This window comes from Planotetraspora sp. A-T 1434 (assembly GCF_025420585.1).
Classification (GTDB): Bacteria; Actinomycetota; Actinomycetes; order Streptosporangiales; family Streptosporangiaceae; genus JAOEGB01.
Map to the genome: position 1 here is coordinate 1 of NZ_JAOEGB010000004.1, position 57,318 is coordinate 57,318.

At 68.2% G+C, this 57,318-nt stretch carries 55 protein-coding genes (1 of these 55 only partly in view); 29 read left to right on the plus strand and 26 right to left on the minus strand.

What is annotated here, in order from left to right:
* A partial coding sequence (locus N5079_RS06655) for a LacI family DNA-binding transcriptional regulator (RefSeq protein WP_261582648.1) occupies nt 1-243 on the minus strand: 243 nt, incomplete at its 3' end.
* Between the two features lie 222 nt (nt 244-465).
* Here N5079_RS06655 and N5079_RS06660 point away from each other — a divergent pair.
* From N5079_RS06660 to N5079_RS06675, 4 genes are all read left to right on the plus strand, one after another.
* Nucleotides 466-864, plus strand: coding sequence for a hypothetical protein (locus N5079_RS06660; protein WP_261582649.1), 399 nt, complete (start codon nt 466-468; stop codon nt 862-864).
* 11 nt (nt 865-875) lie between these two features.
* Nucleotides 876-3,833, plus strand: coding sequence for a carbohydrate-binding protein (locus tag N5079_RS06665; RefSeq protein WP_261582650.1), 2,958 nt, complete (start codon nt 876-878; stop codon nt 3,831-3,833).
* A 102-nt stretch (nt 3,834-3,935) separates the two neighbouring features.
* Nucleotides 3,936-4,181 (plus strand): hypothetical protein, encoded by a 246-nt coding sequence (locus N5079_RS06670; RefSeq protein WP_261582651.1) that lies wholly within the window; start codon nt 3,936-3,938, stop codon nt 4,179-4,181.
* The gene (locus N5079_RS06675) at nt 4,178-4,741 is read left to right on the plus strand and encodes a hypothetical protein (RefSeq protein ID WP_261582652.1); all 564 of its coding nucleotides are present in this window, start codon (nt 4,178-4,180) and stop codon (nt 4,739-4,741) included. The genes N5079_RS06670 and N5079_RS06675 overlap by 4 nt, the downstream gene beginning before the upstream one ends.
* Before the next feature lie 518 nt (nt 4,742-5,259).
* Here N5079_RS06675 and N5079_RS06680 read toward each other — a convergent pair.
* On the minus strand, nt 5,260-5,457 hold the full coding sequence (locus N5079_RS06680) for a hypothetical protein (protein ID WP_261582653.1): 198 nt from the start codon (nt 5,455-5,457) through the stop codon (nt 5,260-5,262).
* 37 nt (nt 5,458-5,494) lie between these two features.
* Between N5079_RS06680 and N5079_RS06685 the strand changes: the two genes are divergently transcribed.
* Complete coding sequence (locus N5079_RS06685) at nt 5,495-14,110, plus strand: SpvB/TcaC N-terminal domain-containing protein (RefSeq protein WP_261582655.1); 8,616 nt, start codon at nt 5,495-5,497, stop codon at nt 14,108-14,110.
* 48 nt (nt 14,111-14,158) lie between these two features.
* The gene (locus N5079_RS06690; RefSeq protein WP_261582657.1) at nt 14,159-14,293 is read left to right on the plus strand and encodes a hypothetical protein; all 135 of its coding nucleotides are present in this window, start codon (nt 14,159-14,161) and stop codon (nt 14,291-14,293) included.
* 284 nt (nt 14,294-14,577) lie between these two features.
* Here the strand turns inward: N5079_RS06690 and N5079_RS06695 are convergent, their stop codons facing one another.
* On the minus strand, nt 14,578-15,150 hold the full coding sequence (locus N5079_RS06695) for a TetR/AcrR family transcriptional regulator (RefSeq protein ID WP_410007753.1): 573 nt from the start codon (nt 15,148-15,150) through the stop codon (nt 14,578-14,580).
* Nucleotides 15,151-15,261: 111 nt separating this feature from the next.
* Here N5079_RS06695 and N5079_RS06700 point away from each other — a divergent pair, with 111 nt between their 5' ends.
* From N5079_RS06700 to N5079_RS06715, 4 genes are all read left to right on the plus strand, one after another.
* Nucleotides 15,262-16,158, plus strand: a complete 897-nt coding sequence (locus N5079_RS06700; RefSeq protein WP_261582660.1) for an NmrA/HSCARG family protein — start codon at nt 15,262-15,264, stop codon at nt 16,156-16,158.
* Between the two features lie 287 nt (nt 16,159-16,445).
* Complete coding sequence (locus N5079_RS06705; protein ID WP_261582661.1) at nt 16,446-17,000, plus strand: DoxX family protein; 555 nt, start codon at nt 16,446-16,448, stop codon at nt 16,998-17,000.
* A gap of 217 nt (nt 17,001-17,217) precedes the next feature.
* The gene (locus tag N5079_RS06710) at nt 17,218-18,132 is read left to right on the plus strand and encodes an alcohol dehydrogenase catalytic domain-containing protein (protein ID WP_261582663.1); all 915 of its coding nucleotides are present in this window, start codon (nt 17,218-17,220) and stop codon (nt 18,130-18,132) included.
* 225 nt (nt 18,133-18,357) lie between these two features.
* Entirely contained in the window at nt 18,358-18,726 is a 369-nt protein-coding gene (locus N5079_RS06715) for a GYD domain-containing protein (RefSeq protein ID WP_261582665.1), read from the plus strand.
* A 296-nt stretch (nt 18,727-19,022) separates the two neighbouring features.
* Here the strand turns inward: N5079_RS06715 and N5079_RS06720 are convergent, their stop codons facing one another.
* Both N5079_RS06720 and N5079_RS06725 read right to left on the minus strand, forming a co-directional pair.
* Entirely contained in the window at nt 19,023-19,181 is a 159-nt protein-coding gene (locus N5079_RS06720) for a hypothetical protein (protein ID WP_261582667.1), read from the minus strand.
* An 81-nt stretch (nt 19,182-19,262) separates the two neighbouring features.
* Nucleotides 19,263-19,799, minus strand: coding sequence for a GNAT family N-acetyltransferase (locus N5079_RS06725; RefSeq protein WP_261582669.1), 537 nt, complete (start codon nt 19,797-19,799; stop codon nt 19,263-19,265).
* A 595-nt stretch (nt 19,800-20,394) separates the two neighbouring features.
* Here N5079_RS06725 and N5079_RS06730 point away from each other — a divergent pair.
* Nucleotides 20,395-20,529 (plus strand): ATP-binding cassette domain-containing protein, encoded by a 135-nt coding sequence (locus tag N5079_RS06730; protein ID WP_261582670.1) that lies wholly within the window; start codon nt 20,395-20,397, stop codon nt 20,527-20,529.
* 9 nt (nt 20,530-20,538) lie between these two features.
* Nucleotides 20,539-20,742 (plus strand): hypothetical protein, encoded by a 204-nt coding sequence (locus N5079_RS06735; RefSeq protein ID WP_261582671.1) that lies wholly within the window; start codon nt 20,539-20,541, stop codon nt 20,740-20,742.
* Nucleotides 20,743-20,845: 103 nt separating this feature from the next.
* Here the strand turns inward: N5079_RS06735 and N5079_RS06740 are convergent, their stop codons facing one another.
* Both N5079_RS06740 and N5079_RS06745 read right to left on the minus strand, forming a co-directional pair.
* Nucleotides 20,846-21,520: a response regulator gene (locus N5079_RS06740; protein ID WP_261582673.1), complete on the minus strand. Its 675-nt coding sequence runs from the start codon at nt 21,518-21,520 to the stop codon at nt 20,846-20,848.
* Nucleotides 21,517-22,371 carry a sensor histidine kinase gene (locus tag N5079_RS06745; RefSeq protein ID WP_261582675.1) on the minus strand — a complete coding sequence of 285 codons (855 nt, stop codon included), beginning with the start codon at nt 22,369-22,371 and terminating at the stop codon, nt 21,517-21,519. The genes N5079_RS06740 and N5079_RS06745 overlap by 4 nt, the downstream gene beginning before the upstream one ends.
* A 132-nt stretch (nt 22,372-22,503) precedes the next feature.
* Here N5079_RS06745 and N5079_RS06750 point away from each other — a divergent pair, with 132 nt between their 5' ends.
* From N5079_RS06750 to N5079_RS06760, 3 genes are read left to right on the plus strand one after another with little or no spacing between them, the layout of a single operon-like run.
* Nucleotides 22,504-23,208: an ABC transporter ATP-binding protein gene (locus N5079_RS06750; RefSeq protein WP_261582676.1), complete on the plus strand. Its 705-nt coding sequence runs from the start codon at nt 22,504-22,506 to the stop codon at nt 23,206-23,208.
* On the plus strand, nt 23,205-23,969 hold the full coding sequence (locus N5079_RS06755) for an ABC transporter permease (protein ID WP_261582678.1): 765 nt from the start codon (nt 23,205-23,207) through the stop codon (nt 23,967-23,969). The genes N5079_RS06750 and N5079_RS06755 overlap by 4 nt, the downstream gene beginning before the upstream one ends.
* Nucleotides 23,966-24,739, plus strand: a complete 774-nt coding sequence (locus tag N5079_RS06760; RefSeq protein WP_261582680.1) for an ABC transporter permease — start codon at nt 23,966-23,968, stop codon at nt 24,737-24,739. The genes N5079_RS06755 and N5079_RS06760 overlap by 4 nt, the downstream gene beginning before the upstream one ends.
* Nucleotides 24,740-24,987: 248 nt before the next feature.
* On the opposite strand, the gene N5079_RS06765 is transcribed toward N5079_RS06760, so the two are convergent.
* On the minus strand, nt 24,988-25,314 hold the full coding sequence (locus N5079_RS06765) for a hypothetical protein (protein WP_261582681.1): 327 nt from the start codon (nt 25,312-25,314) through the stop codon (nt 24,988-24,990).
* 77 nt (nt 25,315-25,391) lie between these two features.
* On the opposite strand from N5079_RS06765, the gene N5079_RS06770 reads away from it, so the two are divergent.
* The 3 genes from N5079_RS06770 to N5079_RS06780 all read left to right on the plus strand — a co-directional run bounded on the left by N5079_RS06770 (nt 25,392) and on the right by N5079_RS06780 (nt 28,090).
* A complete protein-coding gene (locus N5079_RS06770) occupies nt 25,392-25,901 on the plus strand; it encodes a TauD/TfdA family dioxygenase (RefSeq protein WP_261582682.1) in 510 nt (169 codons plus the stop codon).
* A gap of 123 nt (nt 25,902-26,024) precedes the next feature.
* Nucleotides 26,025-27,410 (plus strand): sensor histidine kinase, encoded by a 1,386-nt coding sequence (locus N5079_RS06775; RefSeq protein WP_261582684.1) that lies wholly within the window; start codon nt 26,025-26,027, stop codon nt 27,408-27,410.
* Entirely contained in the window at nt 27,407-28,090 is a 684-nt protein-coding gene (locus N5079_RS06780) for a response regulator (protein WP_261582685.1), read from the plus strand. Before N5079_RS06775 ends, N5079_RS06780 begins: the two co-directional genes overlap by 4 nt.
* Here N5079_RS06780 and N5079_RS06785 read toward each other — a convergent pair.
* From N5079_RS06785 to N5079_RS06810, 6 genes are all read right to left on the minus strand, one after another.
* Nucleotides 28,087-29,325 carry an ABC transporter permease gene (locus tag N5079_RS06785; protein ID WP_261582687.1) on the minus strand — a complete coding sequence of 413 codons (1,239 nt, stop codon included), beginning with the start codon at nt 29,323-29,325 and terminating at the stop codon, nt 28,087-28,089. The genes N5079_RS06780 and N5079_RS06785 overlap by 4 nt on opposite strands.
* A gap of 37 nt (nt 29,326-29,362) precedes the next feature.
* Nucleotides 29,363-30,028, minus strand: coding sequence for an ABC transporter ATP-binding protein (locus N5079_RS06790; protein WP_261582688.1), 666 nt, complete (start codon nt 30,026-30,028; stop codon nt 29,363-29,365).
* The gene (locus N5079_RS06795) at nt 30,015-31,235 is read right to left on the minus strand and encodes an efflux RND transporter periplasmic adaptor subunit (RefSeq protein ID WP_261582689.1); all 1,221 of its coding nucleotides are present in this window, start codon (nt 31,233-31,235) and stop codon (nt 30,015-30,017) included. The genes N5079_RS06790 and N5079_RS06795 overlap by 14 nt, the downstream gene beginning before the upstream one ends.
* Before the next feature lie 7 nt (nt 31,236-31,242).
* Nucleotides 31,243-31,773, minus strand: coding sequence for a hypothetical protein (locus tag N5079_RS06800; RefSeq protein WP_261582691.1), 531 nt, complete (start codon nt 31,771-31,773; stop codon nt 31,243-31,245).
* An 88-nt stretch (nt 31,774-31,861) separates the two neighbouring features.
* The gene (locus N5079_RS06805) at nt 31,862-32,659 is read right to left on the minus strand and encodes an FkbM family methyltransferase (RefSeq protein WP_261582693.1); all 798 of its coding nucleotides are present in this window, start codon (nt 32,657-32,659) and stop codon (nt 31,862-31,864) included.
* 76 nt (nt 32,660-32,735) lie between these two features.
* Nucleotides 32,736-32,876 (minus strand): helix-turn-helix domain-containing protein, encoded by a 141-nt coding sequence (locus N5079_RS06810; RefSeq protein ID WP_261582695.1) that lies wholly within the window; start codon nt 32,874-32,876, stop codon nt 32,736-32,738.
* A 245-nt stretch (nt 32,877-33,121) separates the two neighbouring features.
* Between N5079_RS06810 and N5079_RS06815 the strand changes: the two genes are divergently transcribed.
* Nucleotides 33,122-37,210 (plus strand): hypothetical protein, encoded by a 4,089-nt coding sequence (locus tag N5079_RS06815; protein ID WP_261582697.1) that lies wholly within the window; start codon nt 33,122-33,124, stop codon nt 37,208-37,210.
* A 165-nt stretch (nt 37,211-37,375) separates the two neighbouring features.
* On the opposite strand, the gene N5079_RS06820 is transcribed toward N5079_RS06815, so the two are convergent.
* Nucleotides 37,376-37,786: a hypothetical protein gene (locus N5079_RS06820; protein ID WP_261582698.1), complete on the minus strand. Its 411-nt coding sequence runs from the start codon at nt 37,784-37,786 to the stop codon at nt 37,376-37,378.
* Nucleotides 37,787-37,960: 174 nt separating this feature from the next.
* A complete protein-coding gene (locus tag N5079_RS06825; protein ID WP_261582699.1) occupies nt 37,961-40,759 on the minus strand; it encodes an AfsR/SARP family transcriptional regulator in 2,799 nt (932 codons plus the stop codon).
* Between the two features lie 535 nt (nt 40,760-41,294).
* Here N5079_RS06825 and N5079_RS06830 point away from each other — a divergent pair.
* A complete protein-coding gene (locus N5079_RS06830) occupies nt 41,295-41,807 on the plus strand; it encodes a DUF6461 domain-containing protein (RefSeq protein WP_261582700.1) in 513 nt (170 codons plus the stop codon).
* Between the two features lie 484 nt (nt 41,808-42,291).
* Nucleotides 42,292-42,435 (plus strand): hypothetical protein, encoded by a 144-nt coding sequence (locus tag N5079_RS06835; RefSeq protein WP_261582701.1) that lies wholly within the window; start codon nt 42,292-42,294, stop codon nt 42,433-42,435.
* A 21-nt stretch (nt 42,436-42,456) separates the two neighbouring features.
* On the opposite strand, the gene N5079_RS06840 is transcribed toward N5079_RS06835, so the two are convergent.
* From N5079_RS06840 to N5079_RS06850, 3 genes are all read right to left on the minus strand, one after another.
* The gene (locus tag N5079_RS06840; RefSeq protein WP_261582703.1) at nt 42,457-42,714 is read right to left on the minus strand and encodes a hypothetical protein; all 258 of its coding nucleotides are present in this window, start codon (nt 42,712-42,714) and stop codon (nt 42,457-42,459) included.
* A gap of 163 nt (nt 42,715-42,877) precedes the next feature.
* Nucleotides 42,878-44,101, minus strand: coding sequence for a sensor histidine kinase (locus N5079_RS06845; RefSeq protein ID WP_261582705.1), 1,224 nt, complete (start codon nt 44,099-44,101; stop codon nt 42,878-42,880).
* Between the two features lie 4 nt (nt 44,102-44,105).
* Nucleotides 44,106-44,762: a response regulator transcription factor gene (locus N5079_RS06850; RefSeq protein WP_261582706.1), complete on the minus strand. Its 657-nt coding sequence runs from the start codon at nt 44,760-44,762 to the stop codon at nt 44,106-44,108.
* Nucleotides 44,763-44,975: 213 nt separating this feature from the next.
* Between N5079_RS06850 and N5079_RS06855 the strand changes: the two genes are divergently transcribed.
* Nucleotides 44,976-45,989 carry a serine hydrolase domain-containing protein gene (locus N5079_RS06855; protein ID WP_261582960.1) on the plus strand — a complete coding sequence of 338 codons (1,014 nt, stop codon included), beginning with the start codon at nt 44,976-44,978 and terminating at the stop codon, nt 45,987-45,989.
* 877 nt (nt 45,990-46,866) lie between these two features.
* Here N5079_RS06855 and N5079_RS06860 read toward each other — a convergent pair.
* Nucleotides 46,867-47,718: a haloalkane dehalogenase gene (locus N5079_RS06860; RefSeq protein ID WP_261582707.1), complete on the minus strand. Its 852-nt coding sequence runs from the start codon at nt 47,716-47,718 to the stop codon at nt 46,867-46,869.
* Nucleotides 47,719-48,094: 376 nt separating this feature from the next.
* Complete coding sequence (locus N5079_RS06870; protein ID WP_261582708.1) at nt 48,095-48,508, minus strand: nuclear transport factor 2 family protein; 414 nt, start codon at nt 48,506-48,508, stop codon at nt 48,095-48,097.
* A 106-nt stretch (nt 48,509-48,614) separates the two neighbouring features.
* Here N5079_RS06870 and N5079_RS06875 point away from each other — a divergent pair, with 106 nt between their 5' ends.
* The 4 genes from N5079_RS06875 (at nt 48,615) to N5079_RS06890 (ending at nt 50,162) form a co-directional block, all read left to right on the plus strand.
* The gene (locus N5079_RS06875) at nt 48,615-49,118 is read left to right on the plus strand and encodes a MarR family winged helix-turn-helix transcriptional regulator (protein ID WP_261582709.1); all 504 of its coding nucleotides are present in this window, start codon (nt 48,615-48,617) and stop codon (nt 49,116-49,118) included.
* A 230-nt stretch (nt 49,119-49,348) separates the two neighbouring features.
* Nucleotides 49,349-49,684 carry a hypothetical protein gene (locus N5079_RS06880; protein WP_261582710.1) on the plus strand — a complete coding sequence of 112 codons (336 nt, stop codon included), beginning with the start codon at nt 49,349-49,351 and terminating at the stop codon, nt 49,682-49,684.
* Nucleotides 49,685-49,700: 16 nt separating this feature from the next.
* Nucleotides 49,701-49,952, plus strand: a complete 252-nt coding sequence (locus N5079_RS06885) for a hypothetical protein (RefSeq protein ID WP_261582711.1) — start codon at nt 49,701-49,703, stop codon at nt 49,950-49,952.
* Between the two features lie 9 nt (nt 49,953-49,961).
* On the plus strand, nt 49,962-50,162 hold the full coding sequence (locus tag N5079_RS06890; protein ID WP_261582713.1) for a hypothetical protein: 201 nt from the start codon (nt 49,962-49,964) through the stop codon (nt 50,160-50,162).
* Between the two features lie 544 nt (nt 50,163-50,706).
* On the opposite strand, the gene N5079_RS06895 is transcribed toward N5079_RS06890, so the two are convergent.
* Entirely contained in the window at nt 50,707-51,300 is a 594-nt protein-coding gene (locus tag N5079_RS06895) for an MBL fold metallo-hydrolase (RefSeq protein ID WP_261582714.1), read from the minus strand.
* A 66-nt stretch (nt 51,301-51,366) separates the two neighbouring features.
* Between N5079_RS06895 and N5079_RS06900 the strand changes: the two genes are divergently transcribed.
* Nucleotides 51,367-52,305, plus strand: a complete 939-nt coding sequence (locus tag N5079_RS06900; protein ID WP_261582715.1) for a GlxA family transcriptional regulator — start codon at nt 51,367-51,369, stop codon at nt 52,303-52,305.
* Here the strand turns inward: N5079_RS06900 and N5079_RS06905 are convergent.
* Nucleotides 52,278-52,862: a hypothetical protein gene (locus N5079_RS06905; RefSeq protein ID WP_261582717.1), complete on the minus strand. Its 585-nt coding sequence runs from the start codon at nt 52,860-52,862 to the stop codon at nt 52,278-52,280. The genes N5079_RS06900 and N5079_RS06905 overlap by 28 nt on opposite strands.
* A 58-nt stretch (nt 52,863-52,920) precedes the next feature.
* On the opposite strand from N5079_RS06905, the gene N5079_RS06910 reads away from it, so the two are divergent.
* Nucleotides 52,921-53,889, plus strand: a complete 969-nt coding sequence (locus N5079_RS06910; RefSeq protein ID WP_261582718.1) for a helix-turn-helix domain-containing protein — start codon at nt 52,921-52,923, stop codon at nt 53,887-53,889.
* 563 nt (nt 53,890-54,452) lie between these two features.
* Here the strand turns inward: N5079_RS06910 and sigJ are convergent.
* Nucleotides 54,453-55,391, minus strand: a complete 939-nt coding sequence (gene sigJ, locus N5079_RS06915; protein WP_261582719.1) for an RNA polymerase sigma factor SigJ — start codon at nt 55,389-55,391, stop codon at nt 54,453-54,455.
* Between the two features lie 170 nt (nt 55,392-55,561).
* Between sigJ and N5079_RS06920 the strand changes: the two genes are divergently transcribed.
* Complete coding sequence (locus N5079_RS06920; protein ID WP_261582720.1) at nt 55,562-56,179, plus strand: lactate utilization protein; 618 nt, start codon at nt 55,562-55,564, stop codon at nt 56,177-56,179.
* A gap of 557 nt (nt 56,180-56,736) precedes the next feature.
* On the opposite strand, the gene N5079_RS06925 is transcribed toward N5079_RS06920, so the two are convergent.
* Nucleotides 56,737-57,177 (minus strand): YybH family protein, encoded by a 441-nt coding sequence (locus N5079_RS06925; protein ID WP_261582722.1) that lies wholly within the window; start codon nt 57,175-57,177, stop codon nt 56,737-56,739.
* A gap of 2 nt (nt 57,178-57,179) precedes the next feature.
* Nucleotides 57,180-57,318: the end of a transposase gene (locus tag N5079_RS06930; protein ID WP_261582724.1), read on the minus strand. The gene runs 743 nt beyond the window's last position; only the last 139 of its 882 coding nucleotides appear in the window; its start codon lies beyond the right edge, outside the window; its stop codon occupies nt 57,180-57,182.

Here is a 57,318-nt window from a genome sequence, read left to right on the forward strand (position 1 = left end):
TTCCACGCCTCTGATCAGCTCGACCGCCCATGGGCTGTCCAGTTCGTTGACGACGAACTCGATGAGCCCTCCCGCCCGCTCCTGGCGGCCGGGCGCGGTGTAGCCGTGCTGACCGAGCAGGCGCTGCACCTTCGCCCTCGTCTGCACCGAGACGTCGGATCTCCCGTTGAGCACCTTTGACACGGTCGAGATCGAGACCCCTGCTTGCGAGGCGATGTCCGCCAGCGTGCTGCGGCGTGTCATTTTTGCGAAACCTCCCGAAACCGCTGCAGGTCAGCGTGGCACGGGGTAACCGCCCAGCGCAACTGGGCCTTGACGGACATCCGATGTTTCGCCTACGTTACCGGCAACTCTCAGATGTTGCGAAAAGTATCGCAACTCACCCCCCTGATCTAGGTGTTCGATGAGGCGTGTTAAGGCTGGGTTTGTCCGGCCGGCTCGCGGTCTTGGTCCTGGTCGGCCCGTATGTGGTCTTCCTGGTGGCGTTCGGGCTGGCCCCAGCCATGGCACGTCCGCGTACACCGGCAACGCACCGGGCGGCACCTGCGCTCCGCGGAGGGCGGCTTCGCCATCGACCGCGGCCTGCCGCTCGACCGGCGCGCCCGGCTCGGGATGGCCGGGGCCAGGGGCGCGGCGGGCCTGTCGGCGATCCACGACCTGGGCGCCGCCCGCGCCGGGGAGATGGTCGAGGCGCTTCCCGGGACCAACGTGATGGCCCGGAGGACGTTCATCCCGACGCTCGTCGCCGAGCACCCGCCCACGGAGCACCTCCTGGTCACCGCAGCACTCGGGCTTGTCCACGACCCTTCGGGCGGGCGGCCGGAGCCGCCCGCCACGCCAAATCTGACAGGAGATCTCCTATGAGACGGTTACCCATGAAGCGGTTATTGGTCGCCGCGGCCCTGCTGCTGGCGGTGTCACCCGTGACGTTGCCCGCGACGACCGCACAGGCCGCCACCGCTCTGACGCAGCTCTACGTCGCCCCCAACGGCAGCGATGGCGGCCCGGGAACGGCCGCGCTGCCGTTCAAGACTCTGCAGCGGGCCCGCGACGCCGTCCGGGCCGTCACCGCCGACACCGACGTGGTCGTGTACGTCAAGCCGGGCGACTACTACCTCGACGCGCCGATCGAGTTCACCGCGCAGGACTCGGGACGAGCGGGCCACCGGGTCACCTACCGCGTGTGGGGCGGACCGCCCGGATCCGCCCGGTTCATCGGCGGGCAGCGGGTTACCGGCTGGACCCAGTACAAGGGGAACATCTGGCAGGCCAAGGTCGGCCGCCGCTTCGACACGCTCTACGAGGACGGCGTCCGCGCGATCAAGGCCCGCACCCCCAACCTCGAACCCGGCGACCTGGTCACGGCCCACGCTCACTACTGGGTGGCCGCTCCCGGCACCGAGTCGTACACCGTGCTGCCCTACAAGGCCGGCGACTTCGACCCGACCGGCTGGGACCTGCGTGACGCGGAACTGCGGATCTGGCCGCGCGACAACTGGTTCGAGGAGCACCAGCCCATCGCCTCCGTCGACCCCGCCGCGCACACCATCACCCTGAAGAACCAGACCCGGTACTCTATGGGGCTGACCACCAGCCCCTCCCGCTTCTACGTGCAGGGCATGCTGAGCGCGCTCGACCAGCCGGGAGAGTTCCACTACGACAGCACGGCCGGCGTCCTGTACTACTGGCCGCGCCACGGCCTCGGCGACGTGGTGGTGCCGCGGACCAAGACGATCCTGAGCCTCAACGGCGTGCATGACGTGACCTTCGACGGGCTCGGGTTCGAGGACACCGACTTCACCGACTTCTACCGCCACGGCTACCCGGTCGAGAACGGCTCGGGGGAGAACCACCAGTACGGCGTCTACGACCGGCAGATCGAGATGGCGCCGAACCGGACCGGCATGATCTTCATGACCGACACCGCGAACGTCACGATCACCCGCTCCCACCTGCGCAACTCCGGCTACTCGGCGATCTACGCGCTGTTCGCCAACCACGACGACAGGATCGAGTCGAACCTGATCGAGCACGCCGGCTACGCGGGCGTGTTCTTCGAGGGCCACTATCCGGGCGAGGGCGACGTACTCACCCACAACGTGCTCGCCGGCAACCTGATCCACGACGTGGGCGAGCTGGTCGGGCACGGCGCCGGATACATCCTCATGCAGTCGTCGAACAACGAGATCTCCAACAGCGAGATCTACAACTCGCCGCGCTTCGGTGTCTACCTGGCCGGATATCGTGGGATCCCCAATCAGGACCTGTACACCCGGGACAACACGGTCAGGAACCTCAACGTCCACGACGTGATGCAGGACAGCCGCGACGGCGCGGCCGTCTACACCTTCGGCACCAGCACCTCCTCGACCGGGCCGTTCCAGGTGAACAACTTCGACCAGATCGCGATCAATTACGCCTACAGCCACCCCGAGGCCAACAACTCGCAGCCCGCGACCAGCCTCGACCCGGCCGCCGTCTACCTGGACGAGGGCACCTACGGCACCCAGGTCAGCAACGTCAAGGCGGAGAACATCCAGCGCAGCCCGGTCTTCAAGACCAACAAGAGCGCCGGCGTGGTGACCAACTCCAGCTGGCAGTCCGGCTTCGACGAGTCCAAGATCGACTACCCGAACATCGGCCTGCGGGCCGACTACCCGTACGGCGCGCTCACGATCGACGCGGGAAGCAGCACCGACCAGCAGTTCCTGCACGGCACCCGGGCCACGGCCACCGGGACCACGGCGCCGGACGCCACCTACCGGCACGGGACGTTCTCCTACCGTCTGCCCGTCCCCAACGGCACCTACGCCGTCGACCTGTCGTTCCTCGACCCGCTCTCCACCGCGGCCGGGCAGCGCGTCTTCTCCGTCACCGCCGAGGGCCAGACCGTCATCAGCGGCCTCGACGTCTACAAGGTAGCAGGCCACAACCCGGTGAACCGGCGCGTGACGGTCACCGTGACCGACGGGCAGCTCGACCTGGCCTTCACCCCGACCACGGGCGAGGCGCTCGTCAGCGCCATCGCCGTGTCCGGCGGCGTGACTCCGCCCCCGGGCCGGTACGAGGCGGAGTACGCGACGATCTCCCAGGGCATCTTCGAGAACACCCATACCGGATTCAGCGGCACCGGGTACGTCAACGGCGACAACGTGGCCGGGTCGTACCTCGAGTGGAACGTGAACGCGGCGTCGGCGGGCACCGCGACCGTGAAGGTGCGTTACTCCAACGGCACCACGACCAACCGGCCCAGCGCGATCTCGGTCAACGGAACGACGGTGTTCGCCAGCCGCGACTACAACAGCACCACCACGTGGGACACCTGGGCGACCGACACGTTCACCGTGCCGGTCAACGCCGGAGCCAACACGATCCGGGCCACGGCGACGACCGCGAACGGCAACCCGAACATCGACTACATCGATGTGGACGTGACGCCGTCCGGCGGCACCCCGGTCGACTACCAGGCCGAGGACGCCACGATCTCGCAAGGGGGCGTGTTCACCAACCACCTGAACTACACCGGGACCGGCTTCGTCGACTACACCAACATCGCGGGTAGCTACGTCGAGTTCACGGTGAACGCGGCGTCGGCCGGCAGCACGCCGCTGGTCATCCGCTACGCCAACGGCACGACGGTGGACCGGCCGATGGACATCTCGGTGAACGGCACCGTGGTGGCCTCCAACGTGTCGTTCCCCCCCACGGCCAACTGGGACACCTGGGTGACCTCCACGAAGTCGGTGCCGCTCAACGCCGGTAGCAACACGATCCGGCTGACCGCCACGACCGCCAACGGCGGCCCCAACCTCGACAAGATCACGGTGGGCTAGGTCCGCCGGACGCCCCCGCCAGGCCCCCTGGCGGGGGCGTCGCCCTTTTCAGGGACCGGCCTGCCCGACCACGAGCAGGGTCTGGCAACGGGCCTGGCGACCATGACCCAGCAGATCGGCATCACCAGGGGCACCCCGATCATGAATGCCATCTCCACGTCGGCGATGGCGGGGACCGGGGCGATCGCCATGCTCGGCGGTCTGAAGGTGGCCGTCGCGGCGAATGCCGTAATTGTGCTGCTGGGACTCCTCACCAGCCTGTTCCTCCTGCACAAGCCGGCTGCCCCGCGCGCGGCGCATCGCGAGGCCTGGTTAGCCTTGTCCGAGATCGAAAGGGTTCCGAGATGACGTTTACTCTCCCTCAGGAGAACCAGTGGGGACTGCTGCTGTCGCACGGATTCTCCACCAGGTTCGCAGGCACTTGGGTAGAAGGCGATGATCCTGAATATATTGCTCGCCTGCTGGGAGCGGACCCGAACTGCCGGCTGGACGCCGACCTGAACATGGCCATGCGATGGTATCAACCCTATTCGACGGAGGAGGTTATTTGGATCGGGGATCATGCTCCGGGTTGGACACACTTCATCAACATCAGCGGATTGTCTGGCCCGGTTCGGAACACGGGCATAAGCGGTGGCCGCGCATTCCAAGTGGAATGGGATGAGGATGTCGAAGGGGTCCACGACCTGTACTGCTTCATTGATGGAGTATTCGCTGCAGAACTGGGTGCGTTCTCGCCGGAGATCGTCGACCCTGTCTTCGCCCCTTACGCCGAAGGGCTGGCCTGGAAGCATGGAAGTGACGAGCAGATTGCAAATGCGTTTCTGACCGTGGTGGGTCGAATCACTGGGCGATTTATCGACCAAGAATGGATCAATGCGACTCGGTCGCTTTATCGAATTTCATAGTCACGGCCAGCGGCAGTGGCGAACTGGCCGGCGCCGGTATCACGGTGCCGCCCAGTACAGTGCGCGACATCCTCAAACGAGCCGGGCTCGGTCCGGCACCACGTCGCACCGGCCCGAGTTGGGGCCAGTTCCTCGAAGCGCAGGCCGAGGGCATCTGGGCATGCGATCTGTTCCACGTCGACACAGTCTTTCTCAAGCGGCTGCGAAGGCACGCCGGATGCGAGTCACCCAGGCCGACCCGGTCATCGGTGACATCCTCCGCGCCACCATCCAGACCGGCCTGCGCTGCTACTAACTGCCCAAATAATTTCCGGCCACCGCGGGGTCGCGTGGTCCCGCGATAGGGCGCCCCCGCCTGCCCCCCCGTGGAACGCACGCATTCCACGCACGACCTCCACTTCGGAGAGCTGGAACGGCGTGGAACGCGATGGAACGCATCTACAGGTGAGGCATCCCGCCAATGGGATGCCCGGTGCCTGAGCCAGGGAGTGTCAGACACGACCTAGGTCCGGGTTCGTTTACAGGGGGAAGGGCGCGACGATGCGCGGAAAGCTGTTGAGGAGTGGGTTCACCCGGATGGTCGCCTGCGGCCTCGGGATCGCCCTGGTGGTGCCTGGCCTGTCGACGTCCGGCGCGGCGCGGGTATCCGCGTTGGCCAGGTCGCAGATGGTGTCGGCGTCGTCCAGTGCCTGCGGATCCGGGACCAGCGGGGCCACGACGGCCGGCAGCGGAGTCCCCGATCACGAGGAGCTGGTGAGCCCGACCGAGACGCAGCCGCATACGGTCGCGCTCGACGGCGCGCAGGTGGTGGTCAAGCCTGGTGCCCTGTCGAAGCCGGTGAGCATCGGCATCTCCCGGCTGGCCGACACCGACCTGGCTCCGCTGGACTCCGGCATGACGAACGTCACCGGCAAGGCGCACAGTGGATTCCGGTTCACGCCGCATCCGATGCAGTTCCTGACCAAGGTCGAGGTGACGCTGCCGTACGACCCGGCGCTCGTGCCATCCGGCTTCACCGCCCAGGACGTGTTCACGTACTTCTACGACGATGTGGCGCTGTGCTGGCAGGTGCTCCAGCGGGTCTCGGTCGACCAGGTGAACCACACCGTGACGTCGCTGACCGATCACTTCACCGACATGGTGAACTCGACGGTGACGGTACCGGAGCACCCCGAGAACATGTCGTTCAACCCGAACCAGATCAAAGGCATCGAGTATGCCGACCCGAGCTCGAAGGTGAACCTGATCGCCCCGCCGGGTCCGGACAATTCCGGGGATAACCGTCTCGGCTACCCGATCGAGGTGCCGCCCGGGCGCCTCGGGCTGCAACCGCAGCTCAGCGTCGGGTACGACTCTTCGGCGGGCGACGGCTGGATGGGGATGGGCTGGGACCTGTCAACGCCGAGCATCATGATCGACACTCGGTGGGGGGTGCCCCGGTACGACGCGGCGAAGGAGACCGAGACGTATCTACTGGCCGGCGAGCAGCTGACGCCGGTCGCACACCGGGGGCCGGCGGTCGCGCGTACCTCTGAAAAGGTCTTCCACACCCGGGTGGAGCACGGCTTCGCGCGTATCGTCCGGCACGGCGACGACCCGAAGTCGTACTCGTGGGAGGTCACCGACAAGGCCGGTACCCATTTCATCTACGGCGGTACCGGCGCCACCCTCGCCGACGGGTCCGGCAACGTGTTCCTGTGGGCGCTGCGCGAGGTCCGCGACCCGCATGGCAACTTCATGCGCTACAGCTACACACAGGTCGATGACACAGGGATCGCCGGGGGCGTCGAGCCAGGGCGCAATCTCTACCCCAAACGGATCACCTACACCGGACAGTCGGATGTAGACGGCCGGTACGCGGTGACCTTCGTCCGCGACCGGGAGCTCAACGAGCCCTTGCGGGTGGACAAGACCATCGACGCCCGGGGTGGCTTCAAGCGGGTCACCGCGGACCTACTGCGCCGGGTCGATGTGACGCTGGATGGTGGCCTTATCCGGCGCTACGACTTCGCGTACACCACCGGGGCGTTCCAGAAGACCCTGCTGCACTCGATTACCCAGCTCGACGACCACGGTGCCCTGTTCAACAAGCACGAGTTCAGCTACTTCGACGACATCCGCGACGCGCAGGGCGACTACCAGGCGTTCAGCTCGGCGCAGTGGTCCGTCCCTGGCGACGACCTGAGCAAGGACGCGCTCAACCTCACCCCGGAGCAGGCCGGCGACGCCAGCGCGTTGAACGCGAACACGAGCACCGGAGAGGGCGGGCATCTCTACGTCGGCGTCGGGGATTCGGACGGCAAGAGGAACTCGGCCGGGGTGAAGGTGGGGTTCAACCACGCCTCGGACGACGGCGTGCTGGCGCTGATCGATGTGGACGGCGACGAACTGCCGGACAAGGTCTTCCGCAGCGGCGGCAGCGTCAAGTACCGGAAGAACCTGTCCGGTCCGCATGGCCAGCTGCGGTTCGCGGACCAGGCCAAGTCGCTGGCGCTGCCCGGGATCAACGGCGAGAGCAGCGACAGCGTGACGTTGGGCGTCGAGGCCTACCCTGGCGGCGTGGCGGCGCAGCTGGACTACGTAAACACGTTCTCCACCACCGATCGGTACTTCGCCGACGTTAACGGCGACGGGATATCCGACCTGGTGAGCGGGTCCAACGTGCTGTTCGGCCGGGTCGGTGCGGACGGCGTGCCGGTGTACGGAATCAGCGCCGACACTCCGGTGCCGGTGACCGCCGGCCAGATCGACACGACCGGGCTGCTCGGCGATCTCGGTCCGGACCGCGAGCGCCTGATCGACTCCTTCCCGCTGCTGGACACCGTGCGCCGGTGGGTCGCGCCTTTCGCCGGTACCGTCAAGATCGAAGGCGCTGTGAAGCTGGCCGACGGGACAGCCGCGGCACGGGCGGCGTCCACCACCGCAGACGGTGTTCGGGTCGCCATCCAGCGCGAGAACACCGAGCTCTGGTCGGACACCATCGGGGTGCACGACAACACGTCGCACGCTCCGTCCGACGTGGACTCGGTTACGGTGTCCCGCGGCGACCGGCTGTACTTCCGGGTGCAGTCCGGATTCGACGGCAGCCTCGACGATGTGTCGTGGAACCCGACCATCAGCTACCTGTCGGCGCCGGACCTGACCGATGTGAACGGGCTGCCGGCGTACCGCTTCCAGGCATCACGCGACTTCACCCTGGGCGGTCGGGCCGCGCAACTGAAGGTGCCGTTGACCGGCACGCTGCATCTTTCCGGCGATCTGCGCAAGAAGGCGGCCACCACGGACGACGTCACGGTGCTCATCACCCGCGACGGCGCGCCGGTGCTCCAGCAGACGCTCACCGCCGGCGCCGCAGGCACCGTTCCGGTGAACCTCGACGTCACCGTCCAAAAGGGACAGACTCTGAAGTGGCGGGTACAGGCGGACTCGCCTATCGACCTGGGCACGATCGAGTGGGTGCCGCACGCGTTATACACCGCGGCTTCCGGGGTGGATCGGCTGACCGACGACAACGGCAATCCCCTGATCGACGTCTTCCCGCCCTACGACGTGGACATGTACCCGGTGGACGGGCTGACCGCGCCCCAGGACTCCTTCGCCGTGACAGAGGGGGGCGACCTGACGATCAGCCCGGCCCTGTCCTTCGACTTCGGCACCGCCAAGCCGTCCGGACGGGTCGCGTTCACTGCGAAGCGGCGAGGTGCGCTACTCGCCAAGCGGTTCTTCGAAATCCACGAGGGCGTGGTCACGGCGCCGAGCCCGGTGGTCATTCATGAGGTGCTTCCTCCGCCGCCGGCGGGGACCACCAGCGACCCCGACGAACTGTTCTTCGACTTCAGCACCCTCGACCCGAAGCTGCGTACGTTCCTGACCAGCCAGTCGGTGTCCGTGACGCCCGAAGGCGGCGAGGCGGTAAAGGCCCCGAGCGCGTTCCACAGCGCGGCCGAGGAGGGCGCCTTCCCGCAGCCGTATCGGGGCTGGGGCGGGATCGGGTACAACGGCAACCGGGACCGGGCTACCCAGCCGATCGCGCAGGGCGACCTGGTGATCGACGAGCACTTCGGCGACCAGCTGCCCGGCAGCGTCGACCCGCAGGCGCAAAAGGACCAGTTCGGCAAGGACCCGCGGGTCAAGCAGCCGAAGGTCGTGCCGTTCTCCCCGTCGCCGCAGCACGACCGCTGGGGTGTCGGCGACCACTCGTTCGTGACCCGCACCGGCGCCGGCAGCTCGCGGCTGGGCACGGAGTCGATCAACCTGCCGCAGCCGTCCGACTTCACCGGCGCCGCCGCCGTACCGCGGCTGGCCCGGTCGCAGCAGATATCCCTCACCGGCACCGCCGGCGGCTCGGTGGGCTCGGCCGGCGGCAGCGTCGCCACCGGCGACAGCACCGGGCAGGTGGACTTCCTCGACCTGAACGGGGACCGGTTCCCGGACGTGGTAAGCACCGGCGGGATCCAATACTCCGACCCGTCCGGTGGGCTGGGCAGCACCCACGGATCGATACCGGACGGCGCGGTGCGCCGGAGCACCAACATCGCCGGCAACGCCAACGCGGGCAGCGCCGCGCGCACCATCACGACCGGCCTGGGGTACGCCGGCCCACCCGGGCATGCTCCGGCCAACACCGCGGAGTCCGGCAACGACATGCCGCCGCTCGGTGCCGGCGGCGACATCGGCGGCAGTAGCTCCGACAGCCAGTTCGACCTGCTGGACATCAACGGTGACGGCCTGCCCGACCGGGTGTACGCCGACGGCCGGGCGGCGCTCAACCTCGGTTACCGGTTCGGCGCCCCGGAGGCGTGGCGGAATCCGGCCGCGCTCAATGATGCCAGTGGTGGCGACGCCGGGCTGAACCTCGGGTTCAACACGGACTTCTACGGCTTCGCCGGCGGCGCCTCGTACCACCAGGGCAGCACCTCCACGGCGAGCACCCTGATGGACATGAACGGCGACGGCCTGCCGGACCGGGTCTTCGCCGGCAACCCGATCAAGGTCGGCCTCAACACCGGCAACGGTTTCGAACCGCCGGTGGCGTTCGGGGGCAGCCTGCCGGCCATCAACGCGGACCGCAACGCGAAGCTGGGCGGCGGGGTGTACTTCGAATTCTCCATCTGCTTCGTCTTCGTGTGTGTCGTCGTCAACCCCGGCGCGGATGTCTCCACCGGCGCCAGCCGTACCGAGCAGGCGCTGCGCGACCTCAACGGGGACGGGTTCGTCGACCAGGTGTCGTCCACGAAGGACAGCCAGCTCGTGGTCGCGGAGAACCGCACAGGCCGGACCAACCTGCTGCGCGGCGTCACCCGCCCGCTCGGTGGCCGGATGGACTTCGACTACAGCCGCGACGGCAACACGTACGGGCAACCGCAGTCGAAGTTCGTGCTGTCCCGGGTCGCCGTGGACGACGGGCAGCCCGGTGACGGGCAGGACGTCGTGCTCGTCACCTACGAGTACTCCGGCGGTGTCTACGACCGGCTGGAGCGCGAGTTCGACGGGTACGCGACGGTCGTCGAACGGCACCGAGACCCAGCGGTCCCGGCTACTGGTGCGGCGGACGCGGTGTTCAGGAGCGTCAGCCACGAGTACCGTACCGACGGCCCGTACACGCGTGGGCTGCCGACGCGGACGGTGACCACCGACTCCGCCGGGCGGGCGTTCCTGGAAACCGAGAACACCTACGCCCTGCGGGACGTCGACCACCCCGATGCTCCGGCCGACGCGCACAGCACCACGGCCACGATCTTCCCGCAGCTCGTACGCACCGACAACCGTTACTTCGAGGGTCAGACCGATCCGAGCAAGAGCACGTTCACCACGACGGAATACGACGCTTCGGGCAACGTGACCCGGACCTTCGACGCCGGTGAAGCCGGCACGGGCGATGACGTGGAGACCCGGATCGGGTACTCCGACTGCACCGCGACCAACATCGTCGGGTTAGCCGACACGATCGATGTGTTCGGCGGCGGCACTCTGCTCCGCCACCGGACGTCCACTGTGGACTGCGCCACCGGCGACGTCACCCAGGTCGGCGCGAAGCTGGCCAACGGCGACACGGCCGTCACGGACCTGGAGTACTTCCCCAACGGGAACATCCGTGCGGTCACCGATCCGGCCAACCAGACCAACCAGAGATTCAGGACCGACTACGCCTACGACACGGTCGTCGACACCTATGTGGAGTCGGTCACAGACAGCTTCGGATACCACTCCAGTTCCACGCACAACTTCAAGTTCGGCGTGGTCGAGACGAGCACCGACATCAACCACCAGGTCCTGCGCGACACCTACGACTCGTTCGGCCGGGTGGTCAAGATCACCGGACCGTACGAAGCGGCGGAGAACCGCGCCACCATCACGTTCGAGTACCACCCCGAGGCCTCGGTGCCGTACGCGGTCACGAAACACGTCGATCGCCAGGCCGACGGAGTACATCCCGACACGATCGACACGGTCGCATTCGACGACGGGCTGGGCCGCAGGATCCAGACGAAGGTGGATGCCGCCGTCGCCACCGGGCCGGACACTCCGCCGGCGAACGTCATGGTGGTGTCCGGGCGCGTTGTCTACGACTTCCTCGGCCGAGCGGTCAAGCAGTTCTTCCCGGTCACCGAGCCGAAGGGCGCGGCGAACACCACGTTCAACCCGGCGTTCGACACGGTGACGCCCACCGTCAACACCTACGACGTCCTTGACCGGCTGACCAAGACCGTCCTGCCGGACAGCACCATCGACACCATCGGGTACGGATTCGGCGCCGACCGGGCGGGCACCACGCAGTTCGAGACGGTCGCCACCGACGCCAACGGCAAGTCGATCCGCACCTACCGCGACATCCGGCAGCAGACCACCACGGTCAAGGAGTTCAACCCGGCCGGCGGCCAACCGGTCATCTTCACCAGCTACGGCTACGACGCGCTGGGGGAGCAGACGTCCATCGTGGACGACCACGACAACACCACCACGATGTCGTATGACAACTTCGGGCGCCGGACCAGGCTGGTCAGCCCGGACTCCGGCCGCACCGACACGGTCTACGATCTCGCCGGCAACGTGACCAAGGAAATCACCGCCAACCTCGCCGCCCAGCAGAAAGCGATCGAGTTCGACTACGACTTCAACCGGTTGAGCCGGATCCGGTACCCGATCTTCACGGGGAACAACGTCACGTACACCTACGGCGGGCCGGACGCACCGAACAACGCGGCCGGCCGGATTACCAACGTCGTCGACGGCGCGGGCACCGTGGCGCGCGAGTACGGGCCGCTCGGCGAGCTCACCAAGGAGACCCGGACCGTGCCGGGCCAGGGCAGCCACACGTTCACCTTCACCACGCAGTATCGGTACGACACGTGGAACCGGATGCTCACCACGACGTTCCCGGACGGCGAGGTGCTGTCGTACCACTACGACTCGGGTGGGCAGGTGGACTCCGCGACGGGGGTCAAGGCCGGGTCCACGTACCGCTACCTCACCCGCCTGGACTACGACAAGTTCGGCGAGCGGGTCCTGCTGGACACCGGAAACGGCACCCGCACCCGGTACAAGTACAACGCGGCGACCCGACGGCTGGAGAACCTGAAGGCGAACATCGCGCAGGGCTACGTCTTCCAGAACCTCAACTACTCGTACGACGCCGTCGGCAACGTCACCTCGATCCAGAACGACACCGTAGCGCCGAACACCCCGGACGTCGGTACGCAGGTCGGCGGCCCGAGTACCGAAACGTTCCAGTACGACGACCTGTACCGGCTCACCCACGCCGAGGGCAGCTACCAGCCGCGCACTCCGCAGACCGACAAGTATCACCTGGATCTGCACTACGACAGCATCAGTGACATCACCACCAAGACCCAGGTGCACGAGGTGGTCAGCAAGGGCAACACCACAGTGGACGGCAAACTGAGCTACGACAACAACTACGGGTACGCCGCGCAGAGGCCGCACGCGCCGAGCACGATCGGGCCCTCCACGTTCGGCTACGACGCCAACGGCAACCAGATCAGCCGCGACCAGCAGGCCCAGCCACGGCGCCAGCTCATCTGGGATGAAGAGAACCGCCTCGCGTGCAGCCACGAGAACGTGCAAAGCGGCACGCTGCCACAAACGCCGGCATCGTGCGACAACAGAGGCGGCACCCCGAACGACGCCCGGTACTTCTACGACGACAAGGGCAACCGGGTCGTCAAGGACGGCGCGCAGTTCCACATCTACCCGAACCAGAACTACTCCACCCGCGGCAACCAAGCGTTCAAACACATCTACATCGGCGCGACGAAACTGCTCACCAAGACCGTGGAATCGAACAACCGCTTCGAGAACCGGCAGTTCTACTCGCACGACGACAACCTCGGCTCCACCGGATTCGTCACCGACGCCTCCGGCGGCCTGGCCGAGCACCTGCAGTACATCGCGGGCGGGGAAACCTGGGTCGACGAGCACCCCGCCCAACCCGTGCCCCAGCAGTACACCGGAAAGGAGTTCGACCCGGAGACCGGCCTGTACTACTACGGCGCCCGCTACTACGACCCGCGGACCCAGGTGTGGCAGAGCGCCGACCCGGCCCTGCCCGACGCCGCCCCGGGCTCAAAGGACCTTTCGGCCTACCTGTACGCCAGGGGCAATCCGATCACCTACACGGATCCCGACGGCCGGCAACCCGCGCAAGCGAACTCTCCGGCGAAGAGCACGAGCACGGCGAGCGCCGCCAAGGCGAGCACGGTGTTCCATCCAGGGGTGAATCACAACCACCAACCCAGCGGCCGGTGGGCGGATGTGCAGGATGATCCGAAGAGTACGTACTTGGTCGGTAAGTACTGCGCGATCCGCGACCCTCACGATGTCATGGAGAAGGCGAGATCCCGCGAGCTGGACGACAAGCCGCTCGCGGAAGACCATCTTATGTGGTATCTGAACGGCGGCGGAAAGGACTTCGTCGAGGACGCCAACCTCGAGGAGATGCTCCGGACCGACTCCGGCGTCCAGGCGAAAATCTCCGCCTACATACCGAAGGGGCAAACGACCGGCACCATCGTGCGTCACATGAGACTTGGGCAAGACGACTACGCCATCCAAGAGTTCCAGTACTCGTTCGGCGCGATCGACCAACTTGACGTGGAGGTAAATTTCGACGCCGGTACCCTGCACGCCTGGTTCCAGGACCGTTACGAATGGCACCCGGTTTATCCGTTCTACAGCAGGTTCGAGGACGACAGGGAACGGGACACGAACTGCGTCCACGCCGCCATGGTCGAGCTGAAAAGCCAAGGCGCCAGGGACTACTGGATGAAGGGGGAGGCGACCATACCTCTTAAAGCGCTTCGAACCACTGCCGTCCACAAGCCGTCGCGGGACACGGGGTCGGGACTCTGACCATCCTCCAACACTCAGGGGCGGGTCGAAGACGACCCGCCCCTGAGCATGAAGCGCTATGCGAGCCGTGACAGTCTCACCAGGCGGCCGATCTTCGTTCGTCCGGTCGCCTATGCCCTGACCGAGTTGAGCGCCGACGATGAGGCGCGGATCGGCGCACTCATCAAGCGGGCGGTGAGCTGAGGCCGGTCCGCCTCATGGGCAGCGCCTTGTCCGGCGCGGTGCCTGCTGCCTGTGCTTGGCTCAACCGCAACCGCGACGTCTCCCGGCTGATGCCCGAATCCCGGGCCACTGAGGCGATTGTCCGGGCCGAATCCGACAGATAGAGCGCAACGGCATCGGCTACGAACTCAGCCGGATAGACCTTCATGACCCACCAGGAACTCCTTGGCCTCCAAATCTCCATGTCCTGGCACTCGAGGTGTCCACACCTCAGGGGAGGCCGCACCGTGGCAGCCCGCCCCCAGTCAATGGTCGCGGGCGGCAAGTCCGTACATCGCCGTGGAGAGCAGGCGGGCGGCCAGGTCGGACGCTTCTGACCGTTCGGCCGCCCAGGCGAGTCCGAGGGTGAGCGCGATGACCTCGCTGAGGGTCACATCGGACCGGATCGAGCCGGCTTGTTGCGCGCGTTCCAGTAGGCGCCCGCCTGCCGACCGCATCTGGGCGCAGGAAGCATGAAGTCCCGATTCCTCATCGGCCAAGGCATTCATGATTGACTCCGGCAGACCCTGATAGGTGGCCGCTCCGGCGGCCAGTTCTCCAAGCCACGTCATGAGTGCGTCGCCTGGGTCGGGTGAAGCGAGCAGGCTGTCGGCTCTCGCGTGCAGTACGTCGAAGTTGGCGTTGAGCAGGGCTTCGAGTAGTGCCTCACGGGTCGGAAAGTGGCGATATAGCGTCCCGATGCCCACGCTCGCGCGACGGGCTATGTCGCGCAGCGACGCGTCCGTACCGTGCTCGGCGACGGCCTCCCTGGCCGCGGCCAGAAGCAGGTCACGGTTTTTGCGCGCATCGGCACGAGTCGTCTGTGACAAGATCAGCACCTCACTCTAACCGGAGCTATGCTCCGTTGACTACCGGAGCGATGCTCCGTATATTGACGGGCATTCCACTTTACCGGAGCGGCGCTCCGGCGGTCCCGCTTTGGAGAGCCCATGAACCGTACAGTCAAGACCGTCCTCGTCACGGGGGCCACCGGCCAGCAGGGAGGCACGACCGCCCGGCACCTGCTCGCTGACGGCTGGCGGGTGAGAGCGCTGGTACGCGACCCGGCCAGCCCGGCGGCGCAGGAGTTGGCCCGGATCGGCGCGGAGCTGGTCGCGGGCGACATGGACGACCGCGGGTCCCTGGACGCCGCTGTCCGGGGCGCGTACGGAGTGTTCAGTGTCCAGCCCGCCCTCATCCCGCCGGATTTCGCCGAGAACGAGCAGCAGCGGGGGCTGAATGTCGCGGAAGCCGCCCATGACGCCGGCGTGGAGCACCTCGTGTACTCGTCCGTGGGCAGCGCCGACCGGGACACCGGCATCCCGCACTGGGACATCAAGTGGCAGGTCGAGCAGCGCATCCGCGCTCTGGGGATTCCCTCCACGATTCTCCGCCCGGTCATGTTCATGGAGAATCACGCCGACCCGACGTACGGTGTGACCGGGGAACTCGCGCTCGTCCGGGCGATCCCTCCCAACGTCACCGTTCAGCTCATCGCCCTCAGTGACATAGGCGCGTTCGCCGCTCTCGCCTTCGGTAACCCCGAGCGATACCTGGGCAAGGCGATCGAGCTGGCCGGTGACGAACTGACCCTCGATCAGATAGTCAGTGCCATCGGCCGGGCTACCGGCCGCACGTTGCCGCTTTCCCCGAGTCGCGAGGAGTTTGCGGCTCAGACCGCCGTCGCCGGGGAAGCGGAGGAGAAGTTCTCGTCCTTCTATGGTTGGCAGGCGGACATCCCGGCTCTACGGGCACAGCATCCTGCCCTGATGGACTTCGATACCTGGCTGGCGCGGGGAGGCACGTCCATGATCGAGGCGCTGCTCGACCGTGCGGAAACCCACTGAACCTCCACCACCTAGGCGGGTTGCGCACATCGCGCCAGAGGCCCCCTGAGCTTCTGACTTCCACCGCGGCCCGCACCGTTGACAAGCCTTCTGTTTCCCGGCGTCGGTTACCGCCCACTGGCCGGCACCCGGCTTGATTCCGGTTCGCACAACGCCGGCCCGACGCATTTGTTCGGCGCCTCACGGCCAACGCGGTCACCGCGCCGCCATGGACCGTGCGGTGACCCGCCCGTCGCGACGTCCTGCCCACAGACCCCCAACATGCCTCTCCAGAAATGAGTTCACGCATGACCGCCTCGCCCAGCAACAGCCTGGACCACTCCAACTCCTTCGACGCCGATGAGCAGGGTGCTCCGCGGCACGCCTACGACGCCGGGCTGCTGCTGTTGCGCCTGGTCCTCGGCCTGACCATGGCGGGCCACGGAGCGCAGAAGCTGTTCGGCTGGTTCTCCGGCCCGGGGTTGGACGTCACGGGGCAGTTCTTCACGTCTGTGGGCTACCCGGCGGGGAAAGCGATGGCCGTGGTGGACGGGCTGAGCGAACTGCTCGGGGGACTCGGCCTCGCTGTGGGCGTGCTGACCCCGCTCGCCGGGGCCGCAGTCATCGGAGTCATGGTCAACGCCGTGGCCGTGAAGTGGGGTGGCGGCTTCTTCATCCCGACGGGGTGGGAGTATGAACTCACCCTTGCCACGGGGGCGGCGGCACTGGCCCTCACCGGGCCCGGCCGGCTCGCACTGGACCGCCACCTGCCCGTTGTTCGGGCGCACCGAGTGGGCTACGGCATCGCCTCAGTGGCCCTCGGCCTGGTGCTGGGTGCGGTTGTCCTGCTCTTCCGTGGCTGATCGCGGACTGTTCGACAGCCTCGCCGGCCGGGTTTCCCGGCGCCTGCCGCTCTGGCACCCGGCGCCGGGGGACGGCCACAAATAGCGTTCCGCACCGGAGGCAGCGTGTCCCGCCGCGAGTTCGGCTCACGATCCCGGGGTGGACCATCCGGGGCTCAGGTCCAGTATCCGCTCGGCGGCACCACCCCGAACTACAACGAAAGGAAAGACCGGAATCATGCGCGCGATCATCGTCTCCCAGTCAGGAGGAGCAAACGGGTTCGGAGTGGAGCATCTTCCCGATCCCGAACCTGCCGCCGGGCAGGTCCGCATCAGGATGGCGGGGGCCGCGGTCAACCCGGCCGACCTTCATATCATCGACGGCTTTGGCCGCAAGATGGCGGGAGTTGACCCTGACCGTCGCCTGGGGGTGGGATTGGACGTGGCAGGCGTCGTCGACATGGCGGCTCCTGACGTCCACGATCTGTCCATAGGCACGCCGGTGGCGGCCATGACTTTTGCACATGCCCCCCACTCCGCCGCCGGAGCGGCAGCCGAGTACGTGATCGTGCCGGCGGTGGATGTGGCACCAGTGCCCGACGGGGTCGATCTGCTGGACGCGGCCACGGTCCCGCTCAATTCGCTGACCGCGGACCAACTCCTTGCCCGGCTCGGCCCCTCCCGCGGCAGGCGCCTGCTGGTCACGGGCGCGGCCGGAGGAGTCGGCGGGTATGCGGTCGGCCTCGCGGCACTTGCCGGCTGGGCCGTCACGGGTCTGGCCCGCGCCTCCGACGCCGATTTCCTGACCCGGGCCGGGGCCGCGGAGACGATCACCAGTCTGGAGGGTGCCGCGGGCTTCGACGCGGTGCTGGATGCCGCGCTGCTAAATGGTGCGGCCCTACGGGCCGTCCGCGACCACGGAATCTATGCGGGAGTCTTTCCCGGCTTGGAGCCGAAGCCCGAGCGTGGCATCACCATCACCAGCGGAGTAGTCGTCCCCGACGGTCATCGGCTGCGTGAGCTCCTGGCGCTGACCGCTCAGGGACGGCTGGAAGCCCGCCGCGCCGGCACAGTGCCGCTGGAGAACGCCGTGCAGGCTTACCAAGCTTTGCGCGACGGCGGACAGCGCGGCCGGTGGGTGCTGACCCCGTGACGTCCCGACCATCATCGTCACGGCACTGGTTGGGGATGCGCACCACATTGACCATCCACGTGCAGACTGGGCATGGCCGAATAGAGGTTCTGGCCGTTTCCGATCTCTCTTGAGAGTCGTATGGGTGCGTGGCGGGGGCGCCGGGTGGCGTTTCATTACCTGACCCAGCGGAAAGCTGGTATGGCCGGTGAGATTGCCGCCACCGGAAGCCGAGAACGTCATCGGATGACTGCATCGAAGTTCCTTGGGGTCGCAATCGAGAAGGGTGAATCCATGTCCAAGTACCTGATCCAGGCGACCTACACCGCAGAGGGCATGAAGGGCGTGCTCAAAGAGGGGGGCACCGCGCGACGCCAGGTGGTGGAGCGCATGGTGGAGAGTGTCGGGGGCCGCGTCGAGCAGATGTACTTCGCGTTCGGCGACACCGACCTCTACATTCTGGCCGACCTTCCTGGCAACGCGGCCTCGGCAGCCGTTGGCCTCGCAACGTCGGCGGCCGGTGGCGTCCGGACGAAGACGGTTGTTCTTTTGACGGCGGAGGAGATCGACGAGGCTACGAGGCAGAAGGTGCGATACCAGGCCCCTGGCGCGTGATCAGGCTTTCGCGCCCAGGGCATGGCGGTCTACGGCAGGGCTGCATCAACTACGCGAACCGCTCACCGTCGTCGAGGTACCGATCACCGCCGTCGTCCGCACCACCTCGGCGACGGCCCAGCCGGACCTGACGCAGCGAACCCTGGACGCCCTGGTCCAGCAGGCCCGGCCACCCAGCGGGGGCCTGCTCGACCTGGTCTTGGGGGCACCGGCGATGTGCTCGTTGGGCTACTGAAACCGGCTCCGGACTGGCCTTCGGCAGCGCTGCGAACGCGGCCGCGTGCCCCGAATTCTGGTCAGCAGGTTCGGGACCAGCGCCGTCCGGCGCGCCACAGCTCCACGCCGAGCCAGACGCCGCCGACCGCCATCAGCGCGTCATGCGCGATCCGAAACTCGTCGACCAGCGCGAGCAGCGAGGTCTCACCATAGCCAGCCGGCCGAAGCTGCGCATCCACTGGAGCAGGGCGGCGTAGCCGTCGGGGGTGGCGGGGAACTCCACATCAGCCAGCTACGGACCCCGTCTTACGTGTGGGCGATCATCGCGGAGCCGAGGCCCCCGCCGGAGGCGGATCGTTCCGCAGTCTGCTGTACATCCAGCCGTCGCGCCACTGACCGGCGCGGAACTCCACCGCGCGTAGGACGCCCTCCAGTGTGAAGCCGGCCTTCTCCAGCGACTTCTGTTCTGCGATGTTCTCCGGGTGGGTGGCCGCCTGGATGCGCTCGGCCGGGGTGTGGGTGAACAGGTAATCACACAGCATCGCCTGGGCGCGCCAGCCGATGCCACGCCCGCGCCAGTCGGGGAGCAGGGCGATCCCTATCTCCCAGTATCGGGAGACCCCGAACCCCTGCGCCGACCAGCTCATGAAGCCCGCGGCTGTGCCGTCGACCTCGACGATGATCCTGCTGTCATCCTCGCCCAGGTACCCGTCGGTGGCGTAGCGCCGCGTCGGGGCCTGCGCGTCGCGGAACCCCGTCCAGTCCAGGCCGACCAATCCGGGTTCCGTGGCGAAGCGCCGGAACATGGCGAGATCGTCCTCGGTCACCGGCCGCAGTCGTACCTCAAGGGCGCTCACCGCGCCACCTCCCTTGTGGTGCGTTCGTCGGCGCATGATCGCGTCACTGGCCTGGACCTTACCTCGCGAGATCCGGGGACGCGGGGCATCGCGGCGGGCGGCCACGCCCTGGGCGCGGCACTCCGTACAAGGTGCCACCTGGTGGAACGGCGCCGGGACATGAATACCCCGCCGAAGCCATCCGCCGCCTCGCCCGAGACGCCACCCGGCCCCCTCGCAATCCTCGAGAAGAGGTGATCAATCGGTAACCGACTTTGCCGGGGACCCGGGAGGCATGCCCTGGCCCAGGTCGAGCAGTCGAACCAGCCCTACGGAGTATTCGTCCGCTGGTTGTCGGGTTTCTGGCCCGGATCGTCACCCTCACCCTCCTTGTTGCCCTGGACGCCCTTGACGTGTTCTTCACCGCCAGCGTGCCGTAGGAAGGGGGGCGAAGCCTGTGAGGTGTTCGGTTTTAATCGTCTTCGGAGTCCGGTGAGATGCAAGGGATCTAAACGATCTACCGGGTGCCCGACCTGTGCCCGATCATGGAAGAATCCGATGCCGAAGTCCGATGGTTGGGGCGCTCGACCTGGGGGATAAGGTCCGGGTTTCGGCCATGAAACTGGACACTTCAGTTGGAGAGTTCGGTGCGATCCTGTCGGGCGGAGAGCGTCAGCGACTTGCCGTCGGACGCGCGCTTCTGGCACGGCCCCGACTCCTCCTCGACGAGTCGACGGCGAATCTCGATTGACGGACGGAAATGCTCGTTCGCCAGGCGATCGAGTCGGCAGTGGACGACTGCACCCTAGTGATCGTGGCTCACCGCCTTGCGACCGTCCGGGATGGTGACTCCATCATCGTCTTTGACGAGGGTCGTGTATCGGCACAAGGTACCCATGATGATCTGATGAAGGAGAGCCCGCTCTACCAGGAGCTTGCTAGCAATCAACTCCTTGTCGACTGATTTCGCACGTCGGCCGCCGCGGGCGCAGGCGGCGGCGGGGGCTCGGCGTCGCGCCATGGGCCGCCTGTATAAGAGCCGTCGCTGTCCTGCGAGTCAGGCCTATTCAGCGCGTCGACTGGACGAGGTTGCCCTCGTAGGCGGCGATGACGAGGTGCGCGCGATCTCGTGCCTGGAGTTTGCTCAACAGGTTGCCGATGTGTGTCTTGACGGTCTTGACCGAGATCGTGAGCCTCGCCGCGATTTCGTCGTTGGAGAGCCCGTGACCGACCAAGGTGAGGACCTCGGTCTCCCGCTCGGTGAGAGCCTCGAGGCTCGCCGGCTTGGCGCCTGGGGGCTGCGCGATGTACGCCTCGATGAGGCGTGTAAGGACTCTCGGAGCAAACAGTGATTCGCCTTGATGAGTTCGGCGGATCGCGTCAAGGAGTTTGTCGGGGTGGGAATCCTTGAGGAGAAAGCCGCTGGCACCGGCTTGGAGGGCGGCGCGGACGTACTCGTCAAGCTCGAACATCGTGAGAACGATGACCTTCACGCGTCCGATGCGTGAGTCGGTCATGATGCGGCGGGTGGCTGCGATCCCGTCGGTGCCCGGCATCCGGATGTCCATGAGTACGACGTCAGGACGCAGCTCGGCGCTGAGACTGACGATCTCATCGCCTGTGCCCGCCTCGCCGACCACTGTCATATCAGGATTGGCGTTGATGACCGCGGCGAGGCTGTGACGCAGCAACGGCTGGTCGTCGGCGATGACAACCCGAATCGGGGTTTCGCGGTCGTTCATGGCGTTCGAGCCTCAGGGATACGGGCAGTGACGCGAAACCCGTTCTCGACGTGCTCGGCTTGAAAGGTCCCGCCGATCGCGGTGACGCGTTCCCTGAGCCCCTCGATCCCATGCCCCGATCCCGGGTGAGGGGTCCATCCGTCGACGCGCCCTTCGTCCCAGACGCTCGTGACGATCCAGCCGCCATCGCGACGGATGTAAACGTTCGCGCTAGTGGGTCCAGCGTGCCGAGCGGTGTTCGTGAGGGCTTCACGCACGACGGAGCAGATCGCGAGCTGGGCCCCGGAGCTGATGTCGTCGATCTCGCCGAGCTTGAGAGTGACGGTCGGGCCTGCTCTCTCGGCATCCTCGACGATGGCCGGCAGGTCGTGGAGCGATTCCGCGGGCCGCAGAGGTGCGGCCATATCAGTTGAGTCACGCAGCACGTTGAGCATGCGGCGTAGCTCCGTCGTGGTCTGCCGTCCGATGCGCTCGATATCCGACAGCGCCGCAGCGCTGTCGTCTTCTGCGCCAGGATAACGTGCCGTGGTTGCCCGAACGGTGATCAGGCCAAGGCCGTGGGAGACGATGTCGTGCAGTTCGCGAGCGATTCGCAGTCGTTCCGCCTGTGCCGCACGCTCGCCGGCCCACGCTGTCAGCCGCGCCTCGTACGCCATCCGCTGCCGCCGTGCAAGAAACAGCGCCCACACGGTGACCGTCAACGCCAGCGCGGCGATGACGACCGGAAGGACGACCGCAGCAGCGCCTTCGCGGCTTACCGCGAGAAGGGCGAGTAAGAGCACGACGTGAATGGCGATGGCCAGTGGCCAGACCCGCCGCCTGCGTTCTGGAAGTGCGCCCGCCGCCTCCACCCTCCAAGTCTAAGGACTCCCCGGTGAACAAGGCATCGGTCCACGGTCTGAGAGGCCTGGGTCTGAGCTGCGGGACCAAGTTCCGCCTTCAGCCCGATGACCGGAGGTCGTGCTCCGAGTTCCCATGTGCAGATGATTACGATCGAGAACCTCGTCAAGCGGCGAGGCTCCAAAGAGATTCTGACCGGCATCAGTTTCCAGGGCCGCCCTGGAAGGGTGACCGGGTTCCTCGGCCCGAACGGGGCGGGCAAAAGCTCCACGCTGCGCATTCTGCTGGGCCTGGATCGGGCGACATCCGGCACGGCGCTCATCGGTTCTGTTCCGTTCGTATGGCTTCCTGATCCGCTCCGTACGGTCGGGGCCATGCTGGACGGCTCCGGTGCGCATCGGGCGCGGACGGGCCAGGCGCACCTGCGGTGGGTGGCCCGCTCCGCGGGATTGCCGCGTGCGCGTGTCGACGAGGTGCTCGAGATCGTGGGCCTGACGAACGCGGCGTCGAAGCGGGTCGGCAGCTACTCAATGGGCATGGGGCGCCGCCTCGGGCTCGCGACGGCGCTACTCGGAGACCCGGAGATTCTGATCCTGGACGAGCCGGTGAACGGGTTGGACCCGGACGGCATCCGGTGGATGAGGACCTTCCTTCGCGAACGCGCCGCGTCCGGCCGAACCGTGCTGCTGTCCAGCCACCTGATGGGAGAACTCGCGGAAACGGTCGATGACGTCGTGATCATCAACGAGGGCAAGGTCATGGCGGATGGCACCCTCGACGAGGTCACTGGCTCATACCGCACCCTTGAGGACGCGTTCTTCGCCCTCACCACTGGTGGTTCACTATGAGGACGCTCGCGGCAGAGGCCTCGAAGCTCGCCTCATTGCCTTCGGTGTGGATCGCGCTGGCGGCTGGGGTGCTCGTGCCGAGTGTGATCGCCGGAATCACCGCCTCCGCGACCCTTGGCGCGATCACCCGCGGCGCAAAGACCCTCGCCGGGGTCGACACCGGCTATCAGGAGCTGGCTTTCGGCGTGGTGGGGGTGATCATCCTCGGCGTCGTCGGTATCAGCAGCGAGTACTTCACCGAGAGCGCGGAATCCGGAGGCGGGCGTCAGGTCACCACCAGCCTGACCGCCGTCCCCTCCCGCCTCCGATTCCTGCTCGCGAAAATATCCACGATCGCAATCACCAGCGCGTTACTCGCGATCACCGCGGCAGCGACCACCATGGGCGTCGTCCAGGTGGTGCTCGGCGAGCGCGCCCCAGCATTGGGGGCGGACGATGTTCCGCGGCTGGTCGGTGTGGTCTGCTACTGGGTGTACACCGCGCTCCTCGCCTTCGGGATCACCGTGCTCACCCGCCACGGGGTCATTCCGCTCGCGGTGCTCATCGCAAATACCTCAGTCGTCACCGTCACCTACCTGCTCACGAAGATCACACCGCTGGCGAACTACCTGCCCGACATGGCCGGGGTCCGTATGTTCATTCGGAAGCTCGCCGACAACACCGTCGAAATCAGCCCGCTCACCGGAGGACTGGTCATGACCGCCTGGGTGACGGTGCTGCTCGTGATCGCCGCCATCGCGTTCACGCGGAGGGACGCATGACCACTATCCCTACGCTGGCGACTCGCACCCATGCCCGGGAAGCAGCCCAGGCGCTCGCGGCGGAACTGTCGAAACTTCTCTCTCTTCCGGCGACCTGGCTCACGCTCGGAGGCACTCTGGCAGTGAATCTGATCCTCGCGACCGCGTTCACGATCGCCGGTCTCCAAGGTTCGACCGGCACCAAGAGTGCCCTTGACATCGGACTGGCTTCGATCAGCTACGCGCAAGCCGGCTTCGTCATCCTCGGCGTCCTGGCCGCCTGCTCCGAGTACACCGGCGGGCAGATCCGCACCACGCTGACCGCGATGCCACGCCGCGCCCTCCAGCTCTCCGCCAAGCACCTCGCGCTGGCGATCGTCGTGCTTCCCGCAGCGGCGATCACCGCTGCGTCCGGAGTCGTGCTCACGGCTGCTGCGCTCGGCGACGCGGCTGTGCCCGTCACCTCAGGTCATGTTGCGGCGGCGCTAAGCGGTGTGACCGCTTATCTTGCGCTCACGACGTTGATCAGCGCAGCCGTCGGCGCCCTGGTGCGTCAGACCCTCGCGGCAGTCGTCATCCTGCTGGGATACTTCTTCATCGTCGGACCGCTCCTGCGCGACCATACCCCTGCGGCGAAGTACCTACCGGACAGCGCCGGATTCGCCATGTGGTTCCCGGTAGCCGACAATGCGAGCGCGGTGACACCGGCGCAAGGCGCGCTGCTCCTTACGGCCTGGACCATCGTCCTTATCGCCGTCGCCCTGCTCGGGTATCGCCGCCGGGATTCATGAAGCCTCCGGTCGTCAGCGCCGGCGAGCGCTCGCTCGACGTCCGGACACCGCACGGCACGCCCTCGCGCCGGCGTCACAGCCGCCCGCCGGCGCGGGGCCCTCGACGTCGTCGCCGTCCGCGGGCGCCTCGATGACGTCTGTCCGCTCGAACACGAGGTCGATGCCGCGGCGACGTTGCGCCTGCCGGTAATGTCATCCGCCCAGGTCACGGCTTTGGCTATGGCTTCGCCTGGCGTGATCTCTGGCCGTCAGGGAGGGCTGCGAGTGCGGCATGATGTTTGGCCGTGCTCTTTCGCCTGGCCTATCTCGCCGTCACGAACGCCTTCGCGGCGCTGCGGTTGCTGCCGTTGGGAGATCGGGACAAGGATGTCGAGATTCTCGCCCTGCGTCACCAGATCAGCGTCCTTGAACGGCGACTCGGCGCCGACACCAGAGTGAGATTCGCCCCGGAAGACCGGGCCTTTCTCGCCGCACTCCTGGCGTCGCTGCCCCGCGGGGTCCTGCGCCGGCTGCGGCTCCTCGTCCGTCCGGAAACCGTCCTGCGCTGGCACCGCGATCTGATGAAACAGCGTCACGCCCGCACCTGCCGCTCCAAGCACCCTGGGCGCCCGCCAACCGTCCGCTCCATACGCGCGCTCATCCTTATCGGCGGGTGCATGGCGAGCTCACCACGCTCGGCATCAAGATCGCTCCGTCCACAGTCTGGGAGATCCTCAAACAGGAAGGTCTTGATCCGGCACCCGAGCGGGCGTCCACCACATGGGCCGACTTCCTGCGTTCCCAAGCGGACGCGCTTCTGGCCTGCGATTTGATCGAGACCGCCACCCTCAATGGGCAGCGTCAGTACATCCTGGCCCTCATCGAGCACGCCACCAGGCGCGTCCGCGTGCTCGGCACCACCGCCCACCCGACCGCGAGCTGGGTCACCCAGGCGATGAAGCAGATGGACGAGAACATGTTCGACATGTCATTGGAAAGTGGTGAGTTCTGCTTCATCGACAACTACCGGGTGGTTCACGGTCGCAAGCCGTTCAGGGCCCGGCATGACGGCACGGACCGGTGGCTCAAGCGCTCAACATTACCCGCGACCTGCGGAAGTCCCGTGCGCAGCGGCGGTCCCGGTCGGAGCGGTCCATCTTCTCAAAGCCAGCAGAAAAGCTAGCATGTGGGCGTAGGCACCAAGATCCCCTATCTGCTGGGACAGGTCTTCTGTTGGAGATGGTGGATGTCCTCCCGCTATGGGCTTCGCTCCCGGATAGCCATGTCATACGTGGTAATTTCCGCCATGTCGGCGCTGGTAGCGGGGGGAATCGCCGGTTTCGTCGTCCCCAGCGTGATGAACACGAAAGTGACCGTGCAGACCAGCAACGGCTGCACGCGTCAGGATCGCGCGGGGCTCCTCGGGGCGGGGCAGGCCGCGGGGCTGAGCCTGCTCGCCGACGACCTGACGCGGCAGCAGGACGGCCGGTCCGGCCCAGAGACACTGGCGGCGGTGGCCCGCCGCTGGCTGGCCGCGGGCCCGCCGGCCGATGGCGATGTGGTGCGCGCGGTGGCCGGCCTGGACGGGCGGCTGGTGCAGGCGTCGGAGCCGCCCGTCTACGACGCGGGGTCGACGCCGCCCGGGGTGTCGCCGGGCACGCGGGCGCGCACCGGCGCGATCACGTTATCGGGCAAAGAGGTCGGCTGGGCGATCAACCCGGTGGTGGCGGGCGGGCAGGTGATCGGGGTCGTCTACCTGCAGAACCGCAGCGCCACCGACTGCGGGCCGGTCGTGGACGTCGCCTCCGACGGCGACAACCGGGCGGGACCGGTCTCGGCCGGGCTCGCGCTGGTGGTGCTCGTCCCGGGGTGCCTGGTGTTCGGGCTGCTGAGCACTCGCAAGCTGATCAAACGGATCCAGCGGCTGGCCGCCGGCGCGGCGACCATGGCCGACGGGGACCTGACGGCCCGGGTGCCCGTCTCGGCCGGTGACGAGATCGGCCGCCTGGAAGAGGGCTTCAACGTGATGGCCGAGCGGCTGGTGGCGGCCGGCCGGGTGGAACGGGAACTGGCCGGGGCGCAGGCGCGGCGGCTAGAGCGCACCAGGATCGCCAGGGAGCTGCACGATTCGGTCTCGCAGGATCTGTTCTCGCTAAGCCTGGTGGCCCGCAGCCTGCGGCGCACGCTGCCGGAGAGCTCGCGTTTCCAGGAGCAGGCCGAGTCCATGGTGACGACCGTCGAGCACACGATGCGGGAGATGCGGGCGATGCTCCTGCAGCTGCGGCCGATCGCGCTGGAGGAGGCCGGCCTGGTGGCGACGCTGCGCGACCTGTGCGAGGCATTCCAGGTGCGGCTCGGCGTGACGGTCGACACCGAGCTGCAGGAGGTGCGGCTGGGACCCGGTGCCGAGCACGCCGTGCTCCGGATCGTGCAGGAGGCGCTGAGCAACGCGACCCGGCACGGCGGTGCCCGGCGGATCGAGCTGCGCCTGGCCCAGGAGGGCGAGGACGTCGAGATCGTGGTCCGCGACTACGGCCGCGGCTTCGACAGGGAGCGCAACCAGGACCGGCACGGGATGGGCCTGGAGATGATGCGCGAGCGGGTCATCGAGGTCGGCGGGGTCATCGACGTGGTGAGCGCGCCGGACAGCGGTACGACGGTGCGGGTACGGATTCCGGCGGAGGAAACATGATCCGGGTACTGATCGTGGACGATCATCAGGTGGTTCGCCAGGGATTGCGTTACGTCCTGGAGGACGAGGCGGACATCGAGGTGGTCGGGGAGCGCGCGGACGGGCACGGCGCGCTCGAGGCGATCGACAGCCTGCGGCCCGACGTTGTCCTGCTGGACATGGTGATGCCCGGCATGGGCGGCCTGGAGGTGCTGGAACGGCTCAGAGAGCAGCCGGCGCCGCCCGCCGTGATCGTGCTGACCTCGTTCGTGGAAAACGAGGTGGCGTTGCAGGCGGTGCGCGGGGGCGCGTTGTCGTACCTGTCGAAGACCAGCGCGGTAGACCGGGTGGTAGAGACGGTGCGCATAGCCGTGGCGGGTGGCAGCGTGCTGGACCCGCCGGTCGCGGCGATGCTGGTCCAGCGGGTTCGCGACGACGACGGCCCGGCGAAGGAGGATCCGCTGCGGATGCTGGCGCCGCGCGAGCGGGACGTGCTGGCGGCGCTGGCGCGCGGGCAGTCGAACAGGGAGATCGCCCGGACGCTGTCGCTGAGCGAGACCACGGTCAAGTCCTACGTCTCCAGCATCCTCACCAAGATGAGACTCCAAGACCGCACGCAAGCTGCCATCTTCGGCTTGCAGTGCGGTCTGGTCCCGCTGGGTGAGGCGCTCTCCGCCGACCAGCTCCGGGTGGAGGATTAGCCGGTGGTACGCAGCGCGTCGGTCGGAGACAGCGCCGCGGCGCGCATCGCGGGGTAGAGCCCGGCGAGGACTCCGGACACGATCGCCACGCCGAAGCCGCCGCCGATCGCGACGGGCGGGATCGCGATCCCCCAGTCCTGCGCCATGGCCATGCCCACGGTCACCCCCGAGCCGATCAGCACCCCGCCGAACCCGCCCAGCGCGGACAGCACCAGCGACTCGGTGAGGAACTGGGCGGCGATGTGCACCCGGGTGGCGCCCAGAGTGCGGCGCAGCCCGATCTCCGCCCGGCGTTCCAGCACGGAGATCACCATGACGTTGGCAATGCCGATGGCGCCGACCAGCAGCGCGATCGCGCCCAGCCCGAGGAACAGCGCGCCGGAGGACTGCTTGACCGCGATCTGCGCGGTCAGCGCGTCGGACGGCCGGCTCGCCTTGACCTGGAAGGAGTTGGCCGGGTTGGCCGTGTGGGCCAGCAGGTCGGCGACCTGCGTCACCTGGTCCGGGTCGGTACGCACGTAGATGCGGCTGGGCGCACCGTCGTAGCCGAGCAGGTCCTTGGCCGCGGCGAAGGAGATGAGCGCGGACCGGTCGACCTCGGGCGCCAGGGTGAACGGATCGAGGATGCCCGCGACCGTGAACCAGTGCCCGCCCAGCCACACCCGGGTGCCGGCGTCCAGCCGCACGATGCCCAGTTGCCTGGCCACGTCGTGGCCGAGCACGGTCACCGGCGCGTCCGCCACGGTGAGGAATCGCCCGAGCTTCAGCGACCCCTGGAGGGTGTCGAGGAGCGAGGCGTCCGTAGCGCGCACGGCCAGGCCGCCGGTCTGACCGGTGGGAATCTGGTCGTTGCGGTAGACGCGAGCGGTGCTGATCTGCGCGGTGGGCGCGACCGCGAGGACCCCGGAGATCCGCCGGAGCATCGGCGCGGCCGTGGCGGGCAGCGCGACCTCGGTGCCGCCCAGGTCGTCGCCGTTCACCACGGTCAGCAGGTTGGTGCCGAGCCGGTCGAGCTGCGCCAGCAGGTGGGACTCGCTGGAGTGGGTGACGCCGAGCACCGCGACCATCGAGGCGATGCCGATCGCGATGCCCAGCGCCGATAGCACCGCCCGGGTCCGGCGGGTGCGCAGGCCCAGCGTGCCTGTGGGGATCAGGTCGTACAGCCGGAGCCTGCTGCGCTTGATCTGCGGCCGGGTCCCGACCGCGTCCTTCTCGTCCTGCAGCACGTCGCTCACTGGTGCACCATCCTCTCGCCGGCCGTCACGGGGCCGTTCATGACACCACCACTCCGTCACGTATCTCGATGAAGCGCTGGCAGGCGGCGGCGACGCGCTCCTCGTGGGTGACCACCACCAGGGTCGTCCCCTCCTCGTTCAGCTCGCGCATGATGGAGAGGATCTCGCCGCCCTTGGCCGAGTCGAGGTTGCCGGTCGGCTCGTCGGCGAACACGATGGCGGGGCGGCCCACCACCGCCCGCGCGATCGCCACCCGCTGCCGCTCGCCGCCCGACAGCTTGGTCACCTTGTGGCGCATCCGGTGGGCCAGGCCGACCCGCTCCAGCGCCTCGACGGCCGCCGCGCGGCGCTGCCTGGCCGGGATGCCCCGGTACAGCAGGCCGGAGGCCACGTTCTCGACCGCCGTCAGCGCTTCGAGCAGGAAGAACTGCTGGAACACCACACCGACCCGCCAGGCGCGCAGCCCGGCGAGCTGCAGGTCGGTCAGCACCTCGACGCGCTGGCCGTCCAGGCGCACGGACCCGCTGGTGGGCCGGTCCAGCCCGGCCATCAGGTGCAGCAGGGTCGACTTGCCGGATCCCGAGGCGCCGCGGATCGCGATCATCTCGCCCGCCTCGACGGCGAGGTTCACCCCGCGCACCGACTCCACCGGCGGCTCGCCCGGGTAGACCTTGCGCACGTCACGCAGCTCAAGAACCGTCACCGGGCACCTCCACCAGCATGCCGGGCCGAAGATCGCCGGTCACCTCGGCCATGCCGGTGCTCTCGTCGAACAGCCCGGTCTCGACCGGCACCCGCCGCCGGCCGCCGCCCTCCACCACGACCACCTCGTAGGTGCCGAGCGGCCGGGCGAGCAGCGCCGTCATCGGCACCGCGATCACGTTCTTGTGCTGCTGGGTGACGATCGAGACCTGGACCTGCGCCTGGTCCAGGAACCCGCGGACCTTGCCGGTCAGCTCGATTGTCACCGGCGCCACCGATTTCGCCGCGGCTCCGCTCTCGGTCGCATCGGTGGTGTCGCCGTCGACGGCCACCGCGCCGATGATCCTGATGCGGCCCTTGCGCGTCTTGCCGTCCGGCAGCGTGACCACGACCTTGTCGCCGACGCGGATCTGCGGCAGCTCGGCCGGGGACAGCTGGACCAGCACCGCGGGCGCCTGGCCGGTGCCGTGGAAGATGAGCTGGCCGGGCGCCACGACGCCGCCGACCTTGGTGTCCCAGCCGCCGATCCTGATCGCGGCCGGGGCGAAGACGACCTGGCCCAGCGGCACCTGGCCGGTGACCTTGAGCTTGGCCGCCTTCTGCCAGCGGCGGACGGCGTAGTAGGTCGAGTAGGAGAAGTGCTTGTCGACCGTCAGGTCCTTGCCGTAGCCGAGCGCCTTGAGGTTGCGTTCCAGCTGGAGGACGTCCAGCCCGTTCGAGACGCCCACCTTCAGGTCGCGCCAGGCGGGGCGGTCGCCGTACAGCAGCGGGACGCGCACGCCGTCGAGCTCGTAGGCGGCCTTGCCCCGCTTGACGGTCCTGCCGACCGCCGGCAGCCAGGTGACCACGCCCGCGCGGCTGATGATGACGTTGTACGCGCCGGCGTACCCCAGAGTGCCGTTCACCAGCCGCCGCTCGGCCACGTCGGCCTGCTGGACCTTGGCGGTGGCCAGCGCCAGCCCGGCCGTGGGCGAGGGCGTCGGCTGGGCGTTTCCGGTCGTGGTGACCTGGAACACGGCCCATCCGGCGCCGCCCGTCACGGCCAGGGCCAGCACCGTCATGAGCACGGTACGGCCGCGCCTGCCGCCCGTCCGGCGCTCCGGCGTCGTGCTCATCCGCGCGGGCGTCTCGTCCACCGGCATCTCCTGCCGTCGATCTTCCTGGTGCCTCCCGGAGTTCTGCGTCTCCTGGTCGATGCGCCCGTGCACGCGAACCTCACCCCTTGCTCGTGACCGTCAGACCGCCCGGGGGCAGCTGCGGCTTGCAGGCGTCGAACTGCGTCTGGTACAGGTCCTTGCCCGACGGGCCGCCCAGCCGGGAGGGCAGGGTGAAGCTGCCGTCGGTGTTCGGGTCGGGCCAGTCCGAGATGCCCTTCTGACGCATGCACTGCGCCCATGCCCGCCATTTCGTCATATCGGCCGCGGTCACCGGCTTGCCCTCCGGCCCCTGGTAGGCCGGGATCTTGTCGAGGATCGACTTGCACGCGGACTGGGCCGCGGCCGGCGGCGCCGTCGTGCCGGGCGCCAGCCGCCACTGCCCGTTGCTGTCCTGCACCGGGTCGGGGAAGTTCGGCTCGCCGTTCTTGCGGATGCACTCCGCCAGCTGGCGGTACTGCGCCGCGACGTCATCCGGGCTTCCGGAAGCCGCCGGCGCGTCGGGCTTGCCGCACGCCGTCAGCCCGAAAGCCAACACGCCCGTCGCCGCCATCGCGACCGTTATTCGCAGGACCTTCTTGGAAGGGATCATGTCTTTACCTTCCTCCCCGGGCACCCGTCCCGGCCTCCGCCAAATGTTGCCAACCCATCCCCTTCCTTTGGGGGGTAGGCCCTCCGGATCAGGCTCCGGCGAAGACGATGCGGCGGCCTTCGGCGCTCGCGTCGGCGGCGGGCAGCACGTGGGCGCGGTAGCCGCGCTCGCGCAGCGCCCGCAGGACGATCTCGAGGCGGCCCTCGGTGGCGGTGCCGGGCTCGTCGTGGACCTCCACCGCGAGGTGGCGGATGAGCGGCCAGTGCCGGTCGTCGATGCCGTCCAGCACCTCGATCTCCGACCGCTGTACGTCGATCTCGAGGAGGTCGACGTGGGGCAGTGCCAGTTCCGCGATGACGGTGGACAACCTGCGGAGGGGGCAGGGGTAGGGCACCTCCCGGAAATGGTGCGCCAGCATCTCGTTCAGCAGGTCGGCGTCCTCTCCCAGCGCCCCGCCGTGCTCCCGCACCACCAGCTCCCTGACGAACGCCCGGTCCAGGTCGGTGGAGGCGTGGGCGCGCTGGGCCGACATGATGGAGTAGCCCGGGTAGAAGACGAACTCGGTCTCGCCGTCGTGGTCGGACAGCCCGTGCGGATAGGCCCCGCCGGCCACCTCGTGCCGCCGTAGATTCCTGGTGAGCGCCTCGAGCACGGGAGGCATCGGCTCGAAGGCGTACACCTGGGCGGGGCACATCGCCTTGACGAAGAGCGCGAACATCCCGATGTTCGCGCCCACGTCGCGGACCACCGCGTCCTGTGGCAGCGTCGTTCCCGCAGGCAGGTAGGACCGCTGCGTGAAGATGTCCGTGTAGAGATACCGCGTCTCGTGCGGGTTGATGCCTTCGACCTGCGGGAGGTCGAAGTCCCCGCCAGTGCCCTTGGTCACCGGATCACGCTCCGTCCCTGTACCGCTTCAAAAGTCATCGCACGCGCTTGACCTGCGGGTCGACCTGAGCTGCGGCCTAGCGGGCCAGGGTGTCATGACCGGAGATCTTGCCCTGCTCGATCTGGGAGATGCGCCCCTTGGTGACCCCCATGCGCTCAGCCACCTGCTGCTGAGTCAGGCCACGGCTGCGGCGGATCTCGACCGGGCAGGTTCCCATCTCGACGGTGCGGTGGGAGAAAGGGCTCGCTTGACGGGGCCTTGACGCCCCTGGCCCCGAGGGCCGCACGCCCCGGCCGCGCGGGCCTGGTGAGGCGCGCGCACGGCCGCGAATGGCAAGCCCGTGTCAAGCCGGTCTCGCGATGCTGTCGGAGACCTTATAGGCCGGCGTCGCCCGGCGTGACGGTTTCGGCCTTCGGTTCTCCTCTCCCCTTGTCTCCCCGTCATACCGACCCCTGGAGCGTTATGAGACACCACCGGCGACGGCTGCTGCTTCTCGGCGCCACGATCGCCGCCTGTCTGTCCGTACTGACCACCCCCGCGAACATCGCACTGGCCGCCCCCGCGCCCACCGCCCCGGCCGGCTCCGCCGCCCCGGGGTCCGCCCAGCCGCCTGCGGACCGGCCGGAACACCTCGACCGATCGTCCGTCCAGCCGGCCCAGCGTGACCGCGTGCTCGGCGCGAACTGGCGGAAGTCCACTGATGTCGCCGTCACCACGGCCGGCGACGCGACCGGGTTCCACGTGCTCACGGCGACGGCCGGAACGGGCTACCAGTGGCGGACCGTCGCCACGCTCAGCGAGCCCGGCATGGACACCGACCAGTGGATCGGCAACGCCTGCCTGACCGGATCCGGCAAGAAGATCGTGGCCGTCTACGCGCCGCGCCACTTCACCAACCGGTCCTGGCTGTTCAGCCGGGGCGCGTTCGCCGCGATCATCGACGCCGAGACCGGCGCGGTCACCAAGCTCAAGGACCAGGTGACTCTCGCCTACTTCAACCCGGGCTGCGGCGCCGGTGACACGGTCGCGCTCACGCAGGGCGTCAGCGAGCAGCGCGACACCACGCGCCTGCTCATGGTGGACACCGCCACCAAGCGCGTGACCCGGGCCGTCGTGGCCTCCGGCCAGGTCACCTCGGCCGTCCCCGTGGGAGACACGCTGGTGGCGGCGCATGGGCCGCGGCTCGTGGAGGTGCGGACCGGCGGCGAGCTGAAGCAGCTCGCGGACACGGGCTCGGTGCCCTTCGACCTCCGCGCGACCGCCGACGGCGGCGTGGCCTTCGCGGCGCGCGACGGCGCGACCGTGACGATCCGGCAGTACCTGCGCGGGGAGACCCGGGAGCTGGCGTCGGGTCCCCTGGGCGAGCTGGCGGTGCACGCCGGCGCGAACGGCCGCGTCTTCCTCGTGGGCAAGACCGAGCGGCGCGGCGCCCTGCCCCAGGCCGTGTCGGTGCTGGACGCGCCGGCGACGGCCGACGTGTCCTCGGAGGGCGGTCTGGCGATCACGGCGGCGGCGCGGCGAGGACTGCGCGCCGGACCCGGCGCCCCATCCGCCGGGCGGCCGGACCCCGCCGCCTCCCATGGCGACGACAAGCGCGGCGTCAGCCCTGACATGCCGGACGGGGAGCCCGTCGACATCACCGCGCGGGTCGTCGCGACGAAGGCGGACGTCGGCTTCGAGGTGCAGCCCGGCGCGGACCTCGCCCCCGACGCCTCCTCGGGACGTGTGGCCAACCCCCGGCTGGCGCTGACCTCCAAGACGGCGGGCGCCGCCGTGACCGCGGCCGTCACCGGGACCGTCGACCAGGGCTACACCTGCGCCGTCCCACGCAACGACCCGGCGATCCAGGTGTACCAGCCGCACTGGCGCCAGGTGGAGTGGGCGGTGGACCAGCTCGTCTTCAAGAACCGGCTGCAGGTGACGCGCCCGAACAACTGGAAGGGCTCGGGGCTGCCCGGGTGGAACCCGCAGACCGAGTTCCCCGCCCCGGACCTGCAGGGAGGCGGCCGCATCCCTGTGTCGATCATGTTCGGCATCCTCGCGCAGGAGTCCAACCTCTGGCAGGCCCAGCGGAGTGTGCAGGAGGGCGAGACCGGCAACCCGCTCGTCGGCAACTACTACGGCGTGAACATCTACGACAGCGACCCCACCAACGACTGGGCGGTCGACTTCTCCAAGGCCGACTGCGGGTACGGCATCTCCCAGCAGACCGACAACATGAGAAAGGGTGCCCCCGGGTGGGACGCCAACAAGCAGAAGCGGGTGGCCCTCGACTACGTCACCAACATCGCCGCGGGGATGTCCACCCTGGCGAGCAAGTGGAACCAGATCTGGACCGACACCAACGGGATGGCGAAGATCAACGACGGTGACCCGTCGAAGATCGAGAACTGGTATCTCGCCGCCTGGGCGTACAACTCGGGCTGGCACGTCAAGGCCGACGCGTGGGGACGGGACGCCAACAACCAGCCGAACAACGGCGCGTGGGGTGTGGGCTGGCTTAACAACCCCGCCAACCCCGCGTACCGGCAGGACCGGCACCCGTTCCTGGACGGAAACAGCTACGCCGACGCCGCGCACCCGCAGGACTGGCCCTACCAGGAGAAGGTGCTGGGCTGGGCGGCGTGGCCGATCGCCAAGACCTACCTGGACCCCGCCACGAACAAGCTCGTCACGGAGGGCGGGTACAACTACGCCTGGTGGACCGCCGTCAGCGACCGCACCAAGGTCGTGCCCACCGTCCTCAACACGTCGTTCGTGGACGTCAACGCCTTCTGCGTGCCGGCTTCCGCGGGACCCGACAACAACGAATGCCAGCCGCCCTCGAACAACAGGCCAGGCACGTGCCAGCGGGCGGACTCCAAGTGCTGGTGGCACCTGCCCAAGACGTGGAAGACCTGCCCGTCGGCGTGCGGCAACGAGGCGTCACTGCGGTACGACTCGACCTGGGCCGGAACGGAACGCGTCGAGCCCACCGACCAGTGGACGCCGTGCCTGACGCCGGGACTCCCACCGGTCACCGGGGACACGACGAAGGTCCTGATCGTCGACGACGTCACCGTCCCGGCGATCCGCGGCGGCTGCGACAACTCCGGGTGGACCAACCACGGCACGCTGACCTTCGAGTTCGCCCAGGACTCCGCCGGCAGGGTGCCCGCCAGGGCCGACTTCCAGCAGCTCGGCAACGGGTTCGGCGGCCATGAGTGGTTCGGGTACACGCGGACGTGGTCCAGGAACGGCGGCGTGATGCAGGTGACCGGCACCTGGAAGCCGGACCAGGCCATCAACGGGTGGGCCCGTGTCCTCGTCCACATTCCGAAACGGCGTGCGGAGACGCAGCAGGCTCCGTACACCGTCGACCTGGGCAACGGCGTCCAGGAGACCCGCTACCTCAACCAGAGCCGGGAGCAGAACCAGTGGTACAACCTGGGCGTCTTCCAGTTCGCCGGGACCCCGAAGGTGTCCCTGACGAACCTCAACCTGGAAGGCGACGGCACGGCGGCCATCTCCTGGGACGCGATCGCCTTCCAGGTGCTCGCGAAGCGACCCAAGCATTTCGTCGTCGCCATGGGTGACTCCATCACCTCAGGCGAAGGAGTCGGCAACTACTACCCCGAGACCGACTTCGAGTACCAGACCCCCAGGTGGAACGCCTGCCGGCGCAGCAAGGACGCCTGGATCAGGCAGACGGTCCTGCCGGGTGAGACCCAGACCATCGGCCAGCTCGCCGACTCCTTCGACCCGAGGCTCGACTTCGCGTTCGTGGCCTGCTCCGGGGCCTGGACGCGGGACATGACCGTGGCGCAGTACGACTGGATGGATCAGCCGATCGGATCCTGGTCGGACTACCGGGGGAGCGCGGAGGGCAGGTTCCGGGAGGCTGCCCAGCTCAACAGCGGCTTCCTGAACAAGAACACGACGCTGGTCGCCCTGTCGGTCGGCGCCAACGACGCGAGGTGGTCCGACGTTATCGCGGAGTGCTACGCCCTCAACTGCAACGACGACGACGGTCACTTCGAGGCCGACATCCCCGCCGTGCTCAACTACCGGACGGTGTCGGGAGACCCGGCGAACGTCGCGAACATCCTCCAGCGGATCGAGACCCAGACGGACAACGGCAACGCGGCCCGCGGGAAGAAGGCAAAGATCGTGCTCATGGGCTATCCGGACGTGTTCGGCACCGCGCCGAACTGCGCGCACTTCGACGACTACGAGCGGGCGACCCTGCACGGGGTCGCCGAGTATCTCGTCAACGAGACGAAGGACACGATCCGGGTGCTGAGGGACGCCGGACTCGAGGTGTCCTACGCCGAGTCCCTCCCGGCGTTCACCGGGCACGGGGTGTGCGACAGCGACAGATGGATCAACCCCGTCATGTTCACCAAGACCGGCCCGGGCGACTTCGGTGACCTCTGGGACGGCTGCATCACCGACGGGCTGCGCTGCGCGAGCCGCAGCTCCATGCACCCCACCAAGAGAGGGGCGACGGAGTTCGCGACGGTGCTCGGCAACCACCTGCGCAGCTCCGGGGTGAACTACACCGGCTGGTAGACACAGGAGAAACGGTGAGGCGGGGCACCTCGTCCGGAGGTGCCCCGCCTCACCATGCCCCCGCCACGAGAGGCGGCGCCGTCCCGCCGCCTTCGTGATCGGCCCTGGACGGCGCCCGGACCGCGGGAAGCGGGTCGGACGCCGGCCGTCCTGCCGGGTCCAGGACTACTTGTAGACCCACTGTCCGGCGACGTACGCACCGTTGACGTAGAGGTACGTGGTGGCCGCGTAGACCTGCGCCCAGTTCGCGGACGCGCCGAGGGTGGTGACGTGCCGGGTCGAGCCGACCGAGCCACCGTTGCTGGCCGTCTTGCAGACCAGCTGAGCGGAGCTGCCGTTGTCCAGGGTCTGCCAGCCGCAGACCTTCAACGAGATCGAGGCGCCGGAGTCGCGGTAGATGTACGCGTCCACGGTCCACGAGTAGTTGTTGAAGGTGACCGTGCCCCAGGCGGCGCCGTCGTAGGCGGACACGCTGAAGCTGCGGGTGACGGCGGCGTGCGCGGGCGAGGCGGTGAGGACGCTGAGGCCCAGGGCGGCCGTGGTCGCCGCTGCGGCGAGCTTCCGTGTGGTCTTCATGATGTCTCCGTTTCTTTCGTTTCCCGGGAGAGCATCGCGGGGGCGGCTTGACGTGGGCTTGCCACTCGCGGCGGCATGCGGGCGGGGACGGGCGGTCGCCGCGGCCCGGCGCGTCAAGGGCATGTCAAGCGGCGGGGGCGGATGCTCCCGGGGCCGGTCGCCCGCACCGCGGCGTCATGCGCCCGGGCCGGCCAGCCTCTCCTGGACCAGTGCCCGGTCCGGGTGGTCCAGCTCGGTGAGGATGTCGAGGGCCCGACGCCAGATCAGGCGGGCGCCCCGGTCATCGCCGGCCGCGCGCAGCACGTCGCCGAGCTTCGACAGCGTGTCCGCCTCGAAGTAGCGTTCGCCGGCCTTCCTGAACAGGCCCGCCGCGCGTTCGTAGCACGAGGCCGCCTCGGCGGGGTCGGGCAGCTTCTGATACCCCAGCCCGAGCCCGTCGAGAGCGGCGGCCTGCCCGTGCAGGTCGCCTGCACGCTCGAACAGCGTCAGCGCCTCCCGGCAGTAGAGGATGGCGTGCTCGGGATGGTCGAGCAGGGCGTGGCTCTGACCGACCGAGTTGAGCGCCCGGGCCTCCTCCACCGTGTCGTCGATCAGCCTCACCAGGTGCAGCGCCTGTTCGGCGTTCTCCAGCGCCTCCTGGTAACGGTCCTGGACCCCGTAGAGCCAGCCGAGGTTGTTGTAGCAGCCCGCCTGGCCGCGCACGTCCTGGAGCTCGGTGAACAGCGCGAGCGCGGCGCGCAGGTCCGCCTCCGCCGCCTCGAACATCTGCATCTGCGTGTACGCGGAGGCGAGGTCGCGGTGGCACAGGGCCTGACCGGCGAGGTCCCCGGTCCGGCGGGCCGCGTCGAGCGCGACGGTCTCGGCCTTGGCCCACTCGTCCCAGAAGCCGCGCCGGTCGAGAAAGTCGACCATGGTCCAGGCGAGCCGCCAGGCGTGCGCCGGGAAGCCCTTCGCCACCGACCACGGGACCATCGACTGCAACACCGGACGTTCCTCGGCGAACCAGGTCATGGCGTGGTCGTAGTCCGGGTGCTCCTGGGGGGCCGCCCCCGGGGCGGGGGGCGCGAGACCGACTGGGTCCGGGCGCGGATTGATGACCATCGTGGCCACGTGCGCGGTGTGCAGGTAGTAGTCGAGCAGCCGCAGCGGCGCGGCACGGCTCTCGTCGGCGCTGTCGCGGTCAGCGAGCTCCCTGGCGTAGGCGCGCAGCAGGTCGTGCAGGGCGAACCGCCCGGGGAGGTCCTCGGTGACCAGATGGGCGCGGGCCAGTTCCGTGAGCAGGTCGCGCGCCCGCCCGTGCGGAAGCCCGGCCAGGGCGGCGGCGGCCCGCGTGGAGACGTCCGGCCCCGGGTGCAGCGCCAGCAGGCGGAACAGGCGCGCGGCCGGCGCGCCGAGCGTGCGGTACGACCAGGAGAAGACCCCCCGCACGTCCGTCGCCCGGTCCTCGCCGCCGAACGGGTCGAGCTCGGCGCCCGCGCCGCGCACCCACGCCACCAGGTCCGCCAGCGGCAGGTCCGGCTCGGTGGCCGCGCGTGCCGCCAGGACGGCGAGGGCGAGGGGCAGGCGCTCGCACAGCGCGACCAGATCGTCGGCGGCCTCGCCCTCGGCCGCGAGCCGCGGCGCGCCGAGGCGGGCGGCCAGCAGCTCCCGGGCCTCCCCGGGCGACAGCAGGCCGATCGTGAGCGGCTGCGCGCCCTCCGCCGCGACCAGCCCGGTGAGAGAATCGCGGCTGGTCACCAGGACCAGGCACCCCGCCCCGCCGGGCAGCAGGGGACGGACCTGCTCGGCGTCGCGCGCGTTGTCGAGCACCACGAGCACGCGCCGTCCGGCCAGAAGACTGCGGTACAGCCCGACCAGCGCGTCCGAGTCCTGGGGGATCCGCTCGGGCGGGGTGTTCAACGCGCCCAGGAAGCGGCGCAGCGCGTCGAACGGATCCACCGGCGCGGCGTCCGGATCGAAGCCGCGCAGGTTCACATAGAGCTGCCCGTCCGGGAACCGGTCCCGCACGCGGTGGGCCCAGTGGACGGCCAGCGTCGTCTTGCCCACCCCGGCGGTCCCCGACAGGCAGCAGACGGTCATCGACGCGGCCCCGGCGAGGACGGCGTCGAGCCGGGCGACCTCGGCCGTCCGCCCGACGAAGTGGGGAAGGTCCGGCGGGAGCTGCGCCGGCACCGGAGGGCGGGGCCGCACCACGGCCGTAGGGGCCGGGTCCGGCGTCCGGGCATGCAGCGAGGCGTCTCCGGCGAGGATCATCTGGTGGAGCCGGCGCAGCTCCGCGGTGGGTTCCAGGCCCAGCTCGCGGCTGAAGTGGGCACGCGCCCTGCGGTACACCGCCAGCGCCTCGGGCGGACGGCCGTCGCGGTAGAGCGCCACCATGTAGGCCCGGATCGGCCTCTCCCTGTCGGGGTGCCGCAGCACCAGGTCGGCGAGTTCGGGTAGCAGCTCCCGGTGCCGGCCGCAGTCCAGCTCGGCCTCCAGGCAGGATTCCAGCGCGGACAGCCGCAGCTCCTCGAGCCCGACGCCGACCCGATCACGCATCCGCTCGCTCGCCACGTCGGCGAGCAGCGGACCGCGCCAGTAGGACAGAGCCTCCCGGAGCAGCCGGGCCCGCTCCCCCGGGTCGGACGTCCGTTGCCCCCGTCCGACGCCCTCCCGGAACCGGCGGACGTCCACCGCGCCGGGGTCGGTCTCGGCCAGGTAGCCGTCGCCTCGGCGGAGCAGCCGGAACCCGCGTCCGCCGGTGCGGTCCGGGTCCAGTGTGCCGCGCAGTCGCGCGACGTGGCTCTGCAGTACGCCGCGCGCGTTGTCCGGCGGCTCGCCCTCCCACAGGAGGTCCAGTAACCGCCCGACGGAGATGACCCGCCCGGTGTCGAGCAGCAGCAGCCCGAGCAGGCACCGCTCCGCCCGCCGCCCGAGTGCCACCTGTCCGTCGACATCCCATACCTCGACGGGGCCGAGGAGCCGGAAATCCATGCTGACCTCCCCGCCCGCTGACGGCCGCTCCCGTGGGGCGGCGGCGGGTCATCGGCGTTCCGCGACGGTGGCGGCCCACAGTCTATTCGTGCCCGCCGACATATGATCAAGGCGGTGCCCGCCGCCGTGCGAACCTCTTGTCCCCGGGCGCCTTCACGCGGCCCGTACGGCCTGATGCGGACCACCATCCCGGGCGCGGACGCGGAGCGCGCTGGTGGTCGCTCGCCGACCTGGTCACCGCACAGATCACTCACATTTTCCGGGAAACCATCATCGGGGATTCGGGAAGCGATCTTCTCAACCCCTCTACATCCCAGGCCAGCCATACTCCTGAACACCCCACCCTGTCCTGCATGCCGCGTCCGCCTGCGTCTGGTGACGTTGCCGTCAACGGTTGCCGTCAGTTCGGAGACTTCCGAACCTGCTCACTCGAGCTGGCTTTAAAAGATCACTTCCGTATCAAGGGCGTACAGACTTTTCGTCGGACTCGCATGCCAGGATCTCCATGATCTGTCCCCGGAGAGAACAGGATTCCATGAGCGGCTACGACTGGCTCGATGACGATGCGTTCTGCGCAACCTTCGTCCGCGGCCTTACCCCGCACGAGGCGCTGGCCCGCTTTGGCATCGAGGTATTCGACGGCGATGACGAGGAAGGCGAGATCGAGGAGGGCCTCATCTCTGCCCGTTCGGCCGAGGGCGGGACCATTCTGAGCGAGTGGAACGGCTTCGCCGGCACGCTGGACGAGGTGCTGCGGCCCTTGTCGGCCGGGACGGTCACGGCGAGTGTCTTCGTCAACGTGAACAGGGTCGCGTCCTTCGACCATTACGCCGACGGCCGCAGGATCCTGTCCTTCGATCCGCTGTTTCCCGGCGACGAGGACGGCATCCCGGAGGACTACCTGGCCGACCGGGTCGAGCTCGGACTCGTTGGCGACAAGTCGGAGGGCGGGCTTGCCGCTGCGCTGCTGCTGGCCGAGCGCATCACCGAGGTGCGGCCGAACGCTTCAAGTGACATCGTGGCCGCACACGGCGTTCTCGAGCACTGAGCCGCTCTCGCCCTGTTTCCACAGCTCGACAGGGCGGCCCTGAAGGCCGTGCGCGAAGATCTGGTGCTGCGCAACGTCGCGAAGAACGTCCAACTGGGCACTGTCGAGCGGCCGGAGATCCAGGCGCTCACCCTCGACGAGGCCAGGCAGTTCCTCCGGCAGGCGCGCAAGGGCCGGTTCTACGCGGTGTGCCGTCTACTGCCGCCGTGTGCCGCCTTGTACCATTCCGTCCGCCATTGTCGCCCGGGGTCTGCGACAATGCCGCGAGCAACCACGGGTCGCACGCACGAGCAACACCCGAGCAACCATGCCCCGGTGGGGTTGGCAGTCACACCCAAAATATGCACGCGCCGGGTGGCCACCTCTATGACGAACAGCACGTACAGGCGCTTCAAGTAGATCGTGTCGACGTGGAAGAAGTCGACGGCCAGAAGCCCTTTCGCCTGGACGCGCAGGAACGTCCGCCACGAGGTGTCGAGGTTTCGTGAGCCGGGCCGAACCGCTGACGCCGGAGGATCCGCCGCACGGTTGCTTCGCTGATCTGGTAACTGTCGTACCGCTGGAGGGGCGGATCGAGCGTCGCAAGGTGCTCGGCCGGTTGATCAACGAGTACCACCGGGCCGCATAGTCGTTCCGGAGAACCCCCAGATCAAGCCTCATGCGATGAGTTTTGAAGCGGTACAAGGTGCGCGAGGTGGTTGTTGACGGTCGCCGGCGCCATCGGCGCGGGCGTGTCGTCACGGCCGCGGTTGCCGACGGTGGCCAGGTGGTCGCGCCAGGCGGTGACCTCGCGCGCGGTGACGGCCGAGAGCCGGTCGTGCCCGAGGCCGCCCGTGATCCAGGCGCCAAAGCGCTCCAGATGCCGGGAGATCTTGGCGGTGACCTCCGCCGAGCGGACTCCGCGCACGGCGAGATCGAGGTAGCGCTCCGTCCAGACCGGGAGGCTGTCGTCGGCCGGATCGAGGCGTTCGGGGAACCTACCACCTTTCGTGATGTGATTTCGGCGTGATCCTGCCCGACGGGCGGGGACGCCGAGCTGTGAGTGGAGGACAGCAAGCAGCCACGTTACTTCACGGAAGGGCCATTTCCTGAAGTGATCCGGTGGCCCGCGATCTCGCGTCCGTGATCACCGGGCTCTGTGGGAGGTCGACGGTGACGTCGAGGCCGCCGCCGGTGCGGGCGGTGACCGCGATCCGTCCCCGGTGGGCGAGTGTGACCGCGCGCACGATCGACAACCCCAGTCCCAGGCCGTCGGTACGGACGCGGGTCCCCTGCCCGTGCACGAAGGGCTCCAGCAGCCACTCCGCCTCCTCGGGCGGGATCTGGCGGCCGCTGTTGAAGATCCGCAGCACAGCGTGCCCACCCGCCGTGCCCGTATCGACGGTCAGGTGCCCGCCGGCCTCGTTGTGGCGGATCGCGTTGTCGACCAGGTTGCCGATCATGCGTTCCAGCAGGACGGGTTCGCCGGTGACCGGTGCCGGTCGGAGCCGGGGGTGGACGGCGATGCCGACGGCTGCCGCCCGCGCCGCGGCGGCGTCGAGGGCGGCAGCCGCGATGGTGGCGAGGTCGGCCGGTTCACGTGCGGTGAGCCCGGCCTGGCTGCGGGCCAGCAACAGCAACCCGTCCAGGATGCGCTGCATGTGCTCGACGGCGTCGCGGACGTCGCCGGCCATCGCGAGCAGCTCGGCACGGTCCGGATCTCCGTCCAGGGTGACGTCGATAGCCGTGCGTGCGGTGGTCAGCGGCGTGCGCAGCTCGTGGGCGGCGTTGGCGGTGAACAGCCGCTGGCTATCCAGGACCCGGTCCCGCTCGGCGACGCCACGCTGGATGCGGTCGAGCATCCCGTTGATGGTGCCCGCCAGCGCCGACAGTTCGTCGGCGGGGGTGGTGACCGGGACCCGCTTGGTGAGGTTCTCGGCCGACAGGCGCCGGGCGGTGGCCGAGATCACGCGGATCGGCCGCAGCACCCGTCCGGCCACCAGCCAGGCCAGTACGGCGGCCAGGCCGGTCACCACGACGAGCGCCAGACCGGCCCGGGTCAGCAGCGCGGACAGGGTCTCGGCCTGCACCCGGTCGGCGAAAGCGCGCAGGTCCTCGGCCGGTGCCGGCATCGGCGGGGGGGGGGTGCCCGATGGGTCAGTGCCGGCCAAGTCCAGCCGGGTGGCGAACGTGCGGCACCGCATCAGCAGGTAGGTCAGCCCGGTCAGCGCGGTGCCGGCGGCCAGCACCAGGACGGTCTGCAGCAGCGCCAGCCGGGCCCGGGCGGTCAGCCAGGCCATCCTGTGCCGGGACACCCGTTCACCCGCCGATCCGGTAGCCGGCGCCGGTGACGGTCTCGATCACCGGCGGGTCGCCGAGCTTACGACGCAGCGTGCCGACAGTGATCCGTACCGCGTTGGTGAACGGGTCCGCGTGCTCGTCCCACACCTTGTCCAGCAGCGTTTCCGCGCTGACCACGTCACCACCGGCGGAGAGTAACTGCTCCAGCACACCGAACTCCTTGGAGGTCAACCGCAGCAGCCGCCCGTCCCGCTCGGCCGTGCGCCGAGCCGGATATAGGGTCACGCCGTCGGCGCGCAGCACCGGCGCGCGGGCCGGTGCGCTGCGCCGTACCAGGGCGTGGACCCGCGCGACCAGTTCGGAGAACGCAAACGGCTTGCCCAGATAGTCGTCGGCGCCCAGCATCAGCCCGCCGACCCGGTCCTCCACAGCGTCGGACGCGGTCAGCATCAGCACCCGCGACACCCCGCGCTGGGCGAGCCGGCGGCACACCGCATCGCCGTGCACGATGGGCAGGTCCCGGTCCAGGACCACCACGTCGTAGGGCGTGACCTCGCACTTGTCCAGCGCGCTCCGGCCGTCCAGGGCGACGTCGACGGTGAAGCCGTGCTTGCGTAGCCCGGCTTCGATGTATCCGGCCAGGGGCTGCTCGTCTTCGACCAAGAGGACACGCATCCGGGCAGTATCGCAACACCTGCATATGGAACACGTATGGTCCGCCGATCGCCCGCCGATAAGCGCCGGCCGGTAGATGTGATCACCCTCGAAGTCCCGTTGAAAGGATCACAGCGATGAGGCGTGGCAGAACGATGGGCGTGGCCGCTGGGGTGGCGGGCGCGGTGCTGGCGTTGAGCGTGCCAGCACCCGCCACCGCGGCGGGCCGGTCAAATTGGGAGACGTCCAGCAGGCGATGGCGAAGCTGGCGAAGACCGACGGGGTGGTCGGAGCCATCGGACAGCTGTATGTCGACGGCAAGCGAAAGGGCCAGGGGACGGCAGGTTCCCGCCTGCTCGAGGGCAAGGACGGCCGCATCCCCCCGGCTTCCCGTACCGGGTGGGATCCCAGACCAAAACCATGGTCGCCACGGTGCTGTTGCAACTGGTCAAGGAGGGCAGGCTCGGCCTGGACGACAAGCTGGCCGAGGTTCTGCCGGAGGCGACGCAGCAGGATCTCGTGGAGCGGGCCGATGAGATCACCGTGCGGCAGATGATCCGTCACACCTCCGGCATCCCCGACTTCTTCGCCTCCGGGCAGTTCGACGACCCCTTCGACTTCACGACCTACTACCCACCAGTCGATTTGGTGAAGGCGTCGCGCAAGCTGCACCGCACGGGGGAGCCGGGCGAGAAATTCTCCTACTCCAACACCAACTACTTCCTCCTCGGCATGATCATCGAGAAAGTGACCGGCCGTAGCCTGTCCGCCGAACTGACCCAGCGTCTCTTCGTACCTCTCGGGATGAGCCACACCTATCTGACCACCAAGCCGCCTCAGGGCATCAAGGGCCCGCACGGGCACGGCTACTACCCCGACGCTGCAGGCAAGCCGCGCGACGTGGACCGGCAGAACGCAAGTTTTGGTGGCGCGGCCGGAGGGGTCATCTCCACCGCCCACGACGTCAGCGCCTTCCAGCGCGCCTTTGTTCAAGGCAAGCTGCTGCCCTCCTCGTTGCAACAGGAAGTCGTCCCTCCGCCCTCCGGCGGTGGTCTGTGCGGGAGCGAGCCGGTAGTACGGGCATCCGCGGGCAATGGCCCCGGCTTCCTAGCCGTGACCTACACATCGGATGACGGCCGCCGTCAGTTCGCCATGTCCACCACGCTGAAGGTCAAGAACGAGCAGGCCATGGCCGTCGGTGAGGCCATCGATCAGGCGGCCAAAGCGGTGCTCTGCCAGGAGAAATAGCTTTGGCCGGTGTTCTTGAAAACACCGCCCGCCCTTGGGGTTCCCGCTGGAAGTCCTGCAGGGGAGCCCCAAGGGTCATTCGGAGAATTCTGTCGCGCCAGGAAGAACCTCGCCGTGGCTCTTCGGTGATCGTCCAACCGCGGCTACCACCGATCTTGGCGAGCTGCCGACGTAGCACCGCGATCCGCTCACGAGCGTCCGGCCCAGCGATCCCGATCGTGATGCGCTCATCGGTCGCGTGATAGCTGGTCCGCCGATCGCCTGCCGCGACCCGGCACGCCGCGTTGATGGCGGCTCGCAGCCGGGCCATTTTTCGTGGATCACCTTGCCCGCCGAACCCTTCGATCATCATGGATGAGAACAACGGTGCAAGACGCAGGCCATCCTGCCGCTTGACAGCGTCCAGCTCTTCCTGATCGGCACTCAGATCCTTAAGGATCCTGTCCCGGTCGAGCGAGCTGATCGGCCTGCGACCGAGCCAGTCAGCCATCGGGCCGAGTTGGCACGACCCGCACCGGCTCGAACGGAGGCGGCGCAGCCGCCTCACCGGCCTTGCCCTCAGCATCGGCGGTCGCGCTGTCGCTCGACAAGTCTCCTCGTGCCCCGCCCGCGTGACAGCTCGTGATCTTCTCCCGATCGTAGCGGTCGTTTCCAGGCCGATGACCTACAGATAGGACAGGCGTGTCCGCATTGTAGGCGCCCTCATCCACCCACGCCCGTTCGCAACTCGCCTGACCTGCGGCGGAGGCTTTATCGTTCAATTCCGGCCGGATAGTCCCAAGACCCCAACCAGGCACCCACCCGCACCGGCCCACCAGTTTCATCACCGGCGGACGGGGCGAAGCCCCATTACATCTTGGGTGGCGGGGCGGGCCTATCAGAGGTTCTGCTGGTCCAGCCAGGTGGAGATCGCTGCGGCGATCGTTTCTGGCTGGTCTTCGGAGGCGTGGTGACCGGCTGGACCGCAGTGTTCGATCTGGAGGCCGGCGATGTTGTCCTTGCACCAGGCGGCGAGTTCCGGGGTGATGAGCAGGGTCGGTGAGGAGTCGAAGGTGAGCAGGAGTTTGGGGACGTCCTGGCTGCAGGCCAGCCAGGTGCCGTAGGCGTCGATCCGGGCGGTCACGTCGGCGGGCTCGCCGTCGATCGGCAGCGAGCGGGTCCAGTGCAGCAGCGGGCGACGGCTTTCTCGGGTGGGGTACGGCGCCCGGTAGAGGTCGAGATCCTCCTCGCTGAGCGGGTTTAGCACGCCCCCGGTGTAGGCGGTGTCGATGAGGAAGTGCGAATCGAGCATCAGGGACTCGCCCTCGGTGGTGCGCAGCTTCGCGGTACGGGCGCGCGCTTGCTCGGAGAGTTCGTTCGAGGCGATCGGACGCACGATCGTCTCGAAGAAGGCGAGACCGCGCACCCGATCGGGGTGCTGGGCCGCCCAGTCGAAGGCGAGCGAGCCGCCCCAGTCGTGGCCGACGAGCACGACCTCGTCCAGGCCGAGCTCGTCGAAGAACGCCTCGAGGTAGCGGGCGTGGTCGGCGAACCGGTAGTCGCTGACGGGCTTGCCCGAGCGGCCCATGCCGATCAGGTCGGGGGCGATCAGCCGTCCCACTCCGACCAGGGGCAGCACCTTGCGCCACATGTGTGAGGAGGAGGGATTGCCATGCAGGAAGACGACGGTGGCTCCGCTGCCGTGGTCTTCGTAGTGAATCGTCGAGTCGAGAACGTCGATCGTGGGCATGAGGTGGATTCCTTGTGTGAGATGAGGGTTTCAGGCGCCGACTGGCAAGGCGTTGGCGCTGCCCAGGTCAATGCTCAGGACGCGGCCGTCGCGTAGGAACCCCGTGGTGGTCAGCTCGGTGATGCGCTCGGCCACCGATGTTTCGCTGAACTTCGTGGCACCGCGGACCCGGCGGATGAGCTCAGCACGGTCGATGGTCCCGCCGCGGACTACGGGTCAGCGTGAGGGTGCCCCAATGGGGAGCATTCGACCTGGTTGTGAGGTCGCTATGGAACTGTCGAAGTTTCTTCCTGCCGGTCGCCGGGGGCCGAGGGCCGGGGGAGCCGCATGATGACACGGTCGCCTGCGCCCCGGCGTGTCCCCGGCCTCCCGGAGATCAGTTCTCGCGGATCCAGGCGGGCGTGATCCGCTGCTCACGGAATCGCCAGCCCGCTGGCGTCCGCACCACGGTGCCCGCCAGTCGCAGGCCGCCTGTGAAGTGGGGTGCTTGGCCGTCGCGGTAGTAGAACACGAGCGAGTACGCCGAGACGGCCGCCTGTTCGCCATCGACGTCCACCAGCAGGTCAGTGGTCAGGTGCTGGGCTTGCTGCCCCTCGACCTCGCCCTGTCGCATAAAGCCGACGACCTTGTCGATGCCGCGGAGTTCGCCCCCGCGCGGCGAGTGCACCGCCACATCGTCGGTGAAGACGGTGCCCGCATCCTCCCATCGCTTCTCGTCGAGCAGCCGCGCGAAACGGGCGAACAGGTCGGCGATCTCGATGCGGTCGGCGATCAGAGTATCCGTGGACATGGCGCCCTCTTTCATTCGTTGAGTTAACGTTTAAATTTCTAACGTTTCTGACATGAACGAACCTACATCGTTAGGCTGGCTAACGCAAGAGGGTAGGATCAGCGTCATGACCAGCAGAGCCGAAGCCGCGGACATGCCGTACGACGGCGAGACGAAGACGCCGGACAGGCTGCGCCGACGGGCCAGTCGCCTGCTCTCAGGCATGACCGCGCAGTCGGACCGGCTGATGAACGAGGGACTGGCCCAGGTCGACGCCCGCAAGTGGCACTACGCCGTGCTCGCCTCGTTGCAGGAGCACGGCCCGGGCAGCCAGGCGACGCTGAGCCGGCGCACCGGCATCTACCGCAGCGACATGGTCGGCGTCCTCAACGAACTGGCCGAGCGTGGCTTCGTCGAGCGGGCACCGGATCCCGACGACCGCCGCCGCAACGTCATCACGATCACGGCCCAAGGCCGCCGGCACCTGCGCCGCCTCGACAAGGTCCTGGACGACCTCCACGACGAGCTGCTCGCCCCGCTGACCCCTGCCGAACGCGACCAGTTCGTGCAGCTGCTCACCCGCCTGCTGGACCACCACACCCAGCAGGCACCGCACCTCCCAATCTCCTGACACGAAACCGACCCTCGGCCACGCGCGCTGCCGGCCGAACAGGCGAGGCCGCCCACCCACGGTCCGCTCCATCCGTGTCCTCATCCTGCGAATAGTTCGCGAAATCCATCGTGGGGATATCGGAGGGTGCACGGCGAGCTCACCACACTCGGCAAGATCGCCCCGTCCACCGTCTGGGAGATCCTCAAGCAGGAAGGTCTTGAACCGGCACCCGAGAGGGCGTCCACCACATGGGCCGACTTCCTGCGCTCGCAAGCCGACGGCCTGCTGGCCTGCTGGCCTGTGATTTCATCGAAACCATCACCTTGACCGGGCAGCGTCAGTACATCCTGGCGGTCATCGAGCACACCACCAGGCGCGTCCGCGTGCTCGGTACCACCGCGCACCCGAGCGCGGCCTGGGTCATCCAGGCGATCAAGAATCTGGTGATGGATCTGGAGGATGCGGGCTGCCGGGCGCGCTACCTGATCCGGGACCGCGATGCCAAGTTCCCGGCCCTCATGGACGAGACCTGTCCGGCGCAGGCATCCAGACCGTGCTCACCGGTATCCGGATGCCACGTATGAACGCGGTCATGGAGCGATGGGTGCGCTGTCGTGCCGCCGAGAGCTTCTAGACCGCTGCCTGATCTGGAACGAACGCCACCTGCGGCACGCCCTGCGCGAGTACGAACAGTTCTACAACGAGCACCGCGCCCATCAAGCCCTGGCCCAAGCTGCTCCACTACGCGCCGTCCCGGATCCGATCACCGATCCGAAGCGAATCGACGACCTGAACATACGCCGACGAGATCGGCTCGGCGGGGTTCTCCACGAGTACTCACATGCTGCTTGAACTGCGCGGATGGACTTTTCGGCAGGCGCACTGTCCAGTCCCGACCGGCGCGGCAAGGTCCTGGAACTTTTGGCCGCCCAGCCTTGGCGGGCCTGGAAAGGGGCCGAGTTGGCCACCGTCCTGGGGATCGAGAACGTCAACAGCTTCCGCGTCCAGTTGTCCCAATGGTCCCACCAGGGCTATATCAACAAGATCGGGCCGGCCCTCTAGGGCCCCATGCCCACGCCGACTTAAGCCTTCGTCAGCAGGCTCTAACTCCTGCCCACTAATTCTGACGCGCGACATCAATGAGCGACCACCGAGCAGCCAACGAGCAACTGAGCTCGCTTGACCTGGAGCGGGGTCTGTCCGCCGGTCACGCTGCTCGACGCCCGCCGACGTGATCGACTCGGCCGATATGCGGCTTGACCTGGCCGGATGAATAATCGGCACCCGCACTGCTCGGCGATGTTGTTCGATTACGCGACGGTGAGGATCTTCCCGTCGCTGTCGTCCCACCCCGTCAGGGGGGCGGCCCTTGGTCTGCTCGGCTTGTCCTGGGCGACGGTGATGGGAAGATCCGGCCCACCTCAGCCACTGACAACGTGCGGCTTGTCGAGGTCATCTCGGAGGCTGGGACCCCCGCCGGAGGCTCTTCGGGTTCGTCGTACGTAAACCGTAACAGCGAGGCGGGGTCGTCAGCCGGACGATGACGGCGGCGAGCGAGGGTCGGTGAAGATCTTGGTCCGGCCGCCGACCTCGGCGCTCCCGGGCGTCAGCGCGGAGTTGTCGCTGTCGGGGTGAAGGGTGCGCCATGGCCGGGGACGATGAGGTCGGCGACGGCCAGCACGCGCTCCCGGCTGGCCCGAAGGACTTGGCGGTCTATGGTGACCGGGTCATCGGCGGGTCCGTCGGCCCGCCACCACAGGTCACCCGCGAAAGCCACGACGCCCGCGGCGGCGCCGACCAGGAGGGTGATGTCCTCGGCACTGTGGCCCGGGGTGGTGATCAACCTGATCGACGGCGAGAACTCGTAGCCCTCGGCCCTCCGGGTCTTCCACTCATGGCCCCGGTAGATGGCCTTGTGGTCGTGGATCCGCGCCTGGCCGAACAGGCCGACGTTGAGGATGTTGTCGGGGTGGTGGTGGCTGAGCACCACATCGGTGATGTCGTCTGTCTTGAGGCCGAGGTCGGCGAGCGCGTCGGTGATCACCGACTGGCTTGCGACCATGCCGGGGTCCACCACGATTCTGAGGTCGCCCTCGGTGACGTAGGACACGGTCGCGGCCACGCCGGGTCCCGTGGAGGTCGTGTAGCCGGTGGCGAGGATATGGAAGGCGGCCGAACGGCCGCTGGGTGCGTCGGTCATGGAAAGCAGTCTGACGACGACGTGGTCCCTCAACCAGTGGCCGAAATACCCATTATCGTGGGTTTTGTGCCAAAGTTTCGATCGGTCGCCGCCTATGCCCCGAAGGGGGTCACCGCGCTGGGGCTGGGCATCGTGAACGAAATCTTCCGCCGCCCCGGCTTCGACTTCGCCATCTGCGCCGATCGGCCCGGCACGTTGCGCACCGATCTCGGCCTACCCCTGCCGGTCGAGCACGGCCTGGATCGGCTCGCCGACGCCGATCTGGTCCTGGCTCTGCCAGGGGTGGAGTTTCGCGCCGATCCGCCGAAGGCCGTCCTTGCCGCCTTCCGCGCCGCGTCCGGCAGGGGGGCGATCATCGCCGCCCACTGTGTCGGTACGTTCCTGCCGGCCGCCGCCGGGTTGCTCGACGGCCTGGAGGCGACCACCCACTGGCGCTTCGCCGCCGATCTCGCCGCCCGCCATCCAGCCGTGCGGGTCCGTCCCGAGTCTCTCTACGTCGACCAGGACCACGTCGTCACCGGCGCGGGCGCCGTGGCGGGTATCGATCTTTGCCTCTATCTGATCCGTCGTGAGCACGGCGCCGCGCGAGCCAACGCGATCGCTCGCGACCTGGTGACCACGCCCTACCGCAGCGGTGGCCAGCTGCAGTATCTGCCCGCGCCCGTCCCAGACGACGGCGACGACGAACGTCTCTCCGAGGTGATCGCCTGGGCCAGGGCCGGCCTGGACCGCCGGATCTCCGTCGACGACCTCGCCGCCCGCGCTCTGATGAGCCGCCGCTCCTTCGCCCGCCGTTTCAAGGCCGCCACCGGCACGACCCCGCACGCCTGGCTGCTGGCCCAGCGCCTGAACCTCGCCGAAGAGCTCCTGGAGACCACGGATCTACCCGTCGAGAACATTGCTCATCACGTCGGCTACCGAAGCGCCGCCGTGTTCCGGGAGCAGTTCGCGCTCCGCCGCGGCGTGCCGCCCCGCGACTACCGCAGGGCCTTCAGGCAGCGCTGAAGCCCAGGCACGGTTCGTCGCGCCATCTTCGCCACCTGAACCGTGGCTTCATCGAGTACCAGATCGAGCCGGCGCCCCGGGCTCCTGAGCAGTCGGTCACTGCGGAAGGGCTCGAGCGCGCTTGGACGGCGGCCAGCGCGGGCCGGGTCCAGATTGGTGAGCAGTGCATACCAGCCGTCGGTAGCCGTCTCGGCCTCGATCGCTTCCTGGTCGAACTGCCAAGCCAGCGTGGGCTTGCCGGTCTCGGAGCAACTGCCGACCGTGATAGGCGGCAACGCGGCCACCCGCCGCTGCTTGCCGATGACGGTCACCCGCGCGGTGACGGCGGCGGCATCGGGATAGTGCCGCGAGCCCAGCCCCCGATCCAACCGCTGCAGATCGTCACGGGCGCGAGACAGCTTCAGCTCCCGCGCGTTGGCCGCGGCGCGGGCGCAGGCCGAGGAGTGCACGAAGACGCGCCGCACGCTCAGCACCGGGTCGCTCTTACGCCCCCCGGCCAGGGTCATGCCGTCCTCCAGCACATTGCGCCTGCCGGTAATGTCATCCGCCCAGGTCACGGCTTTGGCTATGGCTTCGTCTGGCGTGCGTGATCTCCGGCCGTCAGGAGGGCTGTGCGTGTGGCATGATGTTTGGCCGTGCTCTGCCCCGGAAGACCGGGCCTTTCTCGCCGCCCTTCTGGCGTCGCTGCCCCGCGGGGTCCTGCGCCGGCTGCGGCTCCTCGTCCGTCCGGACACCGTCCTGCGCTGGCACCGCGATCTGATGAAACAGCGTCATGCCCATACCTGCCAGCCGAAGCGGCCCGGGCGCCCGCCCACGGTCCGCTCCATCCGCGCTCTCATCCTGCGCCTGGTCCGGGAGAACCCATCCTGGGGATACCGGCGGGTGTACGGCGAACTCACCACGCTCGGCATCAAGGTGGCTCCGTCAACGGTTTGGGAGATCCTCAAACAGGAAGGTGTTGATCCGGCGCCTGAGCGGGCGTCAATCACGTGGGCCGACTTCCTGCGTTCCCAAGCCGAGGCGTTGCTGGCCTGTGATTTCATCGAGACCGTTACCCTCAATGGGCAGCGTCAGTACATTCTGGCCGTCATCGAGCACGCCACCAGGCGCGTCCGCGTGCTGGGCGCCACTGCCCACCCGACCGCGAGCTGGGTCACCCAGGCGATGAAGAATCTCGTGATGGATCTAGAAGATGCGGGCTGCCGGGCCCGCTATCTGATCAGGGACCGGGACGGCAAGTTCCCCGCCCTCATGGACGAGATCGTGGCCGAGGCCGGCATTCTGAGCCTGCTCACCGGGATCCGGATGTCGCGGATGAACTCGATCATGGAGCGATGGGTGCAGTCGTGCCGGCGCGAACTGCTCGACCGCTGCTTAGTGTGGAACGAACGCCACCTGCGTCACGCCCTGCGCGAGTATGAACGGTTCTACAACGAGCATCGAGCCCATCAAGCCCTAGCTCAAGCGGCCCCGCTGCGCACCGTTCCGGACCCGATCATGGATCCAGAGCGAATCGTCGACCTGAACATACGCCGACGAGACCGGCTCGGCGGAGTCCTCCACGAGTACTCACATGCCGCTTGAAGCGTACGGATAAATTTTCGGCAGGCACACAGCTGCCGGTACCGGCGGCTCTCCGAAAGTGAAGCGGTCGCGTCAGCCAGCGGATTATCCGTCCGCTCGTGGTCGCCGTTCTGGGAGGGGTCCAATTTTGAAGTCCGATGGTTGGGCGCCGGACCGGCGACACGCGAGCAAACAACGAGCGACCATCGGCCGTCTTCTGCTCGCCCCGAGATCGCAAATCGTCGGGAATTCGCAGGTCAGAGCCATGATCGCGAGTAGGGCGGGTGCGACTTGAACCCACGACCCACGGATTATGAGTCGCTCCCCGTGTCGCGTACACACGAGCAATCACCGAGCAACTAACGGGACAACCACACGAGCAACCATTAGTCATCCCGGCGAGCGATCAACGGCTCACGTCGAGGGAGGTGGTGTGCGGATGATCTAGACCTGGCGCTGGTAGGTGAGATCCATGTGGCAACAGAAGCTGTGCGCCGTATGCGACGCGTCGCCGCAGGTCGCCGGGCACCAGGTTGGGGCACCTCGCGCCGACCCGAGCGCCGCTCCTGGTATGGAGACGCGCCTCAACCCGTCGTCCAGCGACGGAGTTTCTCGGGGTTGCGTACTACCCAGATGTGCTTGATCCGGTCGCCCGCGACCTCGAACGCGAACACCGTCATGGTGACGCCGTCTTGCTGAGCCACCAGACCGGGCTGACCGTTGACCGTACGCTCCAGGAACGTCATGTTGCCGGGCCTCCGGCGGGCGATCTCGACCCAGGCGTGCGCGATCTGCTCGCCGCCTTCGATGGGGTGCAGGAAGGTCGTGGCGAGGCCGCCGCCGTCGGCGATCGCCGTGGCGTCGGGGTCGAGCAGGCCGATGAGGGCATCGATGTCCTTGGCCTCCCATGCCTGCTTGAAGTCCCTGACAATGCCGGTGCGCTGGGCCGCCGGAGTCGCCGAAGGCTGCGAGGCCCGGATACGGCGGCGGGCCGAGGAGGCCAGCTGGCGGCACGCCGCCGGGGTACGGCCGACGATCTCGGCCACTTCGGCAAAGGAGTGGCAGAAGACATCGTGCAGGATGAACGCGACGCGTTCGGCCGGGGTCATCGATTCGAGCACGACCAGGAAGGCCAGGTTGATCGACTCATCCAGGGTGACCCGGTCGGCCGGGTCGACGGTGGTGCCGCCCGGCTGCCCAGTGCTCCACTCCGTACGTTCGGGTAGCGGCTCGGGGATCCATTCGCCCACGTAGGTCTCTCGCCGGGCCCGGGCGGAGCTGAGCAGGTTGAGGCAGATGCGGCTGGCGACCGTCGTCAGCCAGGCGCCGGGGGATTCGATGGCGTCCTGCTGCTGCGGGGACATGGTGTACCAGCGGGCGTAGGTCTCTTGGGCGGCGTCCTCGGCCTCGGCCAGGGAGCCCAGGAGCCGGTAGGCGATATTGATCAGCTGACGCCGCTCGCTCATGATCGCGTCCAGGCCGGGATCGGGCCGGCCGTGTCCTGGCCCGGATTGGGTGGTCATGGTGTCGACGGCTCCCTTGGTCGCATCTGCCCTCACCAGTTCGACAAGACAGCGCACCGGAATGTGAGGCCGGTGCGTCGCCTGACATTCCGGGGCGCTGTGTTGTCGAACTGCTGAGACGAACACATCATCCAGTGAACAGGAAGCTCAGAGACATCATGACTACCTCAATGCCGGCAACACCGTTGGCCGACCCGGCGTCAGCGCAGCGCCTGGAGCGGGCGGCCGCTGCGCTGACGGAACACGGTTTCACCGTGGAAATCCTCGATGACGCCGCCGCCGCGCGTACCCGCATTAAAGATCTGATACCGGAGGGCGCCAGCGTGTTCACCGGGGCCAGCGAGACCCTCCGCCTGTCTGGCATCGATGAGGACATCAACGCCAGCGGGCGCTACGACGCCGTCAAGCCACGCGGCCTGGCCATGGACCGCGCCACCCAACTGCGCGAGATCTGGCGGCTGATGTCTACCCCCGACGTCATCGTGGGCAGTGTCGCCGCGGTCACCGAAACCGGCTCCCTTGTGGTCGCCTCGGCCAGCGGAAGCCAGGTGCCCGGCTACGCCGGCGCCGCCGCCCACGCGATCTGGATCGTCGGGGCGCAGAAGGTGGTGTCCGACCTGCCCACCGCGCTGCGCCGCATCGAAGACCACTGCCTCCCGCTGGAAAACGACCGCGCCATGAAGGTCTACGGCAAGCCCAGTGCCCTCAACCGCCTTCTCATCCTCAACGCAGAACCCCACCCCGGGCGCGGCACCGTCCTGCTGCTCCGCGAAACCATCGGATTCTGAACCACCAGCATTCCTCGTTGGGGGACCCGATACATTGGCACCGCGCTCCTCAACCATCGCTGCCAGCGCCACCGCCCACGACCTGACTGGTCACCTGCACGGAGGGCCGACACCGTAGCTGATCCAGCTCGCGGCGGTCCACAGCTACACCACGGTGTACTGATGGTGCGCCGGCATCTTCGCAGCCGGCGCCGTCATCTGCGGCGCGCTGCTGCGCGGCGGCCCGCAGACATCCCCGCCCGAGAGCCGTCGCCGCAGGCCACGGCGGGCGTGTGACACGTCGCTGAACCCCGGAGAGTGCCCGGCGCCACACCGGCGCCGGGCACTCTGGTTCCGCGGCCAGGTCTCACCGTGCCGGCAATAGCAGGACGCCAACGAACCCCTCAGCGTCTGGCCGGCGACCGTCGCCGGGCGCATCCGCCTGGACCCGCGCGGCCGATGACGCCCCGGTCAGCACGGACAGGGGCGTCACCGGCAGCACCGCCGCGCCCCTGGCCTGCGAAACCAGGCCAGCGGCTTAACGGCGGCAGCGTCCGCGACGCCCCTTCGGCGACTCGTCAGGGCTCGAGGTCGGCCACGCCCTTGCCGCTTTCGATGTCGAACGGCACAGAGGCCTGGTCGTGCGCGATCAACCACTGGCCATCGGTCTTCCGGAAGCAGAACGTGGCCCGGACCCACATGCCACTCGTCGCCGTCCCGTTCTTCAGCGTGCCGCTGAGCCGACCGAAACCGTGGCCGAATGCCACGTCATCGCCCACGGTGAGTGTCAGGTCGCGAAGCTCATAATTCACATCCTGGAAGAGCGTGAACGCCTTCTTCCAGTTCTCCAACTTCGCCTCTATCCCTACGTGCTGCAGCGGCGGCTCGACGTCGAAGGAGACGACGTCTGTCGCGTAAAGCTGCCTCAGGCCCTCGAGGTCCTTGGCGCGGATTCCTTCGACGCTCTTCTCGACCTGCTGCTTGATCTTGGCTTCGTCTACCTCGCGGTGCGCAGGCATCGCTACCCATCACTTCCAATCGGTGTGGAATCTTGGATTGTCACCAGTTCGACAACACAGCACCCCAGGATGTCAGGCCCGCGGCAACCGGCACCTCCTGGCAGTACCGGTGAGCACTGTCTTGAGCACTGTCCGCTGGGG

Bases quoted from the DNA above. Each gene is read 5' to 3' on its own strand.
- N5079_RS06660 (WP_261582649.1), top strand. From the start codon at position 466: ATGTGGTCTTCCTGGTGGCGTTCGGGCTGGCCCCAGCCATGGCACGTC.
- N5079_RS06665 (WP_261582650.1), top strand. From the start codon at position 876: ATGAAGCGGTTATTGGTCGCCGCGGCCCTGCTGCTGGCGGTGTCACCC.
- N5079_RS06670 (WP_261582651.1), top strand. From the start codon at position 3,936: ATGACCCAGCAGATCGGCATCACCAGGGGCACCCCGATCATGAATGCC.
- N5079_RS06675 (WP_261582652.1), top strand. From the start codon at position 4,178: ATGACGTTTACTCTCCCTCAGGAGAACCAGTGGGGACTGCTGCTGTCG.
- N5079_RS06690 (WP_261582657.1), top strand. From the start codon at position 14,159: ATGAAGCGCTATGCGAGCCGTGACAGTCTCACCAGGCGGCCGATCTTC.
- N5079_RS06700 (WP_261582660.1), top strand. From the start codon at position 15,262: ATGAACCGTACAGTCAAGACCGTCCTCGTCACGGGGGCCACCGGCCAG.
- N5079_RS06705 (WP_261582661.1), top strand. From the start codon at position 16,446: ATGACCGCCTCGCCCAGCAACAGCCTGGACCACTCCAACTCCTTCGAC.
- N5079_RS06710 (WP_261582663.1), top strand. From the start codon at position 17,218: ATGCGCGCGATCATCGTCTCCCAGTCAGGAGGAGCAAACGGGTTCGGA.
- N5079_RS06715 (WP_261582665.1), top strand. From the start codon at position 18,358: ATGACTGCATCGAAGTTCCTTGGGGTCGCAATCGAGAAGGGTGAATCC.
- N5079_RS06730 (WP_261582670.1), top strand. From the start codon at position 20,395: ATGAAACTGGACACTTCAGTTGGAGAGTTCGGTGCGATCCTGTCGGGC.
- N5079_RS06735 (WP_261582671.1), top strand. From the start codon at position 20,539: ATGCTCGTTCGCCAGGCGATCGAGTCGGCAGTGGACGACTGCACCCTA.
- N5079_RS06740 (WP_261582673.1), bottom strand. From the start codon at position 21,520: ATGAACGACCGCGAAACCCCGATTCGGGTTGTCATCGCCGACGACCAG.
- N5079_RS06750 (WP_261582676.1), top strand. From the start codon at position 22,504: ATGATTACGATCGAGAACCTCGTCAAGCGGCGAGGCTCCAAAGAGATT.
- N5079_RS06755 (WP_261582678.1), top strand. From the start codon at position 23,205: ATGAGGACGCTCGCGGCAGAGGCCTCGAAGCTCGCCTCATTGCCTTCG.
- N5079_RS06760 (WP_261582680.1), top strand. From the start codon at position 23,966: ATGACCACTATCCCTACGCTGGCGACTCGCACCCATGCCCGGGAAGCA.
- N5079_RS06775 (WP_261582684.1), top strand. From the start codon at position 26,025: ATGTCGGCGCTGGTAGCGGGGGGAATCGCCGGTTTCGTCGTCCCCAGC.
- N5079_RS06780 (WP_261582685.1), top strand. From the start codon at position 27,407: ATGATCCGGGTACTGATCGTGGACGATCATCAGGTGGTTCGCCAGGGA.
- N5079_RS06800 (WP_261582691.1), bottom strand. From the start codon at position 31,773: ATGATCCCTTCCAAGAAGGTCCTGCGAATAACGGTCGCGATGGCGGCG.
- N5079_RS06810 (WP_261582695.1), bottom strand. From the start codon at position 32,876: ATGGGAACCTGCCCGGTCGAGATCCGCCGCAGCCGTGGCCTGACTCAG.
- N5079_RS06815 (WP_261582697.1), top strand. From the start codon at position 33,122: ATGAGACACCACCGGCGACGGCTGCTGCTTCTCGGCGCCACGATCGCC.
- N5079_RS06820 (WP_261582698.1), bottom strand. From the start codon at position 37,786: ATGAAGACCACACGGAAGCTCGCCGCAGCGGCGACCACGGCCGCCCTG.
- N5079_RS06825 (WP_261582699.1), bottom strand. From the start codon at position 40,759: ATGGATTTCCGGCTCCTCGGCCCCGTCGAGGTATGGGATGTCGACGGA.
- N5079_RS06830 (WP_261582700.1), top strand. From the start codon at position 41,295: ATGAGCGGCTACGACTGGCTCGATGACGATGCGTTCTGCGCAACCTTC.
- N5079_RS06850 (WP_261582706.1), bottom strand. From the start codon at position 44,762: ATGCGTGTCCTCTTGGTCGAAGACGAGCAGCCCCTGGCCGGATACATC.
- N5079_RS06860 (WP_261582707.1), bottom strand. From the start codon at position 47,718: ATGCCCACGATCGACGTTCTCGACTCGACGATTCACTACGAAGACCAC.
- N5079_RS06870 (WP_261582708.1), bottom strand. From the start codon at position 48,508: ATGTCCACGGATACTCTGATCGCCGACCGCATCGAGATCGCCGACCTG.
- N5079_RS06875 (WP_261582709.1), top strand. From the start codon at position 48,615: ATGACCAGCAGAGCCGAAGCCGCGGACATGCCGTACGACGGCGAGACG.
- N5079_RS06880 (WP_261582710.1), top strand. From the start codon at position 49,349: ATGGGCCGACTTCCTGCGCTCGCAAGCCGACGGCCTGCTGGCCTGCTG.
- N5079_RS06885 (WP_261582711.1), top strand. From the start codon at position 49,701: ATGGGTGCGCTGTCGTGCCGCCGAGAGCTTCTAGACCGCTGCCTGATC.
- N5079_RS06890 (WP_261582713.1), top strand. From the start codon at position 49,962: ATGGACTTTTCGGCAGGCGCACTGTCCAGTCCCGACCGGCGCGGCAAG.
- N5079_RS06895 (WP_261582714.1), bottom strand. From the start codon at position 51,300: ATGACCGACGCACCCAGCGGCCGTTCGGCCGCCTTCCATATCCTCGCC.
- sigJ (WP_261582719.1), bottom strand. From the start codon at position 55,391: ATGACCACCCAATCCGGGCCAGGACACGGCCGGCCCGATCCCGGCCTG.
- N5079_RS06920 (WP_261582720.1), top strand. From the start codon at position 55,562: ATGCCGGCAACACCGTTGGCCGACCCGGCGTCAGCGCAGCGCCTGGAG.
- N5079_RS06925 (WP_261582722.1), bottom strand. From the start codon at position 57,177: ATGCCTGCGCACCGCGAGGTAGACGAAGCCAAGATCAAGCAGCAGGTC.